Origin of the sequence: Pseudomonas sp. CH235, from assembly GCF_004368175.1 — a bacterium.
Lineage (GTDB): Bacteria > Pseudomonadota > Gammaproteobacteria > Pseudomonadales > Pseudomonadaceae > Aquipseudomonas > Aquipseudomonas paraglycinae.
On the sequence record NZ_RRZJ01000018.1, the window covers coordinates 54,966 to 107,692 of the forward strand.

49 protein-coding genes (1 of these 49 only partly in view) are annotated in these 52,727 nt (G+C 62.3%); 19 read left to right on the top strand and 30 right to left on the bottom strand.

The annotated features are described in order from the left end of the window. Both EIY71_RS18685 and EIY71_RS18690 read left to right on the top strand, forming a co-directional pair. Positions 1-887 carry the 3' portion of an aminotransferase class I/II-fold pyridoxal phosphate-dependent enzyme gene (locus EIY71_RS18685; RefSeq protein WP_102717492.1) on the top strand. The gene continues 349 nt to the left of window position 1, outside the view, so only the last 887 of its 1,236 coding nucleotides appear in the window; its start codon lies off the left edge, out of view; it ends in the stop codon at positions 885-887. Positions 888-904: 17 nt separating this feature from the next. Continuing rightward, on the top strand, positions 905-2,071 hold the full coding sequence (locus tag EIY71_RS18690; RefSeq protein WP_134022672.1) for an MFS transporter: 1,167 nt from the start codon (positions 905-907) through the stop codon (positions 2,069-2,071). On the opposite strand, the gene yiaY is transcribed toward EIY71_RS18690, so the two are convergent. After that, entirely contained in the window at positions 2,068-3,216 is a 1,149-nt protein-coding gene (gene yiaY, locus EIY71_RS18695) for an L-threonine dehydrogenase (RefSeq protein WP_102685897.1), read from the bottom strand. The genes EIY71_RS18690 and yiaY overlap by 4 nt on opposite strands. A gap of 155 nt (positions 3,217-3,371) precedes the next feature. On the opposite strand from yiaY, the gene EIY71_RS18700 reads away from it, so the two are divergent. Next, positions 3,372-4,391 (top strand): DUF4917 family protein, encoded by a 1,020-nt coding sequence (locus EIY71_RS18700; protein WP_134022674.1) that lies wholly within the window; start codon positions 3,372-3,374, stop codon positions 4,389-4,391. On the opposite strand, the gene EIY71_RS18705 is transcribed toward EIY71_RS18700, so the two are convergent. Next, on the bottom strand, positions 4,392-4,934 hold the full coding sequence (locus tag EIY71_RS18705) for a helix-turn-helix domain-containing protein (protein ID WP_085747256.1): 543 nt from the start codon (positions 4,932-4,934) through the stop codon (positions 4,392-4,394). 108 nt (positions 4,935-5,042) lie between these two features. Between EIY71_RS18705 and EIY71_RS18710 the strand changes: the two genes are divergently transcribed. Both EIY71_RS18710 and EIY71_RS18715 read left to right on the top strand, forming a co-directional pair. Further along, on the top strand, positions 5,043-5,825 hold the full coding sequence (locus EIY71_RS18710) for an aldolase (RefSeq protein ID WP_007957912.1): 783 nt from the start codon (positions 5,043-5,045) through the stop codon (positions 5,823-5,825). 26 nt (positions 5,826-5,851) lie between these two features. Next, the gene (locus EIY71_RS18715) at positions 5,852-6,733 is read left to right on the top strand and encodes a dihydrodipicolinate synthase family protein (RefSeq protein WP_085747258.1); all 882 of its coding nucleotides are present in this window, start codon (positions 5,852-5,854) and stop codon (positions 6,731-6,733) included. Between the two features lie 61 nt (positions 6,734-6,794). On the opposite strand, the gene EIY71_RS18720 is transcribed toward EIY71_RS18715, so the two are convergent. Continuing rightward, positions 6,795-7,139, bottom strand: a complete 345-nt coding sequence (locus tag EIY71_RS18720; RefSeq protein ID WP_134022676.1) for a YegP family protein — start codon at positions 7,137-7,139, stop codon at positions 6,795-6,797. 22 nt (positions 7,140-7,161) lie between these two features. Beyond that, positions 7,162-7,743 carry a DJ-1/PfpI family protein gene (locus EIY71_RS18725; protein ID WP_007957909.1) on the bottom strand — a complete coding sequence of 194 codons (582 nt, stop codon included), beginning with the start codon at positions 7,741-7,743 and terminating at the stop codon, positions 7,162-7,164. Positions 7,744-7,912: 169 nt separating this feature from the next. Between EIY71_RS18725 and EIY71_RS18730 the strand changes: the two genes are divergently transcribed. After that, positions 7,913-8,827 carry a DMT family transporter gene (locus EIY71_RS18730; RefSeq protein WP_085747260.1) on the top strand — a complete coding sequence of 305 codons (915 nt, stop codon included), beginning with the start codon at positions 7,913-7,915 and terminating at the stop codon, positions 8,825-8,827. Here EIY71_RS18730 and EIY71_RS18735 read toward each other — a convergent pair. From EIY71_RS18735 to EIY71_RS18750, 4 genes are all read right to left on the bottom strand, one after another. Then, positions 8,817-10,049 carry an SAM-dependent methyltransferase gene (locus tag EIY71_RS18735; protein ID WP_085747261.1) on the bottom strand — a complete coding sequence of 411 codons (1,233 nt, stop codon included), beginning with the start codon at positions 10,047-10,049 and terminating at the stop codon, positions 8,817-8,819. The two genes, EIY71_RS18730 and EIY71_RS18735, sit on opposite strands and share 11 nt — an antisense overlap. Positions 10,050-10,139: 90 nt before the next feature. Next, positions 10,140-10,757: a TPM domain-containing protein gene (locus EIY71_RS18740; RefSeq protein ID WP_085605448.1), complete on the bottom strand. Its 618-nt coding sequence runs from the start codon at positions 10,755-10,757 to the stop codon at positions 10,140-10,142. A 28-nt stretch (positions 10,758-10,785) separates the two neighbouring features. After that, on the bottom strand, positions 10,786-11,538 hold the full coding sequence (locus tag EIY71_RS18745; RefSeq protein WP_134022678.1) for a YgcG family protein: 753 nt from the start codon (positions 11,536-11,538) through the stop codon (positions 10,786-10,788). Positions 11,539-11,551: 13 nt separating this feature from the next. Continuing rightward, the gene (locus EIY71_RS18750) at positions 11,552-12,160 is read right to left on the bottom strand and encodes a LemA family protein (protein WP_064383000.1); all 609 of its coding nucleotides are present in this window, start codon (positions 12,158-12,160) and stop codon (positions 11,552-11,554) included. A 259-nt stretch (positions 12,161-12,419) separates the two neighbouring features. Between EIY71_RS18750 and bglX the strand changes: the two genes are divergently transcribed. Next, positions 12,420-14,711, top strand: coding sequence for a beta-glucosidase BglX (gene bglX, locus EIY71_RS18755; protein WP_085748217.1), 2,292 nt, complete (start codon positions 12,420-12,422; stop codon positions 14,709-14,711). 140 nt (positions 14,712-14,851) lie between these two features. Here the strand turns inward: bglX and EIY71_RS18760 are convergent, their stop codons facing one another. The 9 genes from EIY71_RS18760 to EIY71_RS18800 all read right to left on the bottom strand — a co-directional run bounded on the left by EIY71_RS18760 (position 14,852) and on the right by EIY71_RS18800 (position 23,991). Beyond that, positions 14,852-16,009, bottom strand: a complete 1,158-nt coding sequence (locus EIY71_RS18760) for a phosphatidylserine/phosphatidylglycerophosphate/cardiolipin synthase family protein (RefSeq protein WP_085748216.1) — start codon at positions 16,007-16,009, stop codon at positions 14,852-14,854. A gap of 1 nt (position 16,010) precedes the next feature. Then, positions 16,011-16,601: a YceI family protein gene (locus EIY71_RS18765; RefSeq protein ID WP_085605441.1), complete on the bottom strand. Its 591-nt coding sequence runs from the start codon at positions 16,599-16,601 to the stop codon at positions 16,011-16,013. 81 nt (positions 16,602-16,682) lie between these two features. Beyond that, a complete protein-coding gene (locus tag EIY71_RS18770) occupies positions 16,683-17,453 on the bottom strand; it encodes an IclR family transcriptional regulator (protein WP_085683240.1) in 771 nt (256 codons plus the stop codon). Between the two features lie 59 nt (positions 17,454-17,512). Continuing rightward, the gene (locus EIY71_RS18775; RefSeq protein WP_129974295.1) at positions 17,513-18,970 is read right to left on the bottom strand and encodes an amidase; all 1,458 of its coding nucleotides are present in this window, start codon (positions 18,968-18,970) and stop codon (positions 17,513-17,515) included. Next, complete coding sequence (locus EIY71_RS18780) at positions 18,967-20,277, bottom strand: citrate-proton symporter (RefSeq protein WP_134022680.1); 1,311 nt, start codon at positions 20,275-20,277, stop codon at positions 18,967-18,969. The genes EIY71_RS18775 and EIY71_RS18780 overlap by 4 nt, the downstream gene beginning before the upstream one ends. A 79-nt stretch (positions 20,278-20,356) precedes the next feature. Then, on the bottom strand, positions 20,357-21,532 hold the full coding sequence (locus EIY71_RS18785) for a M20 aminoacylase family protein (RefSeq protein ID WP_134022682.1): 1,176 nt from the start codon (positions 21,530-21,532) through the stop codon (positions 20,357-20,359). A 143-nt stretch (positions 21,533-21,675) separates the two neighbouring features. Continuing rightward, positions 21,676-21,978, bottom strand: a complete 303-nt coding sequence (locus tag EIY71_RS18790) for an amidase (protein WP_134022684.1) — start codon at positions 21,976-21,978, stop codon at positions 21,676-21,678. After that, the gene (locus EIY71_RS18795; protein ID WP_085748210.1) at positions 21,975-23,054 is read right to left on the bottom strand and encodes a serine hydrolase; all 1,080 of its coding nucleotides are present in this window, start codon (positions 23,052-23,054) and stop codon (positions 21,975-21,977) included. The genes EIY71_RS18790 and EIY71_RS18795 overlap by 4 nt, the downstream gene beginning before the upstream one ends. Positions 23,055-23,085: 31 nt before the next feature. After that, positions 23,086-23,991 carry an acyl-CoA dehydrogenase family protein gene (locus tag EIY71_RS18800; protein ID WP_134022686.1) on the bottom strand — a complete coding sequence of 302 codons (906 nt, stop codon included), beginning with the start codon at positions 23,989-23,991 and terminating at the stop codon, positions 23,086-23,088. Between the two features lie 153 nt (positions 23,992-24,144). Between EIY71_RS18800 and olsB the strand changes: the two genes are divergently transcribed. Then, positions 24,145-24,900: an L-ornithine N(alpha)-acyltransferase gene (gene olsB, locus EIY71_RS18805; RefSeq protein WP_007957877.1), complete on the top strand. Its 756-nt coding sequence runs from the start codon at positions 24,145-24,147 to the stop codon at positions 24,898-24,900. Next, positions 24,900-25,694: a 1-acyl-sn-glycerol-3-phosphate acyltransferase gene (locus EIY71_RS18810; RefSeq protein ID WP_085748208.1), complete on the top strand. Its 795-nt coding sequence runs from the start codon at positions 24,900-24,902 to the stop codon at positions 25,692-25,694. The genes olsB and EIY71_RS18810 overlap by 1 nt, the downstream gene beginning before the upstream one ends. Before the next feature lie 14 nt (positions 25,695-25,708). Here the strand turns inward: EIY71_RS18810 and EIY71_RS18815 are convergent, their stop codons facing one another. Then, positions 25,709-26,281, bottom strand: a complete 573-nt coding sequence (locus EIY71_RS18815) for an ACP phosphodiesterase (RefSeq protein ID WP_064382979.1) — start codon at positions 26,279-26,281, stop codon at positions 25,709-25,711. A gap of 171 nt (positions 26,282-26,452) precedes the next feature. Between EIY71_RS18815 and EIY71_RS18820 the strand changes: the two genes are divergently transcribed. Genes EIY71_RS18820 through EIY71_RS18830 form a run of 3 tightly spaced genes read left to right on the top strand, consistent with a single transcriptional unit; the run spans position 26,453 to position 29,034 of the window. Then, positions 26,453-26,755 (top strand): helix-turn-helix transcriptional regulator, encoded by a 303-nt coding sequence (locus EIY71_RS18820; protein ID WP_007957866.1) that lies wholly within the window; start codon positions 26,453-26,455, stop codon positions 26,753-26,755. 33 nt (positions 26,756-26,788) lie between these two features. After that, positions 26,789-27,952, top strand: a complete 1,164-nt coding sequence (locus EIY71_RS18825; protein WP_011332833.1) for an MFS transporter — start codon at positions 26,789-26,791, stop codon at positions 27,950-27,952. Between the two features lie 32 nt (positions 27,953-27,984). Continuing rightward, positions 27,985-29,034, top strand: a complete 1,050-nt coding sequence (locus tag EIY71_RS18830; RefSeq protein ID WP_011332832.1) for an alkene reductase — start codon at positions 27,985-27,987, stop codon at positions 29,032-29,034. A 249-nt stretch (positions 29,035-29,283) separates the two neighbouring features. On the opposite strand, the gene emhR is transcribed toward EIY71_RS18830, so the two are convergent. Next, positions 29,284-29,916, bottom strand: a complete 633-nt coding sequence (gene emhR, locus EIY71_RS18835; RefSeq protein ID WP_007957850.1) for an efflux system transcriptional repressor EmhR — start codon at positions 29,914-29,916, stop codon at positions 29,284-29,286. A 266-nt stretch (positions 29,917-30,182) separates the two neighbouring features. On the opposite strand from emhR, the gene emhA reads away from it, so the two are divergent. The 5 genes from emhA to EIY71_RS18860 all read left to right on the top strand — a co-directional run bounded on the left by emhA (position 30,183) and on the right by EIY71_RS18860 (position 38,498). Then, positions 30,183-31,340, top strand: coding sequence for an efflux RND transporter periplasmic adaptor subunit EmhA (emhA, locus tag EIY71_RS18840; RefSeq protein WP_085748207.1), 1,158 nt, complete (start codon positions 30,183-30,185; stop codon positions 31,338-31,340). A 3-nt stretch (positions 31,341-31,343) separates the two neighbouring features. After that, positions 31,344-34,508 carry an efflux RND transporter permease subunit EmhB gene (gene emhB / locus EIY71_RS18845; protein WP_129973608.1) on the top strand — a complete coding sequence of 1,055 codons (3,165 nt, stop codon included), beginning with the start codon at positions 31,344-31,346 and terminating at the stop codon, positions 34,506-34,508. Next, complete coding sequence (gene emhC / locus EIY71_RS18850; protein ID WP_134022688.1) at positions 34,505-35,965, top strand: efflux RND transporter outer membrane subunit EmhC; 1,461 nt, start codon at positions 34,505-34,507, stop codon at positions 35,963-35,965. The genes emhB and emhC overlap by 4 nt, the downstream gene beginning before the upstream one ends. A gap of 290 nt (positions 35,966-36,255) precedes the next feature. Continuing rightward, positions 36,256-37,515, top strand: coding sequence for an OprD family porin (locus EIY71_RS18855; protein WP_134022690.1), 1,260 nt, complete (start codon positions 36,256-36,258; stop codon positions 37,513-37,515). Between the two features lie 167 nt (positions 37,516-37,682). Beyond that, on the top strand, positions 37,683-38,498 hold the full coding sequence (locus tag EIY71_RS18860; RefSeq protein WP_134022692.1) for a methyltransferase domain-containing protein: 816 nt from the start codon (positions 37,683-37,685) through the stop codon (positions 38,496-38,498). A 104-nt stretch (positions 38,499-38,602) separates the two neighbouring features. Here EIY71_RS18860 and pcaC read toward each other — a convergent pair whose 3' ends face one another. From pcaC to pcaR, 11 genes are all read right to left on the bottom strand, one after another. Beyond that, entirely contained in the window at positions 38,603-38,995 is a 393-nt protein-coding gene (gene pcaC, locus EIY71_RS18865; protein ID WP_064593983.1) for a 4-carboxymuconolactone decarboxylase, read from the bottom strand. 10 nt (positions 38,996-39,005) lie between these two features. Beyond that, the gene (gene pcaD / locus EIY71_RS18870; protein WP_134022694.1) at positions 39,006-39,797 is read right to left on the bottom strand and encodes a 3-oxoadipate enol-lactonase; all 792 of its coding nucleotides are present in this window, start codon (positions 39,795-39,797) and stop codon (positions 39,006-39,008) included. Positions 39,798-39,809: 12 nt separating this feature from the next. Continuing rightward, positions 39,810-41,174, bottom strand: coding sequence for a 3-carboxy-cis,cis-muconate cycloisomerase (locus tag EIY71_RS18875; RefSeq protein ID WP_134022696.1), 1,365 nt, complete (start codon positions 41,172-41,174; stop codon positions 39,810-39,812). A gap of 46 nt (positions 41,175-41,220) precedes the next feature. Continuing rightward, entirely contained in the window at positions 41,221-42,516 is a 1,296-nt protein-coding gene (locus EIY71_RS18880) for an MFS family transporter (protein ID WP_103386907.1), read from the bottom strand. 203 nt (positions 42,517-42,719) lie between these two features. Beyond that, positions 42,720-43,286, bottom strand: a complete 567-nt coding sequence (gene pcaG, locus EIY71_RS18890; protein ID WP_039771428.1) for a protocatechuate 3,4-dioxygenase subunit alpha — start codon at positions 43,284-43,286, stop codon at positions 42,720-42,722. Position 43,287: 1 nt separating this feature from the next. Further along, complete coding sequence (gene pcaH, locus EIY71_RS18895; RefSeq protein WP_011332820.1) at positions 43,288-43,992, bottom strand: protocatechuate 3,4-dioxygenase subunit beta; 705 nt, start codon at positions 43,990-43,992, stop codon at positions 43,288-43,290. Between the two features lie 36 nt (positions 43,993-44,028). Next, positions 44,029-45,234, bottom strand: a complete 1,206-nt coding sequence (gene pcaF, locus EIY71_RS18900) for a 3-oxoadipyl-CoA thiolase (protein WP_178082877.1) — start codon at positions 45,232-45,234, stop codon at positions 44,029-44,031. Beyond that, the gene (locus tag EIY71_RS18905; protein WP_039771422.1) at positions 45,231-46,010 is read right to left on the bottom strand and encodes a CoA-transferase subunit beta; all 780 of its coding nucleotides are present in this window, start codon (positions 46,008-46,010) and stop codon (positions 45,231-45,233) included. Before EIY71_RS18905 ends, pcaF begins: the two co-directional genes overlap by 4 nt. Continuing rightward, positions 46,010-46,867, bottom strand: coding sequence for a CoA transferase subunit A (locus tag EIY71_RS18910; protein ID WP_003222404.1), 858 nt, complete (start codon positions 46,865-46,867; stop codon positions 46,010-46,012). Before EIY71_RS18910 ends, EIY71_RS18905 begins: the two co-directional genes overlap by 1 nt. Before the next feature lie 282 nt (positions 46,868-47,149). Then, positions 47,150-48,496: an MFS transporter gene (locus EIY71_RS18920; RefSeq protein ID WP_011332817.1), complete on the bottom strand. Its 1,347-nt coding sequence runs from the start codon at positions 48,494-48,496 to the stop codon at positions 47,150-47,152. Positions 48,497-48,791: 295 nt separating this feature from the next. After that, positions 48,792-49,634, bottom strand: coding sequence for a pca regulon transcriptional regulator PcaR (gene pcaR, locus EIY71_RS18925; protein ID WP_007917109.1), 843 nt, complete (start codon positions 49,632-49,634; stop codon positions 48,792-48,794). 642 nt (positions 49,635-50,276) lie between these two features. Here pcaR and EIY71_RS18930 point away from each other — a divergent pair. Together EIY71_RS18930 and EIY71_RS18935 are read left to right on the top strand one after the other, a co-directional pair. Beyond that, on the top strand, positions 50,277-50,477 hold the full coding sequence (locus EIY71_RS18930; RefSeq protein WP_007957826.1) for a hypothetical protein: 201 nt from the start codon (positions 50,277-50,279) through the stop codon (positions 50,475-50,477). Between the two features lie 375 nt (positions 50,478-50,852). Further along, a complete protein-coding gene (locus tag EIY71_RS18935; RefSeq protein ID WP_102718207.1) occupies positions 50,853-52,328 on the top strand; it encodes an inorganic phosphate transporter in 1,476 nt (491 codons plus the stop codon). Positions 52,329-52,727: the final 399 nt, after the last annotated feature.

Sequence of the window (52,727 nt, forward strand, 5' to 3'; positions counted from 1 at the left end):
GTCTGTCCTGCAGCGCCGCGAGCGCCGGGATCCTGCCGCTGCTGGCCAGTGGCGTGTTCACGCACAACCGTCCGCCGGTGATGGTGTTCGACCGCTTGGCCCACTATTCGATGAATCACCTGAAAGCCAGTTGCGCCGACGAAACCCAGGTACTGACCGGCCCTCACAACGACATGGATTTTCTCGAATCGGTGTGCCAGCGCCACACAACCGTCGCCTATATCGCCGACGGTGCCTACAGCATGGGCGGCGTCGCCAATCTGGACGGCCTGCTGTATCTGAAAGAACGTTACGGCCTGTTTCTTTATCTGGACGACTCCCACGCATTGTCGGCGGTGGGCAGCAACGGTGCCGGCCTTGTACGGCCAAGAATGCCGGCACTGGAAGAGGACTGCCTGATCGTCGCTTCGCTGGCCAAATCGTTCGGGGCGAGCGGCGGTCTGGTGATGCTCGGCAATCAGCGGCAGAAGACATTGATCCAGCGTTACGGCGGGCCGAGCAACTGGTCGCAAAGCCTCAATTGCGCGGCCATTGGTGCGGGCCTAGCGTCGATCGAGCTGCATCGCAGTGCAGAACTGAGGGCCTTGCAGGTTCGGCTCCAGGCCAATATTCGCCTGTTCGACAGCCTCTTGAGCACCGAACAGCACGGCAGCTCCATGGCCATCCGCTTGATCAACTGTGGCGACGCCGCCCTGGCCAATCGAATCGCCATTGAACTGGCCGAACACGGTTTTTTCACCAGCGCCGTGTTTTTCCCGGTGGTAGCCCAGGGCAAAGCCGCGATCCGCGTTACGCTGCGCGCCGACATGGAATCGACACTGATCCACCACTTCTGTGATTTGATCACCGACCTGTTAATGACTCACGGTAGCGATCGCCACCGCTGAACCTTCACGGACGACTTATGAACCCCGGCCTCATTCTGCTTATCACCTGCTCCACCGTGTTCCTCGCCCAGTTGGGCATGAGCATTTACCTGCCGGCGCTGCCGCAGATCGCCGGACATTTGCAGGTCGATGCTCCGCAAGTGGCCTGGGGCTTGTCGCTGTACCTGATCGGCATGGCGCTGCCGATGCTGCTCTGGGGCAGTCTGGCCCAGCGCATCGGCCGCAAACCGGTGCTGCTGGCGGCGCTGGGAATTTATGGCGCGGCGAATCTGGCGCTGCCACTGGGTGCGACGCTGGAATCGTTCCTGCTGCTGCGACTGGTTCAGGGGATCGGCGCCAGCGGCATTTCGGTGATGGCGCGGGTACTGATTCGTGACAGCTTTCGGGGCGATCTGCTGGCGAAGGCGTTGTCGTGGATTTCGATTTCGTTCGTTGTCGCGCTCGGGATCGGGCAATACGCCGGTTCGCTCATTCAGGTGACGCTGGGCTGGCAGGCGATCTTTTATCTGCTGGGGGCGGTCAGCCTGTTGATGGCCGCGATTGTCTCGCGCCTGAATTTTCCGAAACTCGTCGAAGCGTCCACAACCGCTTCGCCTTGGGCGGTCTACCGAACGATCCTGATCCATCGGGCGTTTCTTCTGCCGGCGCTCGCGGGCGGTCTGGGTTATGGGGTGATCATCGCGTTCAACAGCGCTGTGCCGTTGATTCTGCAAGGCCCGTTCAACTGGTCGGCGACTGAATATGGGTTGCTGGGCTGGCCGATCAGCGCCGCATATTTTCTGGGGGCGCTGGCGGTCAATCGCTTTGTGCTGCGTACCGGTCAGCACCGGTTGATGACACTGGGGGTCGGGCTGGTGATGGCCGGCACTGGCGTGATGCTGGCTGGCAGCCTGTTGGCCAGCTCGATGGCCTGGCTGCTTTGGCTGCCTTACTGCGTCGCCGTGTTCGGTCAGTCGCTGAACTATCCGATCAGCCTGTCACGGGCCAACGATGGCGCGCCGATCGCCGGCGCTTACGCGATGGCCCTGAGCGGTTTCATCCACCAATTGATGGCCGCACTGATCGGTGCGGTGGCCAGCCTGCTCGCCAGTCCGCAGGCATGGCCGCTGTCGATGCTGTGCTGCGTTCTTGCATTGGGCGCGGTGCTCTGCACGAGGTTCACGCCCGATCGCCAGCCCGCTTAAAACGCGCTGCGGAAAATCTCCTCGATCTGCCGCTGATCCGCGGCGCGCGGATTGGTAAAGCCGCAGGCGTCTTTCAGGGCGTTGGCGGCGAGCACCGGGATGTCGGTGCACTTGGCGCCCAGATCACGCAGGCCGCCGGGAATCTCCACGTCTCTAGCCAAACAACGGATCGCATCAATCGCGGCTTTTGCGCCCTCCTCCGGACTGAACCCGCGAATATCGGCGCCCATGGCGTGGGCCACGTCAGTGAGGCGGTCGGCGCAGACCAGCGCGTTGAACGTCTGCACATGCGGCAACAACACCGCGTTGCACACCCCGTGAGGCAGATCGTAGAAACCGCCCAACTGGTGCGCCATCGCATGCACGTAACCGAGGGACGCATTGTTGAACGCCATGCCCGCGAGGAACTGCGCGTACGCCATGTTTTCCCGCGCGGCCAGGTCGCTGCCGTCGCGCACGGCCAGACGCAGGTTGTTGCTGATCAGGGTCATGGCCTTCAGCGCGCAGGCGTCGGTGATCGGGTTGGCGGCGGTGGAAACGTAGGCTTCGATTGCATGGGTCAGTGCGTCCATGCCGGTGGCGGCGGTCAGGCCTTTCGGCATGGCGACCATCAGCGCCGGGTCGTTGACCGACAGCAGCGGCGTGACGTTGCGGTCGACGATGGCCATTTTCACGTGGCGGGTTTCGTCGGTGATGATGCAGAACCGGGTCATCTCGCTGGCCGTGCCGGCGGTGGTGTTGATGGCGATCAGCGGCAGTTGTGGCTTGGTCGATTGATCGACGCCTTCGTAGTCACGGATCTGCCCGCCGTTGGTGGCGCACAACGCGATGCCCTTGGCGCAGTCGTGTGGCGAGCCGCCGCCAAGGGACACCACGAAATCACAGTGGCTGTCCTTGAGCAGCGCCAGCCCGGCCTCGACGTTGGCGATGCTCGGGTTCGGTTTAGCGCCGTCGAAGATCACTGAATCGATGTCCTGCATCGCCAGTTTCTCGGCAATCATGGTCGCCACGCCAGCCCTGGCCAGACCGGCGTCGGTGACGATCAGCGCCTTGCGAAAACCGTAGTTGCGGATCGCATTCATCGCTTCGTCGAGGCAGCCGCTGCCCATGATGTTTACCGCGGGAATGAAAAAGGTGCTGCTCATGGCGCGTCTCCTGGCTGGGGCCGAATCGACGCTTGCAATTCGGCGGGTGCGCAAAGGATCGACCGATCGGTCACGGCGGATGTTGATCTGGCTCAATGCCCGCTCGTGATAAAGTCGCCGTCCATCTGCCCCTTTGTTTTGAGACGTGCCCTGCAATGAGCGATTTTCTGGATGTCGACGCCACCCTCGAAGACTGGAACGCGTTGCGCGCCACCACCGACTTCAGCGGTCTGCTGCTGGGCAACGGCGCCAGTCGCGCGGTGTGGGACGATTTCGGCTACGACTCGCTGTTCGAAAACGCCCGCACGGTGGAAGAAAAGCCCCTGAGCCCGTCGGAACTGAGCGTGTTCGACGCGATGCAGACACGCAGCTTCGAGCAGGTGCTCGGCGCGCTGAAAACCACCAGCCGGGTCAACAAGGCTTTGGCCGTCAGCTCGGCCGCGCCGCGCAACCGCTACTACGCGATCAAGGAAGCGCTGATCAACACCGTGCACGCGGTGCACATCCCGTGGCGGCTGATCGAAGCCTCGACTTTGGCGACCCTGAACAGTGAACTGGCGAGCTATCGCACGGTGTTCACCACCAACTACGACCTGCTCAATTACTGGGCCCTGCAACATCAGGGCGAGGTGATCGACGACCTGTTCAACGGCCCCGATGCGAGTTTCGATTTGTGCGAAAGCCACACTGAAAAACCGCGTCTGCTGTACCTGCACGGCGGTCTGCATCTGGTGCGCAATCAGGACGGCACCGCGCGCAAACTGACCGCCACCGAGGGCACGCTGCTCGGCAGTTTCGCGATCAACAACACGATCAAGACACTCGACGACGTGCCGCTGTTCGTCAACGAAGGGCCGAGCGCCGACAAGCTCAAGACCATCCGCAGTTCCGATTACCTGTCGTTCTGCTACGACCAGTTACTCGGTCACGGCGACAACCTGTGCATCTTCGGCCACGCCCTCGCCGAACAGGACAGTCACCTCGTGCGCGCCCTGCGTCTGGCGAAACCGAAGACCGTGGCGATCTCGATCTACCCGCGCAGCGCGGCGTTCATCCAGCACCAGAAGCGGCACTACGCGAAGCTGTTCGAGGGCACGGGCGTCGAGTTGCGGTTCTTTGATTCCAAGAGCCATGCGCTGGGGAATCCGAAGCTGTCGGTGCCGGTCGAGGTCTGATCACTCCTCGCTGCTGTGCACCACCACCAGCAACTGTGCCTGCACCTCGCCCACTGAGCGGATGCGATGGGGTTTCTGCGCATTGAAGTGCAGCGCATCGCCCCGCTCCAGCAGCACCCGTTCGTTCACGAAGTCCACTTCGACTCGACCTTCGTGGACGAACAGAAACTCCTCGCCCAAGTGTTCCTTGAAGGTTTTGTCAGTGAATTCGCTCGGCGGGTAAATGATGAACGGCAGCAGGCTGCGCTCGCTGACCTGATGAGCCAGCACCGCGTAGCCTGGGCTGTGGTCGTTGGCCGCCAGCGACTGGCGTTCGTGGCTGCGCACCAGGCTGTAGCTGTCGAGGCTGACGTTGTCTTCGGAGAACAGCTCTTCGACTTTCACGTTCAGCGCCTTGGCCAGTTTCAGCGCGGCGGCAATCGACGGCGTGTTCAACCCGCGCTCGACCTTCGACAGGTAACTCTTGGTCATGCCGGATTTCTCGGCCAGCGCCTCAAGGGTTACGCCAAGTTTTTTTCTCAATAATTTCAAACGGATAGACATGCGAAGCGATTAATCCAGCAAAGGAAAGACGATTTGTCCTTGCCAATGACACAAAGTGTCATATAGCCTCTTAAGTGTCATCCATGGCAACCACCACAGGACACGGATATGGCGAAGACATTAGCACTACCCAAAGACGAACTGGTCAAGCAAGCGCTGACCCAGATGCAAAAAAGCCTGGCGGATAATACGTGGACAGACCGGCAAAAGCTGGCCCTGACCTGCCGGATCCTGTTCGAGAACGGCCACGATTCGGGCCTCGCCGGGCAGATCACCGCCCGTGGCCCGCAGCCGGGCACTTACTACACTCAGCAACTGGGCCTGGGTTTCGACGAAATCACCGCGAGCAATCTGCTGCTGGTCAACGAAGACCTGGAAGTGCTCGAAGGCCACGGCATGGCCAACCCGGCCAACCGTTTCCACAGCTGGGTGTACCGCGCCCGGCCGGACGTGAACTGCATCATCCACACTCACCCGACGCACATTGCCGCGCTGTCGATGCTGGAAGTGCCGCTGCAGATTTCCCACATGGACCTGTGCCCGCTGTACGACGATTGCGCGTTCCTTGAAGGCTGGCCGGGTGTGCCGGTGGGCAACGAAGAAGGCGAGTTGATTGCCGGGGCCTTGGGCGACAAACGGGCGATCCTGCTTTCCCACCACGGGCAGCTGTCGACCGGCACGACCATCGAGGAAGCCTGTGTCATCGCGCAACTGATCGAACGCGCCGCCAAACTGCAATTGCTGGCAATGGCCGCCGGGACGATCAAGCCGATCATCCCCGAGCTGGGTCGCGAGGCGCATGACTGGGTGTCGAAACCCAAGCGCCACGCCGCAGCCTTCAACTACTACGCCCGGCAGAACCTGCGTCAGCACGCCGATTGCCTGAACTGAACACCTCATCCTTGCGGAGCACTCTTATGTCCAATATTCACGGCATCATCGGCTACACCATCACCCCGTTCGGCGCCAACGGCGAAGGCGTTGACCTGCCGGCCCTCGGCCGCTCCATCGACCGTCTGATCGCCGGCGGCGTCCACGCCATTGCGCCACTGGGCAGCACCGGCGAAGGCGCCTACCTGAGCGATGCGGAGTGGGACCAGGTCGCCGAATTCAGCATCAAGCACGTCGCCAAACGCGTGCCGACCGTGGTCAGCGTGTCCGACCTGACCACCGCCAAAGCGGTACGCCGCGCCCGTTTCGCCGAAGCCCATGGCGCCGACGTAGTGATGGTGCTGCCGACGTCCTACTGGAAGCTGACCGAGGCGGAAATCCTCGCCCACTACCGCGCCATCGGCGACAGCATCGGCGTGCCGATCATGCTCTACAACAACCCGGCCACCAGCGGCACCGACATGTCGGTGGAGCTGATCCTGCGCATCGTCAACGGCGTGGAAAACGTGACCATGGTCAAGGAGAGCACCGGCGACATCCAGCGCATGCACAAGCTGCAACTGCTGGGCGAAGGCCGGGTGCCGTTCTACAACGGCTGCAACCCGCTGGCGCTGGAAGCCTTCGCTGCTGGGGCCAAAGGCTGGTGCACGGCGGCACCGAACCTGATCCCGCAGCTCAACCTGGATTTGTACGAAGCCACACTGGCAGGGGATCTCGGCAAGGCGCGGGAGCTGTTCTACCGCCAGTTGCCGCTGCTGGACTTCATCCTCAAGGGCGGTTTGCCGGCGACGATCAAGGCCGGTCTGCGACTCACCGACCTGGAAGTCGGCGATCCACGCTTGCCGGTGTTCCCGCTGAGCGAGGCCGGGCGTAATCAGTTGCAGGCCATTCTCAAAAGCCTGAACTGATTTCAAGGTACACACCAACCCTGTGGAAGCGAGCTTGCTCCCACAGGGTTTTGTGTTGGATTCAAAGCACCGGCAGTGTCTTGTCCTTGATCACTTTGGACGGCCCGTTGGTCTTGACGCTGGCGATGCCTTTGGCACACGCCGCGTCCGATGAATAGGATTCGCTGCTGCCGATGATCTGGTGATTGGCCGCCTTGAGGTTGAAGTAGGGGTGGCCGTCCTTCGTCGATTTTTTCTCGTAGCGGTCATCCAGCGGGCTGTTGGTCTGCACCGAGGCAATGCCGTTTTCGGCGGCCGTGCGTGTGGTGTACAGCTCGCTGGTCAGAATGGTTTCGGCATTCGCCGCTTTCAGCACGAACCTGTACTGACCGCTGCTGCTTTTGCTCAACTCATACCATCCGGACATGGTGTTTCTCCTTATCGATGTGTCACAGGGTGATTTTAGTCCCAAGCAAACCAAGGAAACCGGCCAGCCATTTCGGGTGCGCCGGCCAGGCGGGCGCGGTGGCCAGGTTGCCTTGGACATGGCCGTCCGTGACCGGGATGTCGATGTAGGTGCCGCCGGCCAGCCGCACTTCCGGGGCGCAGGCCGGATAGGCGCTGCACTCGCGACCTTCGAGAATCCCCGCCGCCGCCAGCAGTTGCGCGCCGTGACAGACAGCGGCAATTGGCTTGCCGGCCTTGTCGAAAGCTCGCACCAGTTCGAGGACTTTTTCGTTCAGCCGCAGGTATTCCGGAGCGCGTCCACCGGGCACCAGCAGTGCGTCGTAATCCTTGGCATCGACCTTGGCGAAATCGAAGTTCAGGGCGAACTGGTGACCGGGCTTTTCGCTGTAGGTCTGGTCGCCTTCGAAATCGTGGATCGCGGTGCGCACGGTCTTGCCGGCAGCTTTATCCGGGCACACGGCATGCACGGTGTGCCCGACCATTTGCAGAGCCTGGAACGGCACCATCACTTCGTAGTCTTCGACGTAATCGCCGACCAGCATCAGAATCTTTTTCGCGGCCATGGACAGGACTCCTCTGGTGAATGCGCAGGAGTATTCACAGTAGCCCAAGGACCGCGATGGCGTTCGCAAACTGTATGGATAACTCTGCGCTCAGCTGTAACAGCCCGATTGCCGTGGTTTGTGGCTAGATGAATACACCTCCCTGCCACCCTCGAATCTGGTTGCCCTCATGTCTTCGCGCGAAAACACCGGCATGGCCCTCGGCCTGCTCGGCGTGGTGATTTTCAGCCTTACCCTGCCCTTCACCCGCATCGTGGTGCAGGAACTGCACCCGCTGCTCAACGGCCTCGGTCGCGCGTTGTTCGCGGCGATTCCGGCAGCGGCGCTGTTGTTGTGGCGACGGGAAAAGTGGCCGACCTGGAAGCAAGTCAAAGGCCTGAGTCTGGTGATCGCCGGGGTGATTCTCGGTTTCCCGGTGCTGTCGGCGTGGGCCATGCAGACCTTGCCGGCGTCCCATGGCGCGCTGGTCAACGGTTTGCAGCCGCTGTGCGTGGCGCTGTACGCCGCGTGGCTGTCCCATGAACGCCCGTCGAAAGCCTTCTGGGCCTGCGCCGCGTTGGGCAGTGCGCTGGTGCTGGGTTATGCGTTGTACACCGGCGCCGGCAGCATTCAGGCCGGGGATTTGTTGATGTTGGGTGCGATCGCGGTAGGCGGTCTGGGTTATGCCGAGGGCGGGCGTCTTGCCCGCCAGATGGGCGGCTGGCAAGTGATCTGCTGGGCGCTGGTGCTGTCGACGCCGCTGCTGATCGGCCCGGTGCTGTATCTGGCTTTCCAGCATCAGGGCGCGGTGTCGGCGAAAACCTGGTGGGCCTTCGGCTACGTCGCGCTGTTTTCGCAGTTCCTGGGGTTCTTCGCCTGGTACGCCGGGCTGGCCATGGGTGGCATTGCCCGGGTCAGTCAGATCCAGTTGCTGCAGATCTTCTTCACCATCGCGTTTTCCGCGCTGTTCTTCGGCGAACACGTGGAGCCGATCACCTGGCTGTTCGCCTGCGGCGTGATCGCGACGGTGATGCTCGGGCGCAAGACCGCGGTGCGCCCGGCTCAACCGGGCACATTACCGGCCGGGGTTCAGCTCAAGCCTTGAGTTTCAGCAGGCCATCGGCGAGCAGCAGGGTTTCGAGGCAGTGCTCGCTGATCTGGTAGAACGCTTTCAATTCCTGAATCTTCACCAGCAGCTGAGTCGGGTCCACCGGCTCGGCGCGCTTCACGGCGAGGATCATCTTGTTCTTGTTGGTGTGGTCCAGGGAGATGAACTCGAACACCTTGGTCTCGTAACCGCAGGCTTCAAGGAACAGCGCACGCAAGCTGTCGGTAACCATTTCCGCCTGCTGGCCCAGGTGCAAGCCGTATTGCAGCATCGGCTTGAGCAGCGCCGGGCTCTGGATCTGCAAGCGGATCTGTTTGTGACAGCACGGCGAGCACATGATGATCGAGGCGCCAGAACGGATGCCGGTGTGGATCGCGTAGTCGGTGGCGATGTCGCAGGCATGCAGGGCGATCATCACGTCCAGCTCGCTCGGCGCCACGCTGCGCACATCACCGCATTTGAACACCAGCCCCGGGTGTTCCAGCTTCGCGGCGGCGGTGTTGCACAGGTTGACCATTTCTTCGCGCAGTTCGACGCCGGTGACTTCGCCCTCGGCCTTCAGGGTGTTGCGCAGATAGTCATGAATGGCGAACGTCAGGTAACCCTTGCCCGAACCGAAATCCGCCACCCGCACCGGTTTATCCAGCGCCAGCGGTGACGAGGTCAATGCGTGGCTGAACACTTCGATGAACTTGTTGATTTGCTTCCACTTGCGCGACATCGCCGGGATCAGCTCGTGCTGGGCGTTGGTCACGCCCAGATCCTTGAGGAACGGCCGGTTCAGATCGAGGAAGCGGTTTTTCTCGCGGTTGTGCTCGGCGGACGGCACTTCGCGCAATTGCTGGGGTTTGCTCATGAACAGCGAGCTCTTGCCCTTTTTGCTGTATTCGAGCTGGGCTTCGTCCGTCAGCGCCAGCAAATGCGCATTTTTGAACGCCGCCGGCAGCAATCCGGCAATCATCGTCACCGCTTCGTCCAGCGGCAGGTTCTTGGTGATGTCGCGGGTCTTGTAGCGATAAACGAACGACAGGCACGGCTGCGCCTTGACCGTCACAGGCTTGATGATGATCCGCTGCAGATCCGCTTCTTCGCCGACGTACTTGGCCAGCACCAGTTTGATGAAGCCGTTCTGTTCGAGGCTGGTTTGCAGCAGCTCGATGAACCGGGCGTGGTGATCGGGCGCCGGTTTGGCAGATGCGGAAGGAGCGGTAACGGACATGGGAAAAAGCGGCCTCGGACGGGCAAATCGGGAATGGACGCTAGTTTAGGGGGGATGGCGTTCGAGGGCACGGCTAATTTCCCGAACGGCTTATCCCAACACCACCAACCGATTCGGCAACTCATTCCTCACCTGCGTCACCGGCACATGCACCTTGAGTAACTCGCCGCACGCCTCGATACACGTGACAAACCCCTGCAACGTCTGCCCCTGCCGTACCTGCTCGGTAAACGCCGCGACAATCGAGTCCCAGCTCTTGTTATCCAGCTTCTTGGAAATCCCCTCATCCACCAGAATTTCCACATACCGCTCCGCCTCGCAGACAAAAATCAGCATGCCGGTGCTGCCCACCGTGTGATGCAGGTTCTGTTCGAGAAACTGCCGACGCGCCAGGTTCGAGGCGCGCCAGTGCCGAACGTGGCGCGGGATCAGATGAGTGGTGACCTTGGGCAGGCGAAACACCAGGCACAGCACGACAAAACTGACCCACTGCACCAGCAACAGGCTGTGCATCGTCAGCCAGCCCGTCAGGTAATGCACGATCCCCGGCACCACCAGCGCCAGCAGACTGGCCCACAGCAGCGGGATGTACGCGTAGTCGTCGGCGCGGGCCGCGAGCACCGTCACCAGTTCGGCGTCGGTGTCGCGCTCGACCCGGGCGATGGCCTCGGCGACCTTGCGTTGTTCGTGTTCAGTCAGTAATGCCATGTCGTGTTGTGCCTGCTCATTATTGTTATCACCAGCCGCCGGAAGACCCGCCCCCGCCGAAACTGCCACCGCCGCCGCTGAAGCCCCCGCCTCCACCGCCGCCGCCAAATCCACCACCGCCAAAGCCGCCCCCTCCTCCGGAGCCGCCCCGGCCGGCGGGAAGGATACCGAGCATCTGGCAGACAAAAATAGTCAGGATGAACAACATCACCAGAAATACGAACAATGCCGGGTGGCGCGAGACGAAATCATCCGAGGGATCGCCAGCCGACTCATACACCGTGGACGGTTCGTCCAGCGGATTGCCGCCCAGCACCACCAGCATCGCCGCCACGCCGTCGCTGATGCCCTTGCTGAAGTTGCCGGCCTTGAACGACGGCGTGATCACCTGATGGATGATCACCGAACTCTGGGCATCGGTCAGGCGATCCTCCAGCCCGTAGCCGACTTCGATGCGCAATTTGCGCTCGTCCCGGGCGACGATCAACAGGGCGCCGTTGTTCTTGTCCTTCTGGCCGATGCCCCAGTGTCGGCCCAGTTCGACGCCGTAGTCCTCGATGGTGGCGCCTTGCAGGTTCGGCAACGTCACGACCACCAACTGCTCACCGGTTGCCTGTTCGTGGGCCTGCAACTGCTGGCTCAGTTGTGCGCGCACCGACGGCTCGATCATCTGCGCGTCGTCCACCACCCGCCCGGTCAGCGCCGGAAAGGTCAACTCGGCCTCGGCGCTGACGGCGAACAGCCACAGCATCAGCACCAGGCCCATCTTCAACACACGCATGGGCATCACCGCGTCAGAACTTCACTTCCGGGGCCTTGTCCGCGCCGGGGCTGGTGGCTTCGAAGGTCTCGCGGATCGGCAGATCGCTGTACATCACGCTGTGCCACAGGCGACCGGGAAAGGTGCGGATCTCGGTGTTGTATTTCTGCACAGCCAGAATGAAATCACGACGGGCCACGGCGATGCGGTTTTCCGTGCCCTCGAGTTGCGATTGCAGGGCGAGGAAGTTCTGGTTGGCCTTCAGGTCCGGGTAACGTTCGGACACCACCATCAAGCGGCTCAAGGCACCGGTCAGTTGATCCTGGGCCTGCTGGAACTGCTTGAGCTTTTCCGGGTTGTCGAGGGTGCTGGCATCGACCTGGATCGAAGTCGCCTTGGCCCGGGCCTCGATCACCGCAGTCAGGGTTGCTTCCTCGTGCTTGGCATAGCCCTTCACGGTTTCCACCAGATTGGGAATCAGGTCGGCGCGCCGCTGGTACTGGTTCTGCACCTGGCCCCAGGCAGCCTTGGCCTGTTCGTCGAGGGTCGGGATGTTGTTGATGCCGCAAGCAGTCAACAACGTGGCCAGCACCAGCAAGGTGGCGACCTGCAAACGCGAGCGGTAGACAGGACTGACATTCATCGGACGGGTGCTCCCTTGCACATTTCATGAAAATACGAGCGCGAAACCTTCTCGGTCGGCTCTTGGGGCATAATCGCCCGCGCCACTGGATTGCGGCGGGCCGATGGGCTAAAAAGAGGCCCTGCGCGATCACGCTGCTCGATCCGGCAGCGTTTATTCGGCGTCGTTTTTTGCGTCAACACCCGAACAACAATAGTCGCTCCCTAAATTTTGGCTGGCCGGCGTTGTAACGCCGTTTGCGCCCTTGAGAAAACTATTCATGAAGAAGCTGTGTTTGCTGGGCCTGTTCGTCAGCCTGGCCAGTCATCAAGTACTGGCCGCCACGACCCCGGTACCCCTGGAAAACAAGGATGCGTTCATCAGTAACCTGATGAAACAAATGACCCTCGACGAGAAGATCGGCCAGTTGCGCCTGATCAGCATCGGCCCGGAAATGCCCCGCGAGCTGATCCGCAAAGAGATTGCCGCCGGCAACATCGGCGGCACCTTCAACTCGATCACCCGCCCGGAAAACCGCCCGATGCAGGACGCTGCCATGCGCAGCCGCCTGAAGATTCCGATGTTTTTCGCGTACGACGTGATCCACGGTCACCGTACGATATTCCCGATTCCGCTGGCCCTGGCATCGAGCTGGGACATGGACGCCATCGGCCAGTCCGGGCGCGTAGCAGCCAAAGAAGCCGCCGCCGACAGCCTCGACATCACCTTCGCGCCGATGGTCGACATCTCCCGCGACCCGCGCTGGGGCCGCAGCTCCGAAGGTTTCGGTGAAGACACCTACCTGACCTCGCGCATCGCCAAAGTCATGGTCAAGGCCTATCAGGGCGAGACCCCGAGCGCGGCCGACAGCATCATGGCCAGCGTCAAGCACTTCGCCCTGTACGGCGCTGTCGAGGGTGGTCGCGACTACAACACCGTCGACATGAGCCCGGTGAAGATGTACCAGGACTACCTGCCACCGTACCGCGCCGCCATCGACGCCGGCGCCGGTGGCGTGATGGTGGCGTTGAACTCGGTCAACGGTATTCCGGCCACCGCCAACACCTGGCTGATGAACGACCTGCTGCGCAAGGACTGGGGCTTCAAGGGCCTGGCAGTCAGCGACCACGGCGCGATCTTCGAACTGATCAAGCACGGCGTGGCCCGCGATGGGCGTGAAGCGGCGAAGCTGGCGATCAAGGCCGGCATCGACATGAGCATGAACGACACCCTGTACGGCAAAGAGCTGCCGGGGCTGCTCAAGTCCGGCGAGATCGAACAGAAGGACATCGACAACGCGGTGCGTGAAGTGCTCGCTGCCAAGTACGACATGGGCCTGTTCAAGGACCCGTACCTGCGCATCGGCAAGGCTGAAGACGATCCGGCCGACACCTACGCCGACAGCCGTCTGCACCGCGCCGACGCCCGTGAAGTGGCCCGCCGCAGCCTGGTGCTGCTGAAAAACCAGAACGAAACCCTGCCGCTGAAGAAAACCGCGAAGGTTGCGCTGGTCGGTCCGCTGGCCAAGGCCCCGATCGACATGATGGGCAGTTGGGCTGCCGCCGGTCGTCCGGCGCAATCGGTGACCCTGTTCGACGGCATGAGCAATGTGATCGGCGACAAGGCGAACCTGATCTACGCCCGTGGCGCCAATATCACCAGCGACAAGAAGGTTCTCGACTACCTGAACTTCCTCAACTTCGACGCCCCGGAAGTGGTCGATGACCCGCGTCCGGCCAACGTGCTGATCGACGAAGCGGTGAAAGCCGCCAAGGACGCCGACATTGTGGTTGCAGCCGTGGGTGAATCCCGTGGCATGTCCCACGAATCGTCGAGCCGCACCGACCTGAACATCCCGGAAAACCAGCGCGAACTGATCCGTGCCCTGAAAGCCACCGGCAAGCCGTTGGTGCTGGTGCTGATGAACGGCCGTCCGCTGACGATCCTCGAAGAGAAAGAACAGGCTGACGCGATTCTGGAAACCTGGTTCAGCGGCACCGAGGGCGGCAACGCCATCGCCGACGTGCTGTTCGGCGACTACAACCCGTCGGGCAAACTGCCGGTGACCTTCCCGCGCTCCGTGGGCCAGATCCCGACCTACTACAACCACCTGAGCATTGGCCGGCCGTTCACGCCGGGCAAACCGGGCAACTACACCTCGCAGTATTTCGATGACACCACAGGTCCCCTGTTCCCGTTCGGTTACGGCCTGAGCTACACCGACTTCAGTCTGAGCGACATGGCGCTGTCGTCGACCACCCTGAACGCCACCGGCAAGCTCGACGCCAGCGTCATGGTCAAGAACACCGGCAAGCGCGACGGCGAAACCGTGGTGCAGCTGTACATTCAGGACGTCACCGGATCGATGATCCGTCCGGTCAAGGAGCTGAAGAACTTCCAGAAAATCATGCTCAAGGCCGGCGAGCAGAAGGTCGTGCACTTCACCATCACCGAAGATGACCTGAAGTTCTACAACGCCCAGCTCAAGTACGCGGCCGAGCCTGGCAAGTTCAACGTGCAGATCGGCCTGGATTCCCAGGACGTGACGCAGCAGAGCTTTGAGTTGCTGTAACAGTTTTCACACTGCAAAAATTTGTGGGAGCTGGCTTGCCAGCGATGGCGGACGCACAGTCAACGAAGATGTTGAACGTGCCGGCCTTATCGCTGGCAAGCCAGCTCCCACAGGTCCTTCTAAAGGTATGAAAGCTGCGACTAGCCGCGACGATCGAGCAGATTGACCACCACCCGATCCACCCAGCCCCACACCCGCTGCTTCACCCGCCGCCACAGTGGCCGTTTCCGCCATTCCTCCAGGCTCACCTGCTGACTCAGGCCGAAGTCCTTCTCGAAACTCGCCGCCACCGCTGCCGTCAATGACGTGTCCAGCGCTTCCAGATTCGCCTCAAGGTTGAAGCGCAGATTCCAGTGATCGAAATTGCATGAGCCGATGCTGACCCAATCGTCCACCAGCACCATTTTCAGGTGCAGGAAACACGGCTGGTATTCGTAGATTTTCACCCCGGCCTTGAGCAGGCGCGGGTAGTAGCGATGCCCCGCGTAGCGCACCGACGGATGATCGGTGCGCGGCCCGGTCAGCAGCAGGCGCACGTCGAGGCCACGGGCAGCGGCCTTGCGCAGGGAGCGGCGGATTTTCCAGGTCGGCAGGAAATACGGCGTCGCCAGCCAGATCCGCTGCTGGCCGCTGTTCAGTGCACGGAACAACGATTGCAGAATGTCGCGATGCTGGCGGGCGTCGGCGTAGGCCACGCGGCCCATGCCCTCGCCCGTGTCCGGCACGCGCGGCAGTCGTGGCAGGCCGAAATGCGCGTTGGGCCGCCAGGCCCGGCGATGGCGGTTGGCGATCCATTGGCGGTCGAACAGCAACTGCCAGTCGAGCACCAGCGGGCCGGTGATTTCCACCATGACCTCGTGCCATTCGCTGGTGTCGTGGCCCGGCGTCCAGAACTCATCGGTGACCCCGGTGCCGCCGACCACCGCCAGACGCTGGTCGACCAACAACAGCTTGCGATGATCGCGATAGAAATTGCCGACCCAGCGCCGCCAGTTCAGCCGATTGTAAAAACGCAGCTCGACCCCGGCACCAGTCAGCCGCCGGCGCAGCGTGAGGGTGAACGCGAGGCTGCCGTAATCATCGAACAGGCAACGCACCCGCACGCCCCGCTCCGCCGCCAGTACCAGCGCCTGCACGATGGTTTCGGCACAGGCACCGGCTTCCACCAGATACAGCTCCAGTTCGATCTGCTCGCGGGCGCGGGCGATCTCGTCGAGCATGCGCGGGAAGAATTGCGGGCCGTCGATCAACAGCTCGAAGCGGTTGCCATCACGCCACGGAAACACCGCGCCGCGCATGTCAGCGCGCCGTGAAGATCAGCACCGCACCCACCGGCACCGACAGACTGATGGCCGACAGGCCGGCCATGTTGCGCAGGCTTTCCAGGCCCGGCAGCAGATCGAAATCCTCGGCGCTGATCACCAGCGGCTCCAGCGTCACCACTTGAAAGCGTCGGTCATCGAGACGCGTGGCAAGCAGTTCGGCGGGGTATTCGTGCTGTTTGCCGTGCAGGTTGACGGTCAGCGGCAGGCGCAATTCAAGCTGTGCACCGGGGGCCAGATCGTTGATCGGGCGCAGGTCGATCTGGGTGGTGATGGTCGCCTCGGGGAATTGCTCGATCTGGAACAGCTCCTTGCGCATGCGCTCGTCGCGCAGCGGGATGCCGCTGTTGATCGAATCCAGTTCGACTTCGACCACGGCGCGGCCATCGGGATCGACCTTGCCGTGCAGTACCAGAAAGCGCTGCACTTCGGACACGTTGGCGTTTTTCGTGCTGACGAACGACAGCCGCGACGACTCGCCGTCCAGATACCAGTTGGCCTGGGCCGGCAGCGCAGCGGCGCCCAGCAGCAGGCCGGCGAAGGCGTTGCACAGAGAACGGTTGAACATTGAAGACTCGTGGGGCCGATAAACCTGCACGAACCTTAACTGGCCTTGGCGTTATTGCAAACTGTCAGTCTCTGCAAACACTCAGGCCAATGCCTGCTGCACCTCGCCGATGGTCGACGCGAGGCTGTTGAGGTGCAGGCTCAGCACCCGCTCCACCGGCGCCTGATCCATTGGCCAGTGCAGCGCCATGCTGCCGACCAGCCGCCCTTGGGCACGGATCGGCAAGGCCACCGCGCGAATCAGGAACGGCAGACGCACCGGGTATTCCCAATAACCTTCGGTGCGCTGGCCGAAGCCCTGATGCAAGGCTTGTTCGGTGGCCTGCAACACACCGTCATCCGCCAGTTGTTCTCGTTCGGCCAGACGCTTAACGTCCTGGCTGTCGAGTTCACCAAGACACGCGCGGCCCATCGCCGAATGGAACAGGCTGGCGTGATGGCCGACGATCTGGCAGTTGGTTGGATAGCGTTTGCGCAGCACCTGCGGAATCGCACTTTCCATCACTTCGACCCGCTCGCCGTCGAAGCACGACAGATCCGCCACCAGCCCGGTGCGCTCGCTGAGCTCCAGCAGCATCGGCGCGGCGCTTTCCACCAGATGGCGTTTGAAGCGTTGCTGACGATCACCGAACAGCCGTTTGGCGCACAACCGGTAGCGACGGTCGCTGAGGCCGCGATAGATCCAGCCCTGCTCCTGCAAGGTCGCGAGCATCCGCGACACCGTGGCCTTGGGCAGAGTCGTCAGGTAGTGCAATTCCTCCAGCCCCAGCGCCTGATGCTCGCCGAGCAACTCGACGATGGCCAGCGCCCGTTCGACCGAGCGCACGCTGCCGGTGTCTGCCTTGCTGCCCATGTGTTCGACCTCCATGGATGCGGATGAAAGATCACTTCGTGCAGCAAGATGCGGGCCGCTCAGGCCGATTGCAGGCATGCCGGCGGTCGCCGTTCGACCCAGCGGGTCAGCTGTTCATGGGCGTAGGCCAGTTGTAGCACCGCCCGATCCGCCTGGGCCGGGCCGATGATTTGCAGGCCCATCGGCAGCCCGGCCGGGTTGAAACCCACCGGCACGCTGATGCTCGGCAACCCCGCCAGGGTCGGGCCGATCACCACCTCCATCCAGCGGTGATAGGTGTCCATGGTTTGCCCGCCGACGACTCGCGGCCACGGCTGCTGTGCATCAAAAGGGAACACCTGGGCGGTGGGCAACAGCAGGAAATCGTAACGCTCGAACAACTCGCTCAACGCGCGATACCACTCACTGCGCGCGACCGACGCCTGATAGACCTCGGCTGCCGTCAGACGCAAACCGCCCTCGATTTCCCATTGCGCTTCGGGTTTGAGCAGCGCCCGTTTTTGCGGGTCGGCATAGGCCGCGCCGAGGCTGCCCTGCACCAGAAAATGCCGGTGGGTGAGCCAGGTCTGCCACAGGCGCTCCATGGAAAAGTCCGGCTGGCAGGCCTCGACCTGACAGCCCAGCGCACTGAAATCCACCAGCGCCGATTCACACAGGCTCAACACGCCGTCGTCCATCGGCAGATAGCCGTTGTAATCGCCGAGCCAGCCGAGGCGCAGACCGCTGCAGTCCTGTTGCAGATCCAGCCCGAAATCCCGTGGTTCATCAGCCAGCGACAGCGGCACGCGCGGATCGTAGCCGGCCTGGGTCGAGAGCAACCGCGCGACGTCGGTGACCGTGCGCCCCATCGGCCCTTCGGTGGCCAGTTGCTGGACGAACACTTCCGGCATCGGGCCATGGGGCACGCGGCCCTGGGACGGGCGGAAGCCGAACACGTTGTTGAACGCCGCCGGATTGCGCAGCGAGCCCATCATGTCGCTGCCATCCGCCACCGGCAGCAGACGCAGGGCCAGCGCCACCGCCGCTCCGCCGCTGCTGCCGCCGGCGATCAGGCCCGGATCGTAGGCGTTGGTGGTGGTGCCGAACACGCTGTTGTAGGTCTGCGAGCCGAGGCCGAATTCCGGTACGTTGCTTTTGCCGATGATGATCGCGCCGCAGGCGCGCACCCGCGCCACGCTGATCGCGTCGTGCTGCGGCACTTGCTCGGCGAACAGCGGCGAGCCGAGGGTCGTGCGCAATCCGGCGGTGGCCGCCAGGTCTTTGATGGCCTGGGGCATGCCGTGCATCCAGCCCCGGGACTCGCCGCGATCCAGTTGCCGGTCACACTCATCGGCCTCGCTCAGCAGCACGTCCTGCGGGCGCATCGACACCAGCGCGTTGACCATCGGATTGAAGCGGTCGATGTGCGTCAGGTAGGCCTGCATCACCTCGCGGCACGACACCTTGCGGGCATGGATCGCCCGGGACAGCGCATCGGCGTCGAGGGCGACAATCGGATCAATGGCTAACGGACTCACGGTTTCACTCCCAGGTTGAGCGCAACGGATTTCTTTGCGCGTGGTGCCTCCTGCAAACAGTAAGTACCGAGCAGGGTCAGCAGGCAAGCGAACAAGACATAGAACGACGGCGCCACCGGGGTGTTCAGAACTTTACTCAGCCAGGTGACGATCAGCGGCGCGAAACCACCGAACACCATCACCGCCACGTTGTAGGCCACGGACACGCCGGTGGAGCGCACTTCAATCGGGAACTGCTCAGCCAATGCGGTCGGGGCCGGGCCGAAGAATCCGCCAATCGCCGCGCACAGCAGCAGTTGCATCACCAGCAAACGCTCGATCGAAGGCGCCGCCGCAACCCACACGTAAAGCGGATAGACCATGACGAAAAACGCCAGGGTGAAGGCCATCAGCACCGGCCGCCGACCGAGGCGATCCGACAGGGCGCCGGAGAACGGAATCACCACGGTCATCAGCGCTACCGCGAGCATCTGCACCAGCAACACCTGATCCAGCGGCAGACCGAGATTTTTGTGGGCGAAGGTCGGCATGTTCACCAGCACCACGTAGAACGACACCGTCGCCCCGCATGCCAGGCCCATCGACACCAACAGGCTGCGGCGATGTTCGCGCAGCACCTGCCACAGGCCCGGAGCGGCGCCTTTGGCTTTCTTGCGCGCTTCGAGAAACTCTTCCGGCTCTTCCATGTGCTTGCGAATCCACAGGCCCACCGGGCCGATCAACAGGCCGAGCACAAACGGAATCCGCCAGCCCCAGCTGTCCAGCGCTTCGGGGGAAAACAGGTGCGTGACCAGCGCCACCATCGCCGCGCCGCTGAACACCGCCAGGCATTGCCCGACCAGTTGCCACGATCCGTACAAGCCCTTGCGATGGGCCGGCGCGCTCTCCACCAGAAACGCCGTGGCGCTGGCGTATTCGCCGCCCGTGGCAAAGCCCTGAAGCATCCGCGCTACTACGATCAGCAACGGCGCGCCCATGCCGATGGCGGCGTAGTTCGGCGCGAACGCAATCAGGGCGATGGACACAGTCATCAGGCGGATGATCATCTGCATCGCGGCTTTTCGACCTTTGCGGTCGGAATAAATGCCGAGCAGGATGCCGCCCACCGGGCGCATGAAAAAGCCGACGCCGAAAGTCGCCAGCGCCATCAGCAGCGAAGCGTAGTCGTCGTCGGACGGGAAAAATTGCCGGGCGATGATGCTCGCCAGAAAGCCATAAACGATGAAGTCGTACCATTCCAGGGCGTTGCCGATGACGGCGGCGACCACTTGCCGGGTGCGCGAAACGCCTGCGTTCGAAGTCTGCATGGGGATTCTCCAGAAGCTGTTGGTTGACCACGCAGGCACGTGCGCACCTGCGTTCCAGCGGCAGCAAAAAGTGAAGAAATCAGGCCGGCTTGAGCCAGCTCTCGGTGAGCGCGCCCCAATACGCCGCGCCGGTCAGCAGAATGTCATCGTTAAAATCGTAGGCCGGGTTATGCACCATCGGCCGCGCCACGCCGTTGCCGATGAACAGGTACGCGCCGGGGCAGCGCTGGAGCATCCAGGCGAAGTCCTCGCTGCCCATCAGTTTGGGTGTGTTGCCATCGACGGCGTCGGCGCCGACCAGTTCGACGCCGACCTGACGGGCGAACTCGTTTTCGGCGGCGTGGTTGACCAGCACCGGGTAGGCCGGGCGATGTTCGATGGTCGAGGTACAGCCGAAGCTTTCGGCCTGGGCTTCGATGATCGAGCGCACGCGGTTCAGGGTCTGTTCGCGAACCTCGGCATTCAGCGCACGCAGGCTCAGGCGCAGGATCGCCTGTTGCGGAATCACGTTCGCCGCTTCGCCGGCCAGCAATGCGCCGACCGTCACCACCGCTGCCTGCTGCGCGTCGATGTTGCGCGCGACCACGGTTTGCAAAGCCATCACCACACTGGCCGCAGCGACCAACGGATCCACCGCCAGATGCGGCATCGAGCCGTGGCCGCCGACGCCTTCAATCGTCACCGTGAGCAGATCCTGCGAAGCCATCATCGGCCCTTCGCGAAAGCCCAGATGCCCCGCCGGCAGGCCCGGCATGTTGTGCATGCCGAACAGTGCATCGCACGGAAAACGTTCGAGCAGGCCATCGGCGAGCATCGCTTCGGCCCCGCCTTGCCCCTCTTCGGCGGGCTGAAAAATCAGCGTCAGGGTGCCGTCGAACTGGCGGGTCGCGGCCAGATAACGCGCCGCACCGAGCAACATCGCGGTGTGCCCGTCGTGGCCGCAGGCGTGCATGCAGCCTTGATGGCGGCTGCTGTAGGCGACGCCGGTGTTCTCGATGATCGGCAGCGCATCCATGTCGGCCCGTAGCCCGAGTCTGCGTGTGCTGCTGCCGTTGCGCAGCACGCCGACCACGCCGGTCTTGCCGACGCCGGTGTGGACTTCATAACCCCAGTCTTCGAGCGATCGGGCGACCAGCGCCGAGGTGCGGCTTTCTTCGAAACCGAGTTCAGGGTGGGCGTGAATGTCCTGGCGGGTGGCGTGCAGGTCGCTGGCCACGTCGTTGAGCCAGGCCAGAATGTGCTGATGTCGGGGCATGACGGTTCTCCTCGCGCGGGTGTTCCCGGTCTTGTTGTTCGGTGTTGTTTCACGACACGTGAACGGCAGGTCGTGCTCACCGCCAGATAACCGCGAGACACGCGAGAGGACAATCGAATGTGGTTCCACAGGGTGGAACCGGATCAGGGTTGCAGGCGACAGCCCTGGCGTTCGCCTTGCCACCGGGCGCTGTTGCTGCGTCCCAGCCCGCTGGCGGTGACTAGTTTTTGCGTGCGGTCATCGGTCAGTTCGCTGGGCAGCCACTGCTTCACGTAGCCCCGGCAATATTCGGCGTCGTTGTTCATGACGTAACGGCACGAACAATATTCCTTGGCGGTGTAGGCGCTGATGATGTCCGGGAAGGCCCACAGGTTTTCGCGCTCGTGCCAGCCCCAACCCAGCAGCAGGACCAACAGCACCAGCAGGATGCGTCTGAACAGTTTCATGGCCGCACCGCCCCGAGCACACGCTTGAGCAATTCGTTGTGGCGATAGCTGCCATCGCGGTCATCGGCGTAGCGCACGATCACCAGTTTCTCACTCGGGATCACATACAGCGCCTGACCCCAGTGGCCGAGAGCGACGAAGGTGTCGGGTGGTGCGTCGGACCATGGCGAGGCGGCGCCGTCTGCCGGGCGATTGAGCCACCACTGGCCGCCGGGCACGGCTTCGTCCTGATGGGCCTTATAGCCGGCGAAGGGTTGTCGGTTGAAGGCGACCCAGTCTTTGGGCAGCAACTGCCGGTCGTTCCAGCGTCCGTCCCGTTCCATCAGCAGGCCGATTCGCGCCAGATCCCGGGCCGTCATATAGGCGTATGAAGAGGCGACGAACGTGCCCGTCGCGTCGGTTTCCCATGTGGCATGGCGGATGCCCAAAGGATCGAAAAGCGCTGTCCACGGATAGTCGGGATAACGCTGCGGACCGACGATGGTTTTCAGCGCCGCCGCCAACAGATTGCTGTCGCCGCTGGAATAGCGGAACGCCTGCCCCGCTGGCGCGTAGCTGTCGTGATCGGCGGTGAAGGCGGCCATGTCGCGGTGGCCACGGGTGTAGAGCATCGCCACCACCGAGGATTTCAGCGGGGCGTATTCGTAGTCTTCCTGCCAGTCGATGCCCGAGGCCCAGTGCAGCAGATCCTTGAGGGTAATGGCCGGGTGTTTTTCCAGCGCCGGATAAAACTTCGCGGCCGGATCATCGAGCTTGAACAGGCCTTCGCCGTACGCCACGCCGAGCACCGCGGCCATCAGGCTTTTGCTGATCGACCAGGTCAGGTGCGGAGTGTCGGCGGTGGTCGCGGCGGCGTAGCGTTCGTAGATGAGCTGGCCGTCACGGATCACCAGCAAGGCGTCGGTGCGGATGCCTTTTCGGGTGCTGTCATCGCGGGTCGGGAAGGCGTAGGCCTCCAATGCATCGACGGCCGGGCTGGTGAGTTTCGGGCCGGTCGACCACTGCTCGCCCGGCCATTGTTCGGCCTGAACCGTGAAGCTGATCAGCAGCAGAAACAGGGACAGGCCTTTGAACATGGTGAGGGCTCTGGAGATGAACCTGACAAGACTAGCCGGGGTTCATGACAGAAGTGTTTTGGTTAGCCGCCAACGCCTTGGCCAGTCGTTTGGCCCGCGCGCCAGCCGCCAGTTGCATGACCGATTGATCGCGCTGCCACATCGTCGCCCACTCGGGATTGCCGTCACGCAGTGCCTGATCGACTTCCTCTTTAAGCCCGTCGAACTGCGCAAACAAACCACCGAGCAACACATGCCCGGCGGGATTGTTCGGCGGCTGGCGACTCACTTCCGCGCAACCGGCCAACAGCGCCAGCAAGCGCAATTGCAGCGGCTGCGGCCAGCCGCTGTCCTGAGCGACGCCGTACAGCCACGCGGTCATCGTGCTCAACACGTAAACGTCTTCAAGGGTGCGGAACGGTTTGACGTAGGCATCCCAACCGTCCCCGGCGAGCAGCTCACACAACGCATCATCGAGATGCAGCCGACCATGGCTGATGTCCGGCATCAGCGGCAGCGCCGGGAGTTTTTCCACCCGCACGCCGGGTTCGCCGGGGTACACCACCGCCAGGCTCAGGCGCGGTGATTCGCCGGGTTGTTCACTGCGCGCGGCGATCAGCAGCCAGTCCGCCGCATCGCCGGCGGTGACGAAATCCTTTTGCCCGGTGAGGCGCAGATCCGTGAGCCGGGTCTGCATGTCCGCCGGGCGCAGGCTGCGCTGCTCGGTCGCGCACATCGCACCGAGGCTCGGCGGCGCGCTCGGCCAGAGCATGCGCAACGCCGCCTGATAACCCACCAGAAACGCCAGCCCCGGCGTCGCCATCCGCCGCCCTCCCGCCACCGCCAGTTCGAACGGCGTCACGCTGCCCAGTTGCTGCAGCAACGTGGCGAAGCCCTCCGCCAGGTCGGCAACGGCGGGCAGGCGTTCGCGGCATTCAAGCAGGGTCGACCAGGTCATCAGAGGCTCCTCGTGGGCTGTCATATAAGCATCACCAAACATTCATGGCGATGACACCGGGGCTACATAGCCTGACTTTGCACAACACGGCTGCATAAAGAAAGTCGATCGGCTGCAACCCATGACGGGTTCAAGGCCCGTACGGAGATTCACATGACTCAGATCGCCCGCATCAGCGACACCGGCAATGAACGCCGCCTGCAAGCCGAACGCCTGATCGGCGCCGAGGCCTTGCAGCAAGCCCAGGCCTTGCGCTTCAACGTGTTCAGCGGCGAGTTCAACGCCAAGCTGAATGGCGCGGAGCTGGGTCTGGACATGGATGACTATGATGTTCACTGCAGCCACATCGGCGTGCGTGACCTGAACACCGGCCGCCTGGTGGCGACCACCCGTTTGCTCGATCACACCGCCGCCAGCAGCCTGGGCAAGTTCTACAGCGAAGAAGAATTCAGCCTGCACGGCCTCGCCGGCCTGCAAGGTCCGATCCTGGAAATCGGTCGCACCTGCGTCGACCCGGCCTACCGCAACGGCGGCACCATCGCCGTGCTTTGGGGCGAACTGGCCGAAGTGCTGAATCAGGGGGGCTACAGCTATCTGATGGGTTGCGCGAGCATCCCGATGCAGGACGGCGGCGTGCAGGCCCACGCGATCATGCAGCGCCTGCGCGAACGCTATCTGTGCACCGAACACCTGCGCGCCGAGCCGAAGAATCCGCTGCCGAGCCTCGACATTCCTTCGAACGTGATCGCCGAAATGCCGCCGCTGCTCAAGGCCTACATGCGCCTGGGCGCGAAGATCTGCGGCGAGCCGTGCTGGGACGAAGATTTCCAGGTCGCCGACGTGTTCATCCTGCTCAAGCGCGACGAACTCTGCCCGCGCTACGCCAAGCACTTCAAGGCGGCTGTGTAATGAGCCGGCTGCGGGTGTACGCGCGGATCGCGCGAGTGCTGCTGGTGGTGACGCTGGGTCTGAGCATGGCCAGTGTCTTCGGGGTGTTCGAGCGTTTGGGCCTGGCCCATTCGATGGAGCGTCGGCAGCGCTGGTCGCGGTTTTTCATGGCGCGTTTGAGCAATGCCCTGCCCTTTCGCGTGACCGTTCACGGCGAGCTGCCGAAACAGCCGATGCTGTGGGTCAGCAACCATGTGTCGTGGACCGACATTCCGCTGCTCGGCATGCTCACGCCGCTGTCGTTTCTGTCCAAGGCCGAAGTGCGCACCTGGCCGGTGGCCGGTTGGCTGGCGGCGAAGGCCGGCAGCCTGTTCATCCGTCGCGGTTCGGGCGACAGCCAGTTGATCCGCAAGCAGATGACCCGTCACCTGCAAACCGATCATCCGCTGCTGATGTTCCCGGAAGGCACCACCACCGACGGCCGTTCGCTGCGTACCTTTCATGGTCGCCTGCTGTCGGCGGCAATCGATTCCGAGGTGAAGCTGCAACCGGTGGCGATCCGTTATCTGCGCGAGGGCAAGATCGATTCGCTGGCGCCGTTCATTGGTGACGATGATCTGCTGTCGCACCTGATGCGCCTGTTCAGCAATGACTGCGGCGATGTCGAAATCCATCTGCTCAAGCCGATTGCCTGCCAGGGCCGGGAACGCGCGGCACTGGCGTTCGAGGCGCAGCAGGCGGTGCAGAAAGCCTTGTTCGGCGATGTGGTCAAACCGGTCGAAGCACAACATGCCCGCGATCTGATCGCGGCCTGATCGGCGACTTCTGCCTACAGCTGCCGGCCGGCAAAGTCCTGCAGCTGTGGGTAGAACAAGCGGAAGTCTTCGCTCAACGGTTCATACAACCGCCGCAACTCCTCCATCGCCCCCGCCAGTTCTTCGGGCCGGGTCAGGCGTCGGGAGATCCCGCGCAACACCTGCTCCAGCACTTCGAACTCCTGATACGAGCCCAACCAGTCATTGGCCACCATGTGCGGGGCGATCCTCGCCAGGCGCTCGGGCAATTGCCGCTCGCTGGACAGCACGCGGTAGACGTCGGTGGTGAATTGACCGAGCGGCCGGTCGGCGTACTGCGTCCAGTCGCGGGCCAGGCAATGATCGAAAAACACGTCGAGGACGATGCCCGCGTAACGGCGACGGGTCGTGGAAAACCGCGCCAGTGACGCGTCCACCAATGGATGGCGATCAGTGAACACGTCGATCTGACGATGCAGGGCAATCGCCGCCTCGATCTCCGGGTCGAACTGCCCTTGCAGCCGCCCTTTGACGAAATCGCCATACAGACTGCCGAGCAGTTGACCGGGGCGCTGGCCACCGAGGTGTAAATGTGCGAGATAGTTCATGGGCGCAGCTTAGCACCGCGCCCGCGTTTGTTTACACCTCACATATCGTTATAACCCGATATACCGATTTATGCGGTCGTCAGATCAAATTCATATTGGTGTATCGCGAAGTACCGATATAAAGTTCGCCTCATCGCGATATAGCGCTACACACATCACGAGCACCCAGCCATGAACATTGACCTCGACGAAATAATAAAAGCCCTGGCACACCCAGTACGGCGAGACATCCTCAACTGGCTGAAAGACCCGAAAGCCCAGTTTCCTGAACAGATCCACAACCACGAGTACGGCATCTGCGCCGGGCAGATCGATCAACGTTGCGGCCTGTCGCAATCGACCGTTTCCGCCCACCTGGCCACCCTGCAACGGGCCGGGCTGATCAGCAGCCAGAAAGCTGGCCAGTGGCACTTTTTCAAACGCAACGAGGACGTGATCCAGGCGTTCCTCAGCACCCTCAGCAAAGAGCTCTGACCCTTAACGTCAGCCAGCCAAAAGGATCAAACGATGCCCCTCTCGCTACTCATACTCGCCTTGAGCGCCTTCGCCATCGGCACCACCGAGTTCGTCATCATGGGCCTGCTGCCCAATGTGGCGGCCGACCTCGGTGTGTCGATCCCCGGCGCCGGCTGGCTGGTGACCGGCTACGCCCTGGGCGTGGCGATTGGTGCACCGTTCATGGCAATGGCCACTGCAAAACTGCCGCGCAAGGCTGCACTGGTAACGCTGATGGGCATTTTCATTATCGGCAACCTGCTCTGCGCCATCGCCACTGATTACAACGTGCTGATGTTCGCCCGTGTCGTTACAGCCCTCTGCCACGGTGCGTTCTTCGGCATCGGTTCGGTGGTCGCGGCCAACCTGGTGGCGCCGAACAAACGCGCCTCGGCCGTGGCCCTGATGTTCACCGGCCTGACCCTGGCCAACGTGCTGGGCGTACCGCTGGGCACTGCGCTCGGTCAGGAAGCCGGCTGGCGCTCGACCTTCTGGGCAGTGACCGTGATCGGTGTGATCGCGCTGATCGGCCTGATCCGCTTCCTGCCGGCCAAGCGTGACGAAGAAAAACTCGACATGCGCGCCGAACTGGCCGCGCTCAAAGGCGCCGGTATCTGGCTGTCGCTGAGCATGACCGCGCTGTTCGCCGCCTCGGTGTTCACCCTGTTCACTTACGTCGCTCCGCTGTTGGGTGATGTCACCGGTGTCTCGCCCCGTGGCGTGACCTGGACCCTGATGCTCATCGGCCTGGGCCTGACCGTCGGCAACATCATCGGCGGCAAACTGGCTGACAAGGGCCTGGCCGCGACGCTGATCGGCGTGTTCATCGCCATGGCCGTGACCTCCACCGTCCTGACCTGGACCAGCATCGCGCTGATCCCGACCGAAATCACCCTGTTCCTCTGGGCCACCGCGTGTTTCGCCGCCGTGCCGGCCCTGCAAGTGAACGTCGTGACCTACGGCCAGGCCGCACCGAACCTGGTGTCGACCCTGAACATCGGCGCCTTCAACGTCGGCAACGCCCTCGGCGCCTGGGTCGGCGGCAGCGTCATCGCCCACGGCTACGGCCTGACCAGCGTGCCTCTTGCTGCCGCAGCACTCGCGGTCCTGGCACTGCTGGTAACCCTGATCACATTCCGCCAGAACGGCAATCCCGAGCTGGCCACCGCTAACTGATTCACTCACTTACCTCACGAGGGTTGTATCTCATGGCAACAATTTTCGATCCGATCAAACTGGGCGACCTTGAGCTGTCCAACCGCATCATCATGGCGCCGCTGACCCGCTGCCGCGCCGACGAAGGCCGCGTACCCAACGCGCTGATGGCCGAGTACTACGTACAGCGCGCCTCGGCCGGCCTGATCCTCAGCGAAGCCACCTCGGTGACCCCGATGGGCGTCGGCTACCCGGACACCCCGGGCATCTGGTCCAACGATCAGGTGCGCGGCTGGACCAACGTGACCAAAGCCGTTCACGCCGCCGGCGGCAAGATCGTCCTGCAACTGTGGCACGTCGGCCGGATCTCCCACCCGTCGTACCTGAACGGCGAAACGCCGGTTGCACCGAGCGCCATCCAGCCAAAAGGCCATGTCAGCCTGGTTCGCCCGCTGGCCGACTATCCAACCCCGCGCGCACTGGAAACCGCTGAAATCGCCGACATCGTCGACGCTTACCGCGTCGGTGCAGAGAACGCCAAGGCAGCCGGTTTCGACGGCGTGGAAATCCACGGCGCCAACGGCTACCTGCTCGACCAGTTCCTGCAAAGCAGCACCAACCAGCGCACCGACAACTACGGCGGCTCCCTGGAAAACCGCGCCCGCCTGCTGCTGGAAGTGACCGACGCCGCGATCGAAGTCTGGGGCGCCGGCCGTGTCGGCGTACACCTGGCACCACGCGCCGACTCCCATGACATGGGCGACGACAACCTGGCCGAAACCTTCACCTACGTGGCCCGCGAGCTGGGCAAGCGTGGCATCGCCTTCATCTGCTCCCGCGAGAAAGAAGGTGCCGACAGCCTCGGCCCACAACTGAAAGAAGCCTTCGGCGGCGCGTACATCGCCAACGAACGCTTCACCAAGGATAGCGCCAACGCGTGGCTGGCCGAGGGCAAGGCTGACGCCGTGGCATTCGGCATCCCGTTCATTGCCAACCCGGACCTGCCGGCTCGTTTGAAGGCGGATGCGCCGCTGAACGAACCGCACCCGGAAACCTTCTACGGCAAAGGCGCGGTCGGCTACCTCGACTACCCGACGCTGTAAGCCACCCCGCAGAAACACAAAAGCCCCCGACTCGCGAGAGTCGGGGGCTTTTTATTGATCGCCGGGTGGGCGAGCCGCTCACATTCGTTCACAGGCTCGACACAAAATCCCTACAAAATACGTAGCTCGCTACATGTCAACCCGTGCCGCAGAGGTATATAAAAGCATCCCGTTGCAGCGGGGCGAGTGAACAGGGATCTTCACCCTCCTCCGTCATTGACACAAACTGATCCAATAACGAATTTTGTTTCATTTGCGCAGGCTGGGGCTCAGGCGCAGCATGTCCAGCCCGGTATCGACCCAGCGCTCGGCCTCGGCGTACAGTTCGAAGCTGTCCGGCGCCAGTAGCCATCCATAAAGGAGGCCGTCGATATAGGCGTGAATGCTGATGGCTGCCCGGGCAGTGTCGAGGTCTGCCGGCAACTGCCCACGATTGACCGCATTACTCAATGTCAGCGCGATCCGCACATTGCAATCGAGGCTGGCGGTCCGGCGCTGTTGGCGCAGATCGCACATTTCATCGGTGAACTCGCACTTATGAAACAGAATTTCGTTGATACGCCGGGTCTTCGGGTCCAGCGCAACTTGATGAAACAAATGAATGAGCAATTTGCGCATGCAGCCCAGCGGATCGGGCTCGTCTTCGCTTTCGCTGGCCTTGGCCAGTTCGTCCAGCGGCTCATGCAGGGTATCGAGCATGGCTTGCAGCAAATCGGCCTTGTTGCTGAAGTGCCAGTAGATGGCACCGCGCGTCACCCCGGCCAGGGTGGCGATGTCCGACAGGGTCGTGCGGGCCACGCCCCGCTCATAGAAGGCCTTCTCGGCCGCTTCGAGAATCTGGCTGCGCGTTTCCTGAGCTTCCTCTTTGGTACGACGAACCATGGCAGTAAAACCTCAAACAGGATGTTTCAGGGATGGCTGGATATCCGCTGAATAAAAAAGGGTTGATCTCTCGCGGATCGGCTCCCCGGCCTACAATTTCAGACCTTGCGACGACTTTTGTAACAGGGTGGATACGACGCCAAGGTGTTTACAAACAACCATGAACGTAAGTATATTCCTTAGCAAGCTACTTATCCACCCGGTAACCCTTTTTTACCCTTCCACACTTCTTGTGCGCTTTTCGCGCGCCTGACCCGAGGATCTTCATGCAATTCAAGCCAGCTGTTACCGCTCTGGTCACTGCCGTCGCCCTGGCATCGCTGCTCAGCGGATGTAAAAAGGAAGAGGCGGCTCCCGCCGCACCACCTCCTCAGGTCGGCGTCGTCACCCTGCAACCACAAGCCTTTACCCTGACTTCCGAACTGCCGGGCCGCACCAGTGCGTTCCGCATCGCCGAAGTTCGTCCGCAGGTCAACGGCATCATTCTCAAGCGTCTGTTCAAGGAAGGCGGCGATGTCAAAGCCGGCCAGCAGCTGTATCAGATCGATCCGTCGGTCTATGAAGCGACCCTGAAAAGCGCCGAAGCCAACCTGCGTTCGACCAAGTCGATCTCCGACCGCTACAAACAACTGGTCGACGAGCAGGCCGTCAGCCGTCAGGAATACGACACCGCCGTGGCCAACCGCCTGCAATCGGAAGCGTCGTTGCAGACCGCACAGATCAACGTGCGCTACACCAAGGTCTACGCACCGATCTCCGGTCGTATCGGCCGCTCTTCGGTGACCGAAGGCGCGCTGGTCAGCAGCGGCCAGACCGACGCGATGGCCGTGATCCAGCAACTGGACCCGATCTACGTCGACGTCACCCAGTCCTCGGTCGAATTGCTGGAACTGCGCCGCGAACTGGAAAGTGGCCGCCTGCAAAAGGCTGGCGACAACGCCGCTGCGGTCAAGCTGACCCTCGAAGACGGCAGCCAGTACAAGCTCGACGGTAAGCTGGAATTCTCCGAAGTGTCGGTCGATCAGACCACCGGTTCCGTGACCCTGCGCGCTGTGTTCCCGAACCCGGATCACACCCTGCTGCCGGGCATGTTCGTCCACGCGCAGTTGCAGGCCGGTGTGAACAGCGCCGCGATCCTCGCACCGCAGCAAGGCGTGACCCGCGACCTCAAAGGCACCCCGACCGCGCTGGTCGTCGGCCCGGACAACAAAGTCGAACTGCGCCAGCTCAAGGCCAGCCGCACTGTCGGCAGCCAGTGGCTGATCGAAGACGGCCTGAAGGCCGGCGATCGCCTGATCACCGAAGGGCTGCAATTCGTCAAACCGGGTGTTGAGGTCAAACCGACCGAAGCGACCAATGTCGGCAACAAGAACCCGGCCCCCGCACAGGCAGCTGACAAAGCCGCCGGCGGCAAAGGGGAGTAATCCATGTCAAAATTTTTCATCGACCGTCCGATTTTCGCCTGGGTAATTGCCCTGGTGATCATGCTGGTCGGGGCACTTTCGATCCTGAAACTGCCGATCAACCAGTACCCGAGCATTGCGCCACCGGCCATTGCGATCTCCGTGACCTACCCGGGTGCTTCGGCACAGACGGTTCAGGACACCGTGGTCCAAGTGATCGAGCAGCAACTCAACGGTATCGACAACCTGCGTTATGTGTCCTCGGAAAGTAACTCCGACGGCAGCATGACCATCACCGCGACCTTCGAGCAGGGCACCAACTCCGACACCGCGCAGGTCCAGGTCCAGAACAAGCTGAACCTGGCCACCCCGCTGCTGCCGCAGGAAGTGCAGCAACAGGGTATCCGCGTGACCAAGGCAGTGAAGAACTTCCTGCTGGTGATCGGCGTGGTGTCGCGTGACGGCAGCATGACCAAGGACGACCTGTCCAACTACATCGTGTCGAACATGCAGGACCCGATCTCGCGGACCGCCGGTGTCGGTGACTTCCAGGTCTTCGGTGCCCAGTACGCGATGCGTATCTGGCTCGACCCGGCCAAGTTGAACAACTTCAACCTGACCCCGGTCGACGTGAAAACCGCGATTGCGGCGCAGAACGTCCAGGTGTCGTCCGGTCAGCTCGGCGGCTTGCCTGCCGTGCAGGGCCAGCAACTGAACGCCACGATCATCGGCAAGACCCGTCTGCAGACCGCCGAGCAGTTCAAAGAGATTCTGCTCAAGGTCAACAAGGACGGCTCGCAGGTTCGCTTGAAAGACGTCGCCGACGTCGGCCTGGGTGGCGAGAACTATGCGATCAGCGCCCAGTTCAACGGCAGCCCGGCTTCCGGTCTGGCGGTGAAACTGGCCAACGGCGCCAACGCCCTCGACACTGCAAAAGCACTGCGCAAGACGATTGACGACCTCAAGCCGTTCTTCCCGCAAGGTATGGAAGTGGTGTTCCCGTACGACACCACCCCGGTGGTGACCGAGTCGATCAAAGGCGTGGTTCACACCCTGGTCGAAGCGATTGCGCTGGTGTTCCTGGTGATGTTCCTGTTCCTGCAGAACTTCCGCGCCACGGTTATCACCACGATGACCGTGCCGGTGGTATTGCTCGGTACGTTCGGCATCCTCGCGGCGGCCGGTTTCAGCATCAACACCCTGACCATGTTCGGTATGGTGCTGGCCATCGGCTTGCTGGTGGACGACGCCATCGTCGTGGTGGAAAACGTCGAGCGGGTGATGAGCGAAGAAGGCTTGTCACCGAAGGAAGCGACCAAGAAATCCATGGGCCAGATCCAGGGCGCCCTGGTCGGTATCGCCCTGGTACTGTCGGCGGTATTGCTGCCGATGGCGTTCTTCAGCGGCTCCACCGGTGTGATCTACAAGCAGTTCTCGATCACCATCGTGTCGGCCATGGCGCTGTCGGTACTGGTCGCGCTGATCTTCACCCCGGCGCTGTGCGCCACCATGCTCAAGGCGATTCCGCACGGTGAGCACGGCACGCCGAAAAAGGGTTTCTTCGGCTGGTTCAACCGCAACTTCGACCGAGGCGTCAACAGCTACGAGCGCGGTGTCGGCAACATGCTGTCGCGCAAGGCGCCGTACCTGCTGGCCTACCTGCTGATCGTGGTCGGCATGATCTGGCTGTTCACCCGCATTCCGACTGCGTTCCTGCCGGAAGAAGACCAGGGCGTTCTGTTCGCCCAGGTGCAGACGCCAGCCGGTTCCAGTGCCCAGCGCACTCAGGTGGTGGTGGATGAAATGCGTGAATTCCTGCTGCGTCCGACCAAGGATGGCGGTGAAGGCGACGCGGTAGCCTCGGTGTTCACCGTGACCGGCTTCAACTTCGCCGGCCGTGGCCAGAGCTCGGGTATGGCGTTCATCATGCTCAAGCCGTGGGACGAACGTAACGCCGACAACAGCGTGTTCAAACTCGCCGCCCGCGCCCAGCAGCACTTCTTCAGCTTCCGCGATGCGATGGTGTTCGCCTTCGCCCCGCCAGCAGTACTGGAGCTGGGTAACGCCACCGGTTTCGACGTGTTCCTGCAGGACCGCGCCGGTATCGGTCACGAGAAGTTGATGGCTGCACGCAACCAGTTCCTCGGCATGGCCGCGCAGAGCAAGGTGCTCACCCAGGTCCGTCCGAACGGTCTGAACGACGAGCCGCAATTCCAGCTGGAAATCGACGACGAGAAGGCCAGTGCCCTGGGCATTACGATCTCCGACATCAACAACACCCTGTCGATTGCATTGGGCAGTAGCTACGTCAACGACTTCATCGACCGTGGTCGGGTGAAGAAGGTGTACGTGCAGGGCCGGCCAGACTCGCGCATGAGCCCGGAAGACCTGAAGAAGTGGTACGTGCGCAACGCCTCCGGCACCATGGTTCCATTCTCCGCATTCGCCAAGGGCGAGTGGATCTACGGTTCGCCGAAGCTGGCGCGTTACAACGGCGTTGAAGCGGTCGAGATCCTCGGTGCCCCGGCGCCGGGTTACTCCACCGGTGAAGCGATGGCCGAAGTCGAGGCGATTGCCAAGAAACTGCCGGCCGGCGTGGGTATCTCGTGGACCGGTCTGTCGTACGAAGAACGCCTGTCCGGCTCGCAGGCTCCGGCGCTGTACGCCCTGTCGCTGCTGATGGTGTTCCTGTGTCTGGCGGCGCTGTATGAAAGCTGGTCGATTCCGATCGCGGTCATGCTCGTGGTACCGCTGGGGATCATCGGTGCGTTGATGGCCACCAGCCTGCGCGGTCTGTCGAACGACGTGTACTTCCAGGTGGGTCTGTTGACGACCATTGGTCTGGCGGCTAAAAACGCCATTCTGATCGTCGAGTTCGCCAAGGAATTGCACGAGCAGGGACGCAGTCTGCGCGATGCGGCCATTGAAGCCTGCCGCATGCGTCTGCGACCGATCATCATGACGTCGCTGGCCTTCGTCCTCGGTGTTGTACCGTTGGCTATCTCCACCGGCGCCGGCTCGGGCAGTCAACACGCGATCGGTACCGGCGTGATTGGCGGTATGCTCACCGCAACGATCCTGGCGATTTTCTGGGTTCCACTGTTCTTCGTCACTGTGTCGTCCATGGGTCAGCGCAAAAACGCCGGCAAGGATGACACCATAGAAACTCCTAAAGAGGCTGGCCAATGAGCAAGTCGCTACTCTCCATCGCAGTCGCCGCCTTCGTGCTGAGCGGTTGCTCGCTGATACCGGATTATCAGCAGCCTGAAGCACCGGTGGCGGGCCAATACCCGCAGGGTCCGGCGTACTCGCCGGCCCAGGCACCGGCGCAGGCCGCTGCCGAACAGGGCTGGAAGCAGTTTTTCCATGACCCGGCCCTGCAACAGCTGATCCAGGTCGCCCTGGAAAACAACCGCGACCTGCGTGTCGCGGCGCTGAACATCGACGCCTATGCGGCTCAATACCGCATCCAGCGCGCCGACCTGTTCCCGGCCGTGTCGGCCAATGCCAGCGGCAGCCGTCAGCGGGTTCCGGCCCGTGCGTCGCAGACCGGTGAAGCGGCCATCAGCAGCTCCTACTCCGCTACCGTCGGCATCAGCGCCTACGAACTCGACCTGTTCGGTCGGGTTCGCAGCCTCAGCGAACAAGCGCTGCAACAATACTTCGCCACCGAAGAAGCGCGCCGCAGCACCCAGATCAGCCTGGTGGCCAGCGTGGCCAACGCCTACCTGACCTGGCAGGCCGACAAGGAACTGCTGAAGCTGACTCAGGACACCCTCGGTGCCTTCGAGGAAAGCTACAAGCTGACCAGCCGCAGCAACGATGTCGGTGTGGCTTCGGCGCTGGACCTGGCGCAGTCGCGTACTTCGGTTGAGAACGCCCGGGCACAACTGGCGCGTTACACCCGCCAGGTCGCCCAGGACGAAAACAGCCTGACCCTGCTGCTCGGCACCGGCGTACCGGCCAACCTGCAAGCGGCCAAACCGCTGTCGGATGACCTGCTGGCCGACGTGCCGGCCGGCCTGCCGTCGGATCTGCTGCAACGTCGTCCGGACATCCTTCAGGCCGAGTACAACCTGAAGGCGGCCAACGCCAACATCGGCGCGGCCCGTGCAGCGTTCTTCCCGAGCATCAGCCTGACCGCCAACGCGGGCAGCCTGAGCCCGGACCTGTCCGGCCTGTTCAAGGGCGGTTCGGGCACGTGGCTGTTCCAGCCGCAGATCAACCTGCCGATCTTCAACGCCGGCAGCCTGCGCGCCAGCCTCGACTACGCCAAGATCCAGAAGGACATTGGCGTGGCGAACTACGAGAAGTCCATTCAAACGGCCTTCCAGGAAGTCGCCGACGGCCTGGCAGCGCGCCAGACCTACACCGAGCAATTGCAGGCCCAGCGTGATTTCGTCGCCGCCAACCAGGATTACTACCGCCTGGCAGAGCGTCGCTATCGCATCGGCGTCGACAGCAACCTGACCTTCCTCGATGCCCAGCGTCAGCTGTTCAGCGCGCAACAATCGCTGATCACCGACCGCCTCGCGCAGCTGACCAGTGCGGTCAACCTGTACAAGGCCCTGGGCGGTGGCTGGAATGCGCAGACCGCGCAGAACGAACCGCTGAAGGAAGAAGCACCGAAGATGAAGCTGTTCTGATCATCCGCTGAACACAAGAAGCCCGCCGATTGGCGGGCTTTTTGTTGCCCGCAAATCTTGCGTTCGATAATCGCCCAAATTCCACTTTCGCCGATTGAATCGCCTCGCCCGCGCCCCGCACCATTCGAGCCACAAAACCAATAACAACAGGTTCGACACCATGCTCCCGCGCCCTGCTCCTCCCGGCTGATCGCCGCCGCTTCGCCTCTGAATCCATCGAATGTCTGCGCCTTGAAAAACGGCCGCAGCGCCCCCGTTCGCCCCAAAAAAAACAAGAGAGACCCGAGCCCATGACAACCTCCCCTGCGCCCTACGCACTTCCCGGTCTGATAGCCCTCGCCCTGGCCGGCATCGCGCTGCCCGCTGCGGCTGAAGAACCCGGTTTTATCGACGGGGCCAAGGTCAACCTGAACCTGCGTAACTTCTACATCAACCGCAACTTCACCAACCCGACCAAGGCTCAGGGCAAGGCTGAAGAGTGGACGCAGAACTTCATCCTCGACGCCAAGTCCGGTTTCACCCAAGGCACCGTCGGGTTCGGCCTGGATGTGCTGGGGTTGTACTCGGTGAAGCTCGATGGCGGCAAAGGCACTGGCGGCACGCAACTGCTGCCACTGGATCATGACGGTCGTCCGGCGGACAACTTCGGCCGCACCAACGTCGCGTTCAAGGCGAAGCTGTCGCAAACGGAAGTGAAGGTCGGCGAATGGATGCCGGTGCTGCCGATCCTGCGTTCGGACGACGGCCGCTCACTGCCGCAGACCTTTCGCGGCGGCCAGATCACCTCGAAGGAAATCGACGGCCTGACCCTCTACGGCGGCCAGTTCCGCGCCAACAGCCCGCGCGACGACAGCAGCATGAGCGACATGTCGATGACCGGCAAAGCCGCCTTCACCTCCGACCGCTTCAACTTCCAGGGCGGCGAATACGTATTCAACGACAAGCGTACCCAGATCGGTCTGTGGAACGCCGAGCTCAAGGACATCTACAGCCAGCAATACGTCAACCTGATCCACAGCCAGCCAATCGGCGACTGGACCCTCGGCGCCAACCTCGGCTTCTTCTACGGCAAGGACGACGGCAGTGCCCGCGCCGGCGACCTCGACAACAAGACCTGGTCAGGCCTGTTCTCGGCAAAATACGGTGGCCACACCTTCTACGTCGGCCTGCAAAAACTCACCGGCGACAGCGCCTGGATGCGCGTCAACGGCACCAGCGGCGGCACCCTGGCCAACGACAGCTACAACGCCAGCTACGACAACGCGCAGGAACGCTCCTGGCAGGTGCGTCACGACTACAACTTCGTTGCCCTGGGCATCCCCGGCCTGACCCTGATGAACCGTTACATCAGTGGCGACAACGTGCACACAGGCACCATCACCGACGGCAAGGAATGGGGCCGCGAATCGGAACTGGGCTACACCGTGCAGAGCGGTGCGCTGAAGAACCTGAACGTCAGATGGCGCAACTCGACCATGCGCCGCGACTTCAGCAACAACGAGTTCGACGAGAACCGCCTGATCGTCAGCTATCCGATCAGTTTGCTCTAAGCCGCCTGTCCGAATGGCTGGCGTTACGCCAGCCATCATTTAAAGTGGAAAAACCTGAAGGACTCAGGTGCTCCACCCTCTTCGCTTCCGTTATCTGTTGATGTCGGTCCCCAAGACTTGGCCAGGTTGTCATCGGAAGACCCTGCTGATCACCGGAGGACGACCTCATGATCACCCGACTCAAACCGGCTCCCGTCGACAAAGACTGGGACGCCCGGGCGTACCAGCAATTTTCCCGTCTCAGGCAACAACCAGTCGATGAGTTGCTCAGCCGCGTCGACCTGCACAATCCTCAGCGCATTTACGACCTCGGTTGCGGCACCGGGATTGCCACCAAGGTTCTGGCCGATCGCTGGCCGCAGGCAGATATCAAAGGCATCGACAGTTCGAAAGACATGCTTGAGGTCGCCCGTTGCCTGCCGATCAAGGCGCGCTGGCAACACGCCGAACTGCAGCACTGGAAACCCCGCAAGCCGGCCGACCTGTTGTTCGCCGCGGCCGTGCTGCATTTCATCGATGACCATCAAACGCTGTTGCCGGGACTGCTTCGCCACCTCAACCCTGGCGGGTGCCTCGCCGCGCACATGCCGGACTGGCGTGATGCGCTGTGGTATCAGCTGATGCTCGACACCCTCGACGACGCCGGACCCTGCGGTCGCCCCATCGGCACTGCACAATTGCGCCAGCGCATGGCCGCGCGGCCGTTGTTGTCGCTGGAGGCTTACTACCGGCTGCTGGCCCCGCTGACCCAGTCACTGGATATCTGGGAAACAGAGCAATTGCAGGTGGTCGACGGCAAGTCGCCGGTTTATGACTGGGTGAAGGTGTCGGCGCTGCGGCCGGTGATGCAGGGACTGACGTCAGAGGAACAGGCGCGCTTTATTTATCACTACCTGATGCGGGTGCACGCGCATTATCCGCAGGAGAAAAACGGACATACGTTGTTTGCGTTCAAGCGGATTTTCATTGTCGCCAAGGTTTGAATCGGCGCGGCAAATACCGCCATCGCTAGCAGGCTAGCTCCCACAATGGACCGCATTTCACTGTGGGAGCTAGCCTGCCAGCGATGGCGTCCGCTCAGTCGCCGTTAATCCCGGGATTCGGTACCCAGCTCATCCCACACCGACTCGGCCAGATGAAAGGTCGCATTCGCCGCCGGAATCCCGCAGTAGATCGCGCTCTGCATGATCACTTCCTTGATCTCGCCGCGACTCACGCCATTGTTGGCCGCCGCCCGCAGGTGCAACTTGAGTTCACCTTCGCGATTCATGCCGATCAGCATGGCGATGGTGATCAGGCTACGGGTATGGCGTGGCAGGCCCGGGCGGGTCCAGATGTCGCCCCAGGCGTGACGGGTGATCATCTCCTGGAACTCCGAGTTGAACTCGGTCAGCGTGGTCAGGCTGCGATCGACATGAGCGTCGCCAAGCACCGCGCGGCGCACTTGCATGCCGTCGTCGTAACGTTGTTTCTCGTCCACGGAAATCCCCTCAATCGGCCAGCAAAAAGGTCAGCACGCGATCGCTGAACGCGTCGCCAGCCTGAACGTTGGAAAGGTGCGCCGCATAAAACTCGGCGTACTCGGCGCCACGCACATGTTCCTGAATGAAATGCCCGCCGGACGGTGGCGTCACCGCATCTTCGGTACCGGCGATCACCAGCAGCGGCACCGTGATCGACGCCAACTGCTCGCGGAAATCCGCATCGCGCACCGCTGCGCAGTTGGCGGCGTAACCTTCAGGATTGGTCCCGGCCAGCATGTCGGTGATCTGCTTCGCGGCTGCCGGGTTGGCTGCCGAAAAGTCCGGAGTAAACCAGCGGGCAATCGATGCATCACGCAACGCGACCATCGCCGCCGGGCCGTCACGCAGCACGGTTTCGATGCGCGGGTTCCACACCGACGGATCGCCGATTTTTGCCGCGGTGTTGCAAACGATCAGTTTGTTCAACCGCTGGCCGGCGTTGATCCCCAGCCACTGGCCGATCAGGCCGCCCATCGACAGACCGCAGAAATGCGCGCGTTCAATGTGCAGCGCATCCAGCAACGCCAGCACGTCGCGGCCCAGTTGCTCGATGCTGTAAGGGCCCGGCGTCACCAGCGACTGGCCGTGCCCGCGAGTATCGAAACGCAGCACGCGAAAATGTTCGGTGAAGGCCGGCATCTGCACGTCCCACATGTGCAGGTCGGTGCCCAGCGAGTTCGACAGCACCAGCACCGGCGCATCGACCGGGCCTTCCAATGTGTAATGCAGTTCGCCATCGGCGAGTTGAACGAAAGCCACAGCCCTCTCCTTTCAGTCAGACAATGCGTTGTGTTCGGCCACTGCCCGCTCGACCCAGACCTGTGCCTGACCGAGGTAATGGGCGGGATCGAGCAGATGATCCAGTTCGGTTGCGCTCAGTTCGGCGGTCACCTGCGGCTCGTCACCGAGGACCGCTCGCAGATGACGCTGTTCGGCCACCGCTCGTTTGCAGCATTGTTCGAGCAGATGATGCGCAGTGTCGCGGCCGACCCGTTGCGCGAGCACGATGCTCACCGCTTCGGCCAGCACCAGGCCTTGAGTCAGTTCCAGGTTGCGGGCCATGCGCGCGGCATCGACCTCCAGACCGTCGGCCAGCAGCCGCGCCTGTTGCAGCGCGCCCGACACCAGGCAGCAGATCTCCGGCAGGGTTTCCCATTCGGCGTGCCACAGACCAAGGCTGCGTTCGTGCTCCTGAGGCATGGCGCTGAACAGCGTCGAGACCAGCCCCGGAACGCGGGTGGCGGCGCCGATCAACACCGCCGCGCCCACCGGATTGCGTTTGTGCGGCATGGTCGAGGAACCGCCCTTGCCCGGCGCCGACGGTTCGAACACTTCCGCCGCTTCGGTCTGCATCAACAGGCTGATGTCGCGGCCGAATTTGCCGAGGCTGCCGGCGATCAGACCGAGCACCGCGCCGAACTCGACGATGCGATCGCGCTGGGTGTGCCAGGGTTGTTCCGGCAGGGTCAGATTCAGTTCTTCGGCCAGCGCCTGGGCGATCGGCAACGCCTGTTCGCCGAGCGCCGCGAGGGTGCCGGACGCGCCGCCGAATTGCAGCACCAGCAGTCGCGGTTTGAGCTCGCGCAGACGCTGACGGCTGCGCGTGATCGCACCGAGCCAACCGGCGATCTTCATGCCGAGCGTCACCGGCGTCGCATGTTGCAGCCAGGTACGTCCGGCCAGCGGCGTCGCGGCGTGGCGCGGCGCCTGAGTGGCGAGGGAGCCAGCCAGTTGCGCCAGCTCCCTTTCAATCAATTCCAGCGCCTGACGCAATTGCAGCACCAACCCGGAATCCATCACGTCCTGGCTGGTGGCGCCCAGATGCACGTAGCGCTCGGCTTCGGCATCGGTCGCGGCGATCTGTTTGCCCAAGGCCTTGACCAGCGGAATCGCCGAATTGCCGGCCGTGGCAATCGCCTCGCCCAGTGCGGCGAAATCAAACAGCCCGGCGCGGCAGGCATTTTCAATCGGCGCGACAGCACCCGCCGGAATCAACCCGACCCGCGCTTCGGCCCGGGCCAGCGCCGCTTCGAAGTCGAGCATCGCCTGCACCCGGCCCTGATCGCAGAACACGTCGCGCATATCGCGGGCAGTAAAGTAGGCATCGAACAACTGATTGCCCGGTCGCTGAGTCATAAACAGTCCTTGCCGGCGCGGGCCGTTATGGCCCGCGCGCATCGGTTTAAAGATCGTGGTGCAAATACTTCGCTTCTTTGGGCAGGCGCAGGCTGAACAGGAACGCCACGGCCATCATGATCGTGACATACCAGTAGAACGCGTTTTCCATTCCGCCAGCCTTGAGGCTCAGGGCCACGTATTCTGCCGAACCGCCGAAAATCGCGTTGGCCACCGCATAGGCCAGGCCGACGCCGAGGGCGCGGACTTCCGGCGGGAACATCTCGGCTTTCACCAGACCGCTGATCGAGGTGTAGAAACTGACGATCGCCAGCGCCATGGTAATCAGCACAAAGGCCAGGAACGGGCTGCCGACACTTTTCAGGCTGAGCAGGATCGGCACTGTGAACAACGTGCCGAGGCCGCCGAACCAGAGCATCGAGTTACGCCGGCCGATCTTGTCGGCGAGCATGCCGAACAGCGGCTGCATGCACATGTACAGGAACAGCGCGCCGGTCATGATGTAGCTGGCGGTCTTGGCGTGCATGCCGGCGGTGTTCACCAGGTACTTCTGCATGTACGTGGTGAAGGTGTAGAAAATCAGCGAGCCGCCGGCGGTGTAGCCGAGCACGGTGATGAACGCAGCCTTGTGATCGCGGAACAGTGCGCGGATGCTGCCGGCGTCCTTGTTCTCGCGCATTTCCTTGCTGGTGGTTTCTTTCAGCGAGCGGCGCAGGAACAGCGAAATCAGCGCAGCGGCCGCGCCGACCACAAATGGAATCCGCCAGCCGTAGGCACGCAATTCTTCTTCAGAGAGGAACTGTTGCAGGATCACCACCAGCAGCACCGCCAGCAGTTGCCCGCCGATCAGGGTCACGTACTGGAACGAGGCGAAGAACCCGCGCTGGCCCTTGAGCGCGACTTCGCTCATGTAGGTCGCGGTGGTGCCGTACTCACCGCCCACCGACAGGCCTTGCAGCAAGCGCGCGAACAACAGCAGCAGCGGCGCCCAGACGCCGATGTCCTTGTAGGTCGGCAGACAGGCGATCAGCAACGAGCCGAAGCACATCATCAGGATCGAGATCAGCATCGAGTTCTTGCGCCCGTGCTTGTCCGCGACCCGGCCGAAAATCCAGCCGCCGATCGGTCGCATCAGGAACCCGGCGGCGAATACGCCTGCCGTGTTGACCAACTGCACCGTGGGGTTGTCGGAGGGGAAAAACGCCGGGGCGAAATAGATCGCGCAGAAGGCGTAGACGTAGAAGTCGAACCATTCGACGAGGTTGCCGGACGACGCGCCGACAATGGCAAAGATGCGCTTGCTGCGCTCTTCACCGGTGTAATGGGAGGTGAGGGTTGTCATTGTTTTTCACTCGATAGGGACAGTGAGAGTCTAGACACACTTTGCAACAGCCCCGTTCCACATTGGATCACCAGCCAGACCCGATCTCTGATCGTTCCCACGCTCCGCGTGGGAATGCCGCCATGGACGCTCTGCGTCCAATGTGACGCGGAGCGTCACGGTATGCATTCCCACGCAGAGCGTGGGAACGATCAGTATCCGGTTCAGTAATCGAAGAACACCGTCTCGGCATCAGTGCCCTGCAGGATCACATTCCACTGATAGACACCCGCCGCGTCCGGCTTCGCCAGCAACGTATCGCGGCGCTCGGCCGGTACGCATTCGAGCAGCGGATCATTGACGTTCGCCGGATCGCCCTCGAAGTAAATCCGCGTCAGCAAGTGCTTCACCAACCCGCGCGCAAACACCAGCACCACCAAATGCGGCGCCTGGGTCGAGCCCTTGAGGCCTTCAACCGTGCCCGGCTTGATGGTGGTGAAACGAAAGCGCCCTTCCGCATCCACCGGCACCCGGCCGAAGCCTTCGAAATTCGGGTCGAGCGGCTTGGCCTGCTCGTCTTCCGGGTGGTCATATTTGCCGGCGGCGTTGGCCTGCCAGACTTCGAGCATGGCGTCGTTGACGACATCGCCGTTGCCGTCCACCACTTGCCCGGTGATCGCCACACGCTGGCCGAGGGTCAGTTCGTTGGCGAGGTTTTCACGGTTCAGCCAGGTCAGGCCGATGTGGTAATACGGCCCGACGGTATGGGACGTGGTCGCAGTCAGGGTCATCTCATTTCTCCATCGGCGTGGCTTCGCGGCCGCGCAGCACGATGTCCCAGCGATAAGCGAGGGCGTAGGACGGAATGGTTTTTTCCAGATCGAAAGCGGCGATCAGGCGTTCCTTGGCCGAGGTGTCCGGCACGCAGTTGTAGATCGGGTCGTAGGCCAGCAGCGGGTCGCCGGGGAAATACATTTGCGTGACCAGGCGCGTCAGGATGCTCGGCCCGAACAGCGAGAAATGCACATGGGCCGGACGCCAGGCATTGTGGTGGTTGCCCCACGGATAGGCGCCGGGCTTGATGGTCTGGAACTGATACCAGCCGTCGGCGTCGGTCACGGTGCGGCCGGTGCCGGTGAAGTTCGGATCCAGCGGTGCGTCGTGCAGGTCACGGGCATGGTTGTAGCGACCGGCGGCGTTGGCCTGCCAGATCTCCACCAGAATCCCCGGCACCGGCAGACCGTCTTCGTCGAGCACACGCCCGTGAATGATGATCCGCTCACCGAGCGGTTCGCCCTGATGCTGGGCGGTCAAATCGTTGTCGGTATCGGCCACACGCTCGGCACCGATGGTCGGCCCGGTGATTTCCGACAGCGAGTGCGGCAGAAACACCAACGGCTTGGACGGCGAGCGCAGATTGGTGGATTGATAGGTCGGGTGCAGGTACGGCGGCTGGGTGCCTTCCTGCGGGCGGCGGTAACCAGGCTTGTCAGTCATTTCGCTTTCCTCTGTTCTTTTTCGTCACGGCTTGCGTCAGACGCGTTCGATGGCCAGGGCCAGACCCTGGCCGACACCGACGCACATGGTCGCCAGACCTTTCTTGCCACCGGTCTTTTCCAGCTGATGCAGCGCAGTCAGCACCAGCCGCGCGCCGCTCATGCCCAACGGGTGGCCCAAGGCAATAGCGCCACCGTTCGGGTTGACCTGCGCCGCGTCGTCCGCCAGCCCCAGTTCGCGCAATACCGCCAGACCCTGGCTGGCGAAGGCTTCGTTGAGTTCGATCACATCGAAATCGCTGACCGCAACGCCGAGGCGTTCGGTGAGTTTGCGCACCGCCGGCACCGGGCCGATGCCCATCACCCGTGGCGCAACACCGGCGCTGGCCATGCCGAGCACTTTGGCGCGAGCGGTCAGGCCGTGTTTTTTTACCGCTTCGGCCGAGGCCAGAATCAGCGCGGCGGCACCGTCGTTGACGCCCGAAGCGTTGCCGGCGGTGACGGTCTTGTCCGGGCCGTTGACCGGTTTCAGTTTAGTCAGGGCTTCAAGCGTGGTGTCGGCGCGTGGGTGTTCGTCCTGGCTGACCACGGTTTCGCCCTTTTTGTGGGCGATCCGTACTTCGACGATTTCCTCGGCGAAGTAGCCGGCAGCCTGGGCAGCGGCCGTACGTTGCTGACTGCGCAGGGCGAAAGCGTCCTGATCCTCGCGGGAAACTTCGTAGTCGTCGGCGACGTTGTCGGCGGTCTGCGGCATCGCATCAACGCCATACTGGGCCTTCATCAACGGGTTGATGAAACGCCAGCCGATGGTGGTGTCCTCCAGCTTCATGTTGCGCGAGAACGCCGCATCAGCCTTGCCCATCACGAACGGTGCGCGGGACATCGACTCGACGCCACCGGCAATCGCCAGCTCCATTTCACCGCTGGCGATGGCGCGGAACGCGGTGCCGATGGCATCCATGCCCGACGCGCAGAGGCGATTGAGGGTGACGCCCGGCACGGTCTCCGGCAGACCGGCCAGCAGCAGCGCCATGCGCGCGACGTTGCGGTTGTCTTCACCGGCCTGGTTGGCGCAGCCGAGGAATACCTCGTCGATGGCGCTCCAGTCCACCGACGGATTGCGTTCCATCAGGGCCTTGATCGGCACGGCGGCCAGGTCGTCGGCGCGAACCGCCGCCAGACCGCCACCGAAACGGCCGATGGGGGTACGAATCGCATCGCAGATATAAACGTCGCGCATCATGCTTCTCCCGGTGCCTGGCCGTGGGCAGCGGCCGTGCGCGCTTCGAGATCGCGCAGCGCAGTCAGTTCGACTTCTGTCGGTTCAGCGGTGGTTGCCACGCTGTCGGCAAAACGGATCGGCCAACCGGTGGCGGCGACCACTTGCTCGCGAGTCACGCCCGGGTGCAGCGCGGTGACCACGAATTCGTGGGTGCCCTCTTCCGGCTCCATGATGCACAGGTCGGTGATGATACCGACCGGGCCGGCGCCCGGCAGGCCCAGACGTTTGCGCGAATCACCACCCTCACCATGGCCGACCGAGGTGATGAAATCGAGCTTGTCGACAAACGAACGCGCCGACTGCTTGAGGATGATCAGCACGCTTTTGGCAGAGCCGGCGATCTCCGGTGCGCCACCGGCACCCGGCAGACGCACTTTCGGCTGGTGATAATCGCCGACCACGGTGGTGTTGATGTTGCCGAAACGGTCGACCTGGGCTGCGCCGAGGAAACCGACGTCGATGCGCCCGCCCTGCAGCCAGTAGCGAAAAATCTCACCGGTCGGCACGACAGTGTCAGCGGTTTCTGCCAGTTCGCCGTCACCGATCGACAGTGGCAATACGCTGGGTTTGGCGCCAATCGGACCGGATTCGTAGATCAACACCACGTCCGGCGACGACGTCAGGCGCGCCAGGTTGGCGGCTTTCGACGGCAGGCCGATGCCGACGAAGCACACCGAGCCGTTCTTCAGGCGACGGGCTGCGGCGACAGTCATCATTTCATTGGTGGTGTAAGTCATTACTTGGCCTCCGAAGCAGCGGCCAACTTGGCCTGGAACTCGCTGAAGTCAGCGCAGCCATGGATGTATTCGTTGATCCACGCGGTAAACGTCTCACGGTCGCGGGCGATCGGATCCCACGCCTGATAGAAGCGGTTGTCACGCTCGGTGTAACCGTGGGCGTAGGACGGATGCGCGCCACCGGGTACGTGGCAGACCGCGCTCAAGGCCCAGGTCGGCAGCACGCAGGCGTTCATCGGGGCGTTGAGGTTGTCGACGATTTCTTCGACGGTGACGATGCAACGCTTGGCGGCCAGTGCGGCTTCTTTCTGCACACCGAGAATGCCCCACAGCAGCACGTTGCCCTGACGGTCGGCTTTCTGGGCGTGGATCACGGTCACGTCCGGACGCACCGACGGCACCGCCGCCAGCACTTCGCCGGTGAACGGGCAAGTCACGGATTTGATCAGCGGGTTGACCTTCGGCAGATCGGAACCGGCGTAGGCTCGCAACACCGCGAACGGCAGGCCGGAGGCGCCGGCGACGTAGGCATTGGCCAGGTCGGCGTGGCTGTGTTCTTCGATTTCCAGCGCGTGCGGCCATTGCTTCTCGACCGCGTCGCGCAGACGGTGCAGCGAACCCACGCCAGGGTTGCCGCCCCAGGAGAAGATTAGCTTGCGTGCACAGCCGGCGCCGATCAGTTGGTCGTAGATCAGGTCAGGCGTCATCCGCACCAGGGTCAGATCTTTCTTGCCCTGACGAATGATTTCATGACCCGCCGCCGTAGGGATCAGGTGAGTGAAGCCTTCGAGCGCGACGGTATCGCCGTCGTTGACGAATTGCTTCACCGCGTCGTGCAGCGAAAGGATCTCAGCCATGGAGCGGGCTCCCGTTTTTGTAATGAATCGCCAGTGAATAAAAAGGCGCGAGGTTCTGCGCCGGAGTCACTGAAGATTAAGCCGCTGATTTTCACCAAACAATCCGATAATCGACTGAGTGTTCGTTTATCGAACAGATTGTTATCTGCCTATCATTCCGTCACTGATCGTTCCCACGCTCTGCGTGGGAATGCAGCCCGGGACGCTCCGCGTCCCTTCCGAAGCCGAACGCGGAGCATTCTCTGCGGCCAGTTCGACGCGGGAACGATCCTGCAATGAAACTCAGGTCGCGTCCGCGTGACTGACCAGGCCCTTGATCACCACCGCTGCCGTGGCCAGCCCGGCCGGAATCACCAGCGCCGTCAGCACTTGCTCGAAATTCCAGCCCAACCCCAACAGGGTCGCGCCCATCCACGCCCCGAGAATCGCGCCGAAGCGGCCGATCCCGAGCATCCACGACACACCGGTCGCCCGGCCCTGCGTCGGATAAAACCGCGCCGCGAGCGACGGCATCGCCGACTGCGCGCCGTTGACGCACATGCCCGCCACCAGCACCAGCGTCGCCAGCAGCGTGATGTTGCCCAGACTCTGCCCGACCGCGTAGGCAAACACCCCGGCCAGCAGGTAGAAAATGCCGATGACCTTGTGCGGATTGAACCGGTCCATCGCCCAGCCTACGCCCACCGCACTCAGCACCCCACCGAACTGGAACAACGCGCCGATGAAGGCCGCCTGCTCCATGCTCGCGCCGCTGTCGCGCATCAGGGTCGGCAGCCAGCTGGTCAGCAGGTACACGATCACCAGACCCATGAAATAGGTCAGCCACAGCAGCAACGTGCCGACGCTGTAGGTGCCGGAAAAAATCACCGCAAACACGTTGCGCGCTTTCACGGTTTTCTGTTCCGGCACGCTGAAACTCGCGGCCTGCGCGACGATGGCAGGATCAATGGGTGCGAGGGTCTTGCGCACCTTGTCGGTGCCGCGATTGCGCACCACCAGATAACGCGCCGATTCCGGCAGCCAGAGCAGCAGCACCACGGTGAGGATCAGCGGCAGGATCCCGCCGATCAGCAACAGACTGTGCCAGCCGAATGCCGGGATCAACTTGGCCGAAATAAACCCGCCACCGGCCATGCCCAGGTTGAAGCCGCAGAACATGCTGGTCACCAACAGGGACTTCTTGCGCTCCGGGGTATATTCCGACAGCAGCGTGGTGGCGTTCGGCATCCCGGCGCCCAGTCCCAGACCAGTGAGGAAACGCAGCACCAGCAACTGATCGACATTGGTGGCGTAGGCCGACGCCAGGCTGAAAGCACCGAACAGAAAAACCGCGCCGACCAGTACGACTTTTCGCCCGAAGCGGTCAGCCAATGGCCCGGAGCCCAGCGCACCGAAGACCATTCCGATCAGCGCGGCACTCATCACCGGGCCGAGGCTGGCGCGGTCGATGCCCCAGTCTTGGGACAGGGCCGGCGCGATAAACCCCATGGCCGCAGTATCGAGGCCATCGAGGAACACAATCAGGAAACACAGGATCACCACTCGCCACTGATAGCGCGAGATCGGTTGGGCGTTGATGAAGGACTGCACGTCGAGGCAGTGACCTACAGCGGACTGAGGCTGGTTCATTATTTTTATTCCACGCAAGAAAACGCAGTCGAACGGCGGCCGGCCAGAGAGCGGCACGGTCACAACTATATAAGGAAGAAATCAGGCGTTGCGCTAATACCGGCAACAGGAACGGGGGCGGCGACAGTCGGGGAACGTGCGCATGGGAGGTTGCCTCTTGTCATTATTATGGGAGTCGACGATCCGGCGGGCTCATTCACATTCGCGCCGGATGACGCTGCCGCGACATTAATGATCCGGGGGTTTTAGCGTCAATTCGATAAACGCAACTCTGTGCGTTTATCGAACAGCTTCATCAGGCAAACAATTGCGCACTGAGGTCGCGACTGGCGCTCAACAGGCCCGGCAGAAAGCGCTGCTCGAGCTCGGTACGGCTGACACGACCGGCGTGGGTGCTGACATTGAGCGCGGCCACCACCTGGCCGGAAGCGTCATACACCGGCACGGCAATCGAACGCAGACCTTGTTCCAGTTCCTGATCGACGATGCACCAGCCCTGCTGCCGGACTTCCTGCAGACATTCGAGCAAGGCGTCGGGGGTGTGAATAGTGCGGCTGGTTTTGGCCACCAGTTCGGCGTGGTCGAGATATTCGCGCAGCGAGGTGTCGTCCAGCGCCGCCAGCAGGATTCGCCCCATAGACGTGCAGTACGCCGGCAAGCGCCCGCCCACCGACAGGTCCACCGAAATCAGACGCTGGGTGGTGGCCGAACGGGCAATGTAGAGAATGTCGTCGCCTTCCAGCGTGGCCATGTTGCAGGCCTCGTGCAGTTGCTCGCTCATGCGGTCGAGATACGGCTGGGCCGAGACCGCCAGCGGCGTCGACGACAGATAGGCGTGACCGAGGGTCAGCACTTTCGGCAGAAGCGAATAAGTGCGCCCATCGGTGGTGGCGTAGCCGAGCTTGATCAGTGTGTGCAGGCAACGGCGCACGGCGGCGCGGGGAATTTCCGTGCGGTGGCTGATCTGGGCGATGGTCAGGTGGCGCTTGCGCTCCTGAAACGCCTGCACCACCGCCAGGCCACGGGCCAGGGAGGTCATGAAATCCGGATCGCCGGTCAGGGCCTGGATACGCTTGGCCGGCGAAGCGACGATCGGCGGCGCTACCGAGGTGAAGGAATTGCGCATTTGATCGTTCATGTCGGGTCCTTTTTTCTTGTTCGGATCAACGGCTATACAAGCGGCTCGCTGGTAGAGACACAAGCGACAGACCGCCAACACCGGGCGATTATCGAACCGTCGACCGATAATCGCAATCGCCCTCACCTCCTCGTTTGGGTTGTGCGGAACAGATTTGAACTTGGAACGCCGGTGTGGTTTAAGCGCCTTAGTTGTCCGACTAAATGGCGCCAGAAATCAAACACTGCGCAACGGCGATGCAACTATTGATGAAAGTTGCACGTCACAAAACAATCACACATCCAGAACCGTTTTTAACTTGGCAAAGATAGGCAATCCCGATTCGCCCGCTATAATGCACCTCAGTGGCACCGCGCTCTTATTTGCCGACGGTGCCACCCGCTGGCGCGATGTCCATCGCTGCCGGCCCCGGCCAGCGCCTGACGCTCATTACTCATGCACCGCCAGCGCGCTCGCTGAAACAGGAAACTGATGCTGCGTCAGTTTTAATCTGGTGCCGTAGCCGCCTGCAACATGGAAGTCCTGACCGTCTTCCCGACAACACCGCTGCCTGTCCGGGCAAGCGCTTGTTGATGAACCGGTTAAATGATTCGTTGCAGTGCGTTTCACCAGACATTTATCTCAACTCATACAGGTAGCACTGTGACGAAAGACGAACTGCGCGCGGAACTTGAGCGCCAGGAACAACGTTACAAGGAAGTTTACGGCGGGGAAGTCACCACCTACGCCGCCCAGCCCGAACCAGAACGCAAAGCCTGGCGTAAACGCCCTACCGTTCAGGATCAGGTCTTTCAGCAAGAACTGAAAAAAATGGAAGAGGAACTCAAAGCCGAAGAGCCTTGAAGCCGTCCTTTGCACCTTCCGAAGGTAAGCGTACTCACCGGGCTACAAGCACGGTGGACTGACGATGCCTTGCGCGCCCGCTACCCGCGGGCAGCGGCCAACTCCCCTGTATTGCACAGGTCTGGAGCATGTCAGACGCATTTCTCAGATATTTCACACAAGTTTCAGTCCCCTCCCGACAACTGGCGAATCCGCCGGCGTCTCAAATTTTTATCAACCAAATCAACACCTTGCAAAACCCTGCAAAAAGCTTGGGTAATGCCCCCTGACACAAATTAATTCGTTGAAGAATGTTACCGATGAGCAGGTAGGGGATCGATTTCCAGTCTTTTCTGGCATAATCGCGCCCCCTTATGACCGGGTCAGAAAACCTTCATGATCGATTTATTCAGCGGACTGGATGCCTGGGTGCTTGTGAGCCTCCTGCTCGCCCTGACATTTGTCCTCGCCTTCGAGTTCATCAATGGATTTCATGACACCGCTAACGCGGTAGCCACTGTTATCTACACCAAAGCGATGCCGCCTCACTTGGCGGTGTTCTTCTCGGGCGTGTTCAACTTCCTCGGCGTACTGCTGGGCGGCGTTGGCGTGGCGTATGCCATCGTGCACCTGCTGCCGGTAGAACTGTTGATCAACGTGAACACCGGCCATGGTCTGGCAATGGTGTTCTCGCTGCTCGCCGCCGCGATCGCCTGGAACCTGGGCACCTGGTACTTCGGTATCCCGGCCTCCAGTTCGCACACGCTGATCGGTTCGATCCTCGGTGTCGGCCTGGCCAACGCCCTGATCAACGAAATTCCACTGGCTGACGGCGTCAACTGGCAGAAAGCGATCGATATCGGCGCCTCGCTGGTGTTCTCGCCGATGGCCGGCTTCCTGATCGCCGCGCTGGTGCTGATCGGCCTGAAATGGTGGCGACCGCTGTCGAAGATGCACAAGACGCCGGAACAGCGCCGCAAGATCGACGACAAGAAGCACCCACCGTTCTGGAACCGCCTGGTCCTGGTGATCTCGGCCATGGCCGTGAGCTTCGTCCACGGCTCGAACGACGGCCAGAAAGGTATCGGCCTGATCATGCTGGTACTGATCGGTATCGTGCCTGCGCAGTTCGTACTCGACCTGAACAGCACCACTTACCAGATCGAACGTACTCGCGATGCGACCCTGCACCTGAGCCAGTTCTACAAGCGCAACGCCGACACCCTGGGCGAATTCCTGGCCCTGGGTAAAAGCGTGGAAGGCGACCTGCCGGAAAAATTCCGTTGCAACCCGCAACAGACCGAACCGACCATCGCCGCCCTGCTCGACACCCTCAAAGGTGTAGCGGACTACCACTCGCTGTCCGCTGAAAGCCGCATCGAAGTGCGTCGCTACCTGCTCTGCCTGGACGACACCGCGAAGAAAGTCAGCAAACTGCCAGGCCTCGCACCGCGTGAAAAAGCCGACCTGGACAAACTGCGCAAAGACCTGACCACCACCACCGAATACGCCCCGTTCTGGGTGATTCTGGCGGTCGCCCTGGCCTTGGGCCTGGGCACCATGGTCGGCTGGAAACGCGTGGTACTGACCATCGGCGAGAAGATCGGCAAACAAGGCATGACCTACTCGCAAGGCATGTCGGCCCAGATCACCACCGCCAGCCTGATCGGCCTGGCCAACATCTTCAGCCTGCCGGTGTCCACCACCCACGTCCTCTCCTCGGGCGTGGCCGGCACCATGGTCGCCAACAAAAGCGGCCTGCAAGGCGGCACAGTGAAAACCATCCTGCTGGCCTGGGTCCTGACCCTGCCAGCCACCGTGGCCCTGTCGGCCGGCCTGTTCTGGCTGGCGTCGAAGGCGCTGGGTAGCTGATAGACCGCTGTAATGAAAAAGGCGTGATTCGAAAGGATCACGCCTTTTTTGTTGGGCGCGGTAAAGAGGGGCTGAAGATCAAGAGCGCCCTCACCCTAACCCTCCCGAAACGTCGGACCGCCCGTAGGGAGAGGGGACTGACCGAGTTGTTTGGGAGAGGTACGCCGACGTGAGATACCGAGGTGTACTCAGGTCTTAAAAAGCAAACATCTAAAGCCTGCCTTTGCCTTGGCTTCCCACCACTCAACACGATGAGCGTTAGCTCGAGTACAGCTTTTGACGTGCCAGCCCCATCGGAAGGCTGAGTGGAGGGATTTATCCGGGGGTGGGAGCGCAGCGACCGTGCGGCGCAGCCGCATGCATCGAGAGGAGGTGCAGCGAAGCAAACCGTAGGCGATG

Excerpts from the sequence above, each read along its gene's own strand:
- EIY71_RS18690 (WP_134022672.1), top strand. The coding sequence starts at position 905 with ATGAACCCCGGCCTCATTCTGCTTATCACCTGCTCCACCGTGTTCCTC.
- yiaY (WP_102685897.1), bottom strand. The coding sequence starts at position 3,216 with ATGAGCAGCACCTTTTTCATTCCCGCGGTAAACATCATGGGCAGCGGC.
- EIY71_RS18700 (WP_134022674.1), top strand. The coding sequence starts at position 3,372 with ATGAGCGATTTTCTGGATGTCGACGCCACCCTCGAAGACTGGAACGCG.
- EIY71_RS18705 (WP_085747256.1), bottom strand. The coding sequence starts at position 4,934 with ATGTCTATCCGTTTGAAATTATTGAGAAAAAAACTTGGCGTAACCCTT.
- EIY71_RS18710 (WP_007957912.1), top strand. The coding sequence starts at position 5,043 with ATGGCGAAGACATTAGCACTACCCAAAGACGAACTGGTCAAGCAAGCG.
- EIY71_RS18715 (WP_085747258.1), top strand. The coding sequence starts at position 5,852 with ATGTCCAATATTCACGGCATCATCGGCTACACCATCACCCCGTTCGGC.
- EIY71_RS18720 (WP_134022676.1), bottom strand. The coding sequence starts at position 7,139 with ATGTCCGGATGGTATGAGTTGAGCAAAAGCAGCAGCGGTCAGTACAGG.
- EIY71_RS18725 (WP_007957909.1), bottom strand. The coding sequence starts at position 7,743 with ATGGCCGCGAAAAAGATTCTGATGCTGGTCGGCGATTACGTCGAAGAC.
- EIY71_RS18730 (WP_085747260.1), top strand. The coding sequence starts at position 7,913 with ATGTCTTCGCGCGAAAACACCGGCATGGCCCTCGGCCTGCTCGGCGTG.
- EIY71_RS18735 (WP_085747261.1), bottom strand. The coding sequence starts at position 10,049 with ATGTCCGTTACCGCTCCTTCCGCATCTGCCAAACCGGCGCCCGATCAC.
- EIY71_RS18740 (WP_085605448.1), bottom strand. The coding sequence starts at position 10,757 with ATGGCATTACTGACTGAACACGAACAACGCAAGGTCGCCGAGGCCATC.
- EIY71_RS18745 (WP_134022678.1), bottom strand. The coding sequence starts at position 11,538 with ATGCGTGTGTTGAAGATGGGCCTGGTGCTGATGCTGTGGCTGTTCGCC.
- EIY71_RS18750 (WP_064383000.1), bottom strand. The coding sequence starts at position 12,160 with ATGAATGTCAGTCCTGTCTACCGCTCGCGTTTGCAGGTCGCCACCTTG.
- bglX (WP_085748217.1), top strand. The coding sequence starts at position 12,420 with ATGAAGAAGCTGTGTTTGCTGGGCCTGTTCGTCAGCCTGGCCAGTCAT.
- EIY71_RS18760 (WP_085748216.1), bottom strand. The coding sequence starts at position 16,009 with ATGCGCGGCGCGGTGTTTCCGTGGCGTGATGGCAACCGCTTCGAGCTG.
- EIY71_RS18765 (WP_085605441.1), bottom strand. The coding sequence starts at position 16,601 with ATGTTCAACCGTTCTCTGTGCAACGCCTTCGCCGGCCTGCTGCTGGGC.
- EIY71_RS18770 (WP_085683240.1), bottom strand. The coding sequence starts at position 17,453 with ATGGGCAGCAAGGCAGACACCGGCAGCGTGCGCTCGGTCGAACGGGCG.
- EIY71_RS18780 (WP_134022680.1), bottom strand. The coding sequence starts at position 20,277 with ATGCAGACTTCGAACGCAGGCGTTTCGCGCACCCGGCAAGTGGTCGCC.
- EIY71_RS18785 (WP_134022682.1), bottom strand. The coding sequence starts at position 21,532 with ATGCCCCGACATCAGCACATTCTGGCCTGGCTCAACGACGTGGCCAGC.
- EIY71_RS18790 (WP_134022684.1), bottom strand. The coding sequence starts at position 21,978 with ATGAAACTGTTCAGACGCATCCTGCTGGTGCTGTTGGTCCTGCTGCTG.
- EIY71_RS18795 (WP_085748210.1), bottom strand. The coding sequence starts at position 23,054 with ATGTTCAAAGGCCTGTCCCTGTTTCTGCTGCTGATCAGCTTCACGGTT.
- EIY71_RS18800 (WP_134022686.1), bottom strand. The coding sequence starts at position 23,991 with ATGACCTGGTCGACCCTGCTTGAATGCCGCGAACGCCTGCCCGCCGTT.
- olsB (WP_007957877.1), top strand. The coding sequence starts at position 24,145 with ATGACTCAGATCGCCCGCATCAGCGACACCGGCAATGAACGCCGCCTG.
- EIY71_RS18810 (WP_085748208.1), top strand. The coding sequence starts at position 24,900 with ATGAGCCGGCTGCGGGTGTACGCGCGGATCGCGCGAGTGCTGCTGGTG.
- EIY71_RS18815 (WP_064382979.1), bottom strand. The coding sequence starts at position 26,281 with ATGAACTATCTCGCACATTTACACCTCGGTGGCCAGCGCCCCGGTCAA.
- EIY71_RS18820 (WP_007957866.1), top strand. The coding sequence starts at position 26,453 with ATGAACATTGACCTCGACGAAATAATAAAAGCCCTGGCACACCCAGTA.
- EIY71_RS18825 (WP_011332833.1), top strand. The coding sequence starts at position 26,789 with ATGCCCCTCTCGCTACTCATACTCGCCTTGAGCGCCTTCGCCATCGGC.
- EIY71_RS18830 (WP_011332832.1), top strand. The coding sequence starts at position 27,985 with ATGGCAACAATTTTCGATCCGATCAAACTGGGCGACCTTGAGCTGTCC.
- emhR (WP_007957850.1), bottom strand. The coding sequence starts at position 29,916 with ATGGTTCGTCGTACCAAAGAGGAAGCTCAGGAAACGCGCAGCCAGATT.
- emhA (WP_085748207.1), top strand. The coding sequence starts at position 30,183 with ATGCAATTCAAGCCAGCTGTTACCGCTCTGGTCACTGCCGTCGCCCTG.
- emhB (WP_129973608.1), top strand. The coding sequence starts at position 31,344 with ATGTCAAAATTTTTCATCGACCGTCCGATTTTCGCCTGGGTAATTGCC.
- emhC (WP_134022688.1), top strand. The coding sequence starts at position 34,505 with ATGAGCAAGTCGCTACTCTCCATCGCAGTCGCCGCCTTCGTGCTGAGC.
- EIY71_RS18855 (WP_134022690.1), top strand. The coding sequence starts at position 36,256 with ATGACAACCTCCCCTGCGCCCTACGCACTTCCCGGTCTGATAGCCCTC.
- EIY71_RS18860 (WP_134022692.1), top strand. The coding sequence starts at position 37,683 with ATGATCACCCGACTCAAACCGGCTCCCGTCGACAAAGACTGGGACGCC.
- EIY71_RS18875 (WP_134022696.1), bottom strand. The coding sequence starts at position 41,174 with ATGACTCAGCGACCGGGCAATCAGTTGTTCGATGCCTACTTTACTGCC.
- EIY71_RS18880 (WP_103386907.1), bottom strand. The coding sequence starts at position 42,516 with ATGACAACCCTCACCTCCCATTACACCGGTGAAGAGCGCAGCAAGCGC.
- pcaG (WP_039771428.1), bottom strand. The coding sequence starts at position 43,286 with ATGACCCTGACTGCGACCACGTCCCATACCGTCGGGCCGTATTACCAC.
- pcaH (WP_011332820.1), bottom strand. The coding sequence starts at position 43,992 with ATGACTGACAAGCCTGGTTACCGCCGCCCGCAGGAAGGCACCCAGCCG.
- pcaF (WP_178082877.1), bottom strand. The coding sequence starts at position 45,234 with ATGATGCGCGACGTTTATATCTGCGATGCGATTCGTACCCCCATCGGC.
- EIY71_RS18905 (WP_039771422.1), bottom strand. The coding sequence starts at position 46,010 with ATGACTTACACCACCAATGAAATGATGACTGTCGCCGCAGCCCGTCGC.
- EIY71_RS18910 (WP_003222404.1), bottom strand. The coding sequence starts at position 46,867 with ATGGCTGAGATCCTTTCGCTGCACGACGCGGTGAAGCAATTCGTCAAC.
- EIY71_RS18920 (WP_011332817.1), bottom strand. The coding sequence starts at position 48,496 with ATGAACCAGCCTCAGTCCGCTGTAGGTCACTGCCTCGACGTGCAGTCC.
- pcaR (WP_007917109.1), bottom strand. The coding sequence starts at position 49,634 with ATGAACGATCAAATGCGCAATTCCTTCACCTCGGTAGCGCCGCCGATC.
- EIY71_RS18935 (WP_102718207.1), top strand. The coding sequence starts at position 50,853 with ATGATCGATTTATTCAGCGGACTGGATGCCTGGGTGCTTGTGAGCCTC.